This window comes from Acinetobacter uliginosus, from assembly GCF_044130295.1.
In the GTDB taxonomy this organism is placed as follows: domain Bacteria; phylum Pseudomonadota; class Gammaproteobacteria; order Pseudomonadales; family Moraxellaceae; genus Acinetobacter.
The window spans coordinates 1-55,073 of the sequence record NZ_JBIQOC010000026.1 but is presented as its reverse complement, the minus strand read 5'-3'; the positions used below and the strand labels follow the sequence as shown (position 1 = coordinate 55,073).

The 55,073-nt window shown below is 44.2% G+C and carries 50 protein-coding genes and 1 rRNA gene; 22 read left to right on the top strand and 29 right to left on the bottom strand.

Going from position 1 to position 55,073, the window contains the following annotated elements:
• Positions 1–162: 162 nt before the first annotated feature.
• Positions 163–396 carry a zinc-ribbon domain-containing protein gene (locus tag ACE01T_RS07180; protein WP_180176196.1) on the top strand — a complete coding sequence of 78 codons (234 nt, stop codon included), beginning with the start codon at positions 163–165 and terminating at the stop codon, positions 394–396.
• Positions 397–411: 15 nt separating this feature from the next.
• On the opposite strand, the gene ftsW is transcribed toward ACE01T_RS07180, so the two are convergent.
• From ftsW to ACE01T_RS07155, 5 genes are all read right to left on the bottom strand, one after another.
• Entirely contained in the window at positions 412–1,608 is a 1,197-nt protein-coding gene (ftsW, locus tag ACE01T_RS07175) for a putative lipid II flippase FtsW (RefSeq protein ID WP_086195187.1), read from the bottom strand.
• 21 nt (positions 1,609–1,629) lie between these two features.
• A complete protein-coding gene (murD, locus tag ACE01T_RS07170; RefSeq protein ID WP_180176197.1) occupies positions 1,630–2,976 on the bottom strand; it encodes a UDP-N-acetylmuramoyl-L-alanine--D-glutamate ligase in 1,347 nt (448 codons plus the stop codon).
• A gap of 177 nt (positions 2,977–3,153) precedes the next feature.
• A complete protein-coding gene (locus ACE01T_RS07165; protein ID WP_180174162.1) occupies positions 3,154–3,405 on the bottom strand; it encodes a DUF6587 family protein in 252 nt (83 codons plus the stop codon).
• A gap of 33 nt (positions 3,406–3,438) precedes the next feature.
• Positions 3,439–5,298, bottom strand: a complete 1,860-nt coding sequence (gene feoB / locus ACE01T_RS07160; protein ID WP_395519012.1) for a ferrous iron transporter B — start codon at positions 5,296–5,298, stop codon at positions 3,439–3,441.
• A complete protein-coding gene (locus tag ACE01T_RS07155; protein WP_368856199.1) occupies positions 5,295–5,555 on the bottom strand; it encodes a FeoA family protein in 261 nt (86 codons plus the stop codon). Before ACE01T_RS07155 ends, feoB begins: the two co-directional genes overlap by 4 nt.
• 172 nt (positions 5,556–5,727) lie before the next feature.
• On the opposite strand from ACE01T_RS07155, the gene xerD reads away from it, so the two are divergent.
• From xerD to thrC, 4 genes are all read left to right on the top strand, one after another.
• Complete coding sequence (xerD, locus tag ACE01T_RS07150; protein WP_395519011.1) at positions 5,728–6,645, top strand: site-specific tyrosine recombinase XerD; 918 nt, start codon at positions 5,728–5,730, stop codon at positions 6,643–6,645.
• 93 nt (positions 6,646–6,738) lie between these two features.
• Entirely contained in the window at positions 6,739–7,554 is an 816-nt protein-coding gene (locus tag ACE01T_RS07145) for a DsbC family protein (protein ID WP_166169589.1), read from the top strand.
• A 124-nt stretch (positions 7,555–7,678) separates the two neighbouring features.
• Complete coding sequence (locus ACE01T_RS07140) at positions 7,679–8,983, top strand: homoserine dehydrogenase (protein ID WP_166169591.1); 1,305 nt, start codon at positions 7,679–7,681, stop codon at positions 8,981–8,983.
• Positions 8,984–9,039: 56 nt separating this feature from the next.
• Positions 9,040–10,179, top strand: a complete 1,140-nt coding sequence (gene thrC, locus ACE01T_RS07135; RefSeq protein ID WP_086195181.1) for a threonine synthase — start codon at positions 9,040–9,042, stop codon at positions 10,177–10,179.
• 102 nt (positions 10,180–10,281) lie between these two features.
• Here the strand turns inward: thrC and ACE01T_RS07130 are convergent, their stop codons facing one another.
• Positions 10,282–11,328: a serine hydrolase gene (locus ACE01T_RS07130; RefSeq protein WP_143222643.1), complete on the bottom strand. Its 1,047-nt coding sequence runs from the start codon at positions 11,326–11,328 to the stop codon at positions 10,282–10,284.
• A gap of 220 nt (positions 11,329–11,548) precedes the next feature.
• On the opposite strand from ACE01T_RS07130, the gene gacA reads away from it, so the two are divergent.
• The 3 genes from gacA to ACE01T_RS07115 are packed head-to-tail and all read left to right on the top strand — an operon-like array spanning position 11,549 to position 15,209.
• Positions 11,549–12,184: a response regulator transcription factor GacA gene (gacA, locus tag ACE01T_RS07125; RefSeq protein WP_166169595.1), complete on the top strand. Its 636-nt coding sequence runs from the start codon at positions 11,549–11,551 to the stop codon at positions 12,182–12,184.
• A 27-nt stretch (positions 12,185–12,211) separates the two neighbouring features.
• Complete coding sequence (locus ACE01T_RS07120) at positions 12,212–13,777, top strand: sensor histidine kinase (RefSeq protein WP_395519010.1); 1,566 nt, start codon at positions 12,212–12,214, stop codon at positions 13,775–13,777.
• Between the two features lie 19 nt (positions 13,778–13,796).
• Positions 13,797–15,209, top strand: a complete 1,413-nt coding sequence (locus ACE01T_RS07115) for a sigma-54-dependent transcriptional regulator (RefSeq protein ID WP_395519014.1) — start codon at positions 13,797–13,799, stop codon at positions 15,207–15,209.
• 24 nt (positions 15,210–15,233) lie between these two features.
• On the opposite strand, the gene ACE01T_RS07110 is transcribed toward ACE01T_RS07115, so the two are convergent.
• The 4 genes from ACE01T_RS07110 to lptF all read right to left on the bottom strand — a co-directional run bounded on the left by ACE01T_RS07110 (position 15,234) and on the right by lptF (position 20,284).
• Positions 15,234–16,415 (bottom strand): S41 family peptidase, encoded by a 1,182-nt coding sequence (locus tag ACE01T_RS07110; RefSeq protein ID WP_395519008.1) that lies wholly within the window; start codon positions 16,413–16,415, stop codon positions 15,234–15,236.
• 26 nt (positions 16,416–16,441) lie between these two features.
• On the bottom strand, positions 16,442–17,989 hold the full coding sequence (gpmI, locus tag ACE01T_RS07105) for a 2,3-bisphosphoglycerate-independent phosphoglycerate mutase (protein ID WP_395519007.1): 1,548 nt from the start codon (positions 17,987–17,989) through the stop codon (positions 16,442–16,444).
• 122 nt (positions 17,990–18,111) lie between these two features.
• Positions 18,112–19,182: an LPS export ABC transporter permease LptG gene (gene lptG, locus ACE01T_RS07100; protein WP_166169603.1), complete on the bottom strand. Its 1,071-nt coding sequence runs from the start codon at positions 19,180–19,182 to the stop codon at positions 18,112–18,114.
• Between the two features lies 1 nt (position 19,183).
• The gene (gene lptF, locus ACE01T_RS07095) at positions 19,184–20,284 is read right to left on the bottom strand and encodes an LPS export ABC transporter permease LptF (RefSeq protein WP_300043850.1); all 1,101 of its coding nucleotides are present in this window, start codon (positions 20,282–20,284) and stop codon (positions 19,184–19,186) included.
• 159 nt (positions 20,285–20,443) lie between these two features.
• On the opposite strand from lptF, the gene ACE01T_RS07090 reads away from it, so the two are divergent.
• The 3 genes from ACE01T_RS07090 to blhA are packed head-to-tail and all read left to right on the top strand — an operon-like array spanning position 20,444 to position 22,953.
• A complete protein-coding gene (locus tag ACE01T_RS07090; protein WP_395519005.1) occupies positions 20,444–21,892 on the top strand; it encodes a leucyl aminopeptidase in 1,449 nt (482 codons plus the stop codon).
• The gene (locus tag ACE01T_RS07085; protein WP_395519004.1) at positions 21,885–22,292 is read left to right on the top strand and encodes a DNA polymerase III subunit chi; all 408 of its coding nucleotides are present in this window, start codon (positions 21,885–21,887) and stop codon (positions 22,290–22,292) included. The genes ACE01T_RS07090 and ACE01T_RS07085 overlap by 8 nt, the downstream gene beginning before the upstream one ends.
• 25 nt (positions 22,293–22,317) lie before the next feature.
• Complete coding sequence (gene blhA / locus ACE01T_RS07080; RefSeq protein ID WP_300043854.1) at positions 22,318–22,953, top strand: cell division protein BlhA; 636 nt, start codon at positions 22,318–22,320, stop codon at positions 22,951–22,953.
• Positions 22,954–23,076: 123 nt separating this feature from the next.
• On the opposite strand, the gene ACE01T_RS07075 is transcribed toward blhA, so the two are convergent.
• From ACE01T_RS07075 to glnK, 7 genes are all read right to left on the bottom strand, one after another.
• Positions 23,077–23,622 carry a VTT domain-containing protein gene (locus tag ACE01T_RS07075; protein WP_086195168.1) on the bottom strand — a complete coding sequence of 182 codons (546 nt, stop codon included), beginning with the start codon at positions 23,620–23,622 and terminating at the stop codon, positions 23,077–23,079.
• A 112-nt stretch (positions 23,623–23,734) separates the two neighbouring features.
• A complete protein-coding gene (locus ACE01T_RS07070; protein ID WP_180080833.1) occupies positions 23,735–24,394 on the bottom strand; it encodes a riboflavin synthase in 660 nt (219 codons plus the stop codon).
• 27 nt (positions 24,395–24,421) lie between these two features.
• On the bottom strand, positions 24,422–25,714 hold the full coding sequence (locus tag ACE01T_RS07065; protein ID WP_166169613.1) for a DNA adenine methylase: 1,293 nt from the start codon (positions 25,712–25,714) through the stop codon (positions 24,422–24,424).
• A complete protein-coding gene (gene ribD, locus ACE01T_RS07060) occupies positions 25,711–26,814 on the bottom strand; it encodes a bifunctional diaminohydroxyphosphoribosylaminopyrimidine deaminase/5-amino-6-(5-phosphoribosylamino)uracil reductase RibD (protein ID WP_300043858.1) in 1,104 nt (367 codons plus the stop codon). Before ribD ends, ACE01T_RS07065 begins: the two co-directional genes overlap by 4 nt.
• 24 nt (positions 26,815–26,838) lie before the next feature.
• Positions 26,839–27,297, bottom strand: coding sequence for a transcriptional regulator NrdR (nrdR, locus tag ACE01T_RS07055; RefSeq protein ID WP_086174158.1), 459 nt, complete (start codon positions 27,295–27,297; stop codon positions 26,839–26,841).
• 138 nt (positions 27,298–27,435) lie between these two features.
• Positions 27,436–28,845: an ammonium transporter gene (locus tag ACE01T_RS07050; protein ID WP_300043864.1), complete on the bottom strand. Its 1,410-nt coding sequence runs from the start codon at positions 28,843–28,845 to the stop codon at positions 27,436–27,438.
• 58 nt (positions 28,846–28,903) lie between these two features.
• Entirely contained in the window at positions 28,904–29,242 is a 339-nt protein-coding gene (glnK, locus tag ACE01T_RS07045) for a P-II family nitrogen regulator (RefSeq protein ID WP_086174160.1), read from the bottom strand.
• Positions 29,243–29,521: 279 nt separating this feature from the next.
• Between glnK and ACE01T_RS07040 the strand changes: the two genes are divergently transcribed.
• The 3 genes from ACE01T_RS07040 (at position 29,522) to ACE01T_RS07030 (ending at position 31,467) form a co-directional block, all read left to right on the top strand.
• Positions 29,522–29,749 (top strand): accessory factor UbiK family protein, encoded by a 228-nt coding sequence (locus ACE01T_RS07040; RefSeq protein ID WP_300043868.1) that lies wholly within the window; start codon positions 29,522–29,524, stop codon positions 29,747–29,749.
• A gap of 68 nt (positions 29,750–29,817) precedes the next feature.
• Complete coding sequence (locus ACE01T_RS07035; protein WP_395519003.1) at positions 29,818–31,305, top strand: YifB family Mg chelatase-like AAA ATPase; 1,488 nt, start codon at positions 29,818–29,820, stop codon at positions 31,303–31,305.
• A gap of 6 nt (positions 31,306–31,311) precedes the next feature.
• Complete coding sequence (locus ACE01T_RS07030; protein ID WP_300043872.1) at positions 31,312–31,467, top strand: hypothetical protein; 156 nt, start codon at positions 31,312–31,314, stop codon at positions 31,465–31,467.
• 122 nt (positions 31,468–31,589) lie between these two features.
• On the opposite strand, the gene ACE01T_RS07025 is transcribed toward ACE01T_RS07030, so the two are convergent.
• Complete coding sequence (locus ACE01T_RS07025) at positions 31,590–32,363, bottom strand: TorF family putative porin (RefSeq protein WP_395519013.1); 774 nt, start codon at positions 32,361–32,363, stop codon at positions 31,590–31,592.
• A gap of 1,362 nt (positions 32,364–33,725) precedes the next feature.
• Between ACE01T_RS07025 and ACE01T_RS07020 the strand changes: the two genes are divergently transcribed.
• Positions 33,726–35,048: an OprD family outer membrane porin gene (locus ACE01T_RS07020; RefSeq protein WP_300043874.1), complete on the top strand. Its 1,323-nt coding sequence runs from the start codon at positions 33,726–33,728 to the stop codon at positions 35,046–35,048.
• 85 nt (positions 35,049–35,133) lie between these two features.
• Here ACE01T_RS07020 and ppa read toward each other — a convergent pair whose 3' ends face one another.
• The gene (ppa, locus tag ACE01T_RS07015) at positions 35,134–35,670 is read right to left on the bottom strand and encodes an inorganic diphosphatase (RefSeq protein ID WP_005233448.1); all 537 of its coding nucleotides are present in this window, start codon (positions 35,668–35,670) and stop codon (positions 35,134–35,136) included.
• Positions 35,671–35,795: 125 nt separating this feature from the next.
• On the bottom strand, positions 35,796–36,197 hold the full coding sequence (locus ACE01T_RS07010; protein ID WP_300043878.1) for an MAPEG family protein: 402 nt from the start codon (positions 36,195–36,197) through the stop codon (positions 35,796–35,798).
• A 105-nt stretch (positions 36,198–36,302) separates the two neighbouring features.
• On the opposite strand from ACE01T_RS07010, the gene ACE01T_RS07005 reads away from it, so the two are divergent.
• Complete coding sequence (locus ACE01T_RS07005) at positions 36,303–36,683, top strand: hypothetical protein (RefSeq protein ID WP_395519002.1); 381 nt, start codon at positions 36,303–36,305, stop codon at positions 36,681–36,683.
• 50 nt (positions 36,684–36,733) lie between these two features.
• Here the strand turns inward: ACE01T_RS07005 and ACE01T_RS07000 are convergent, their stop codons facing one another.
• The 6 genes from ACE01T_RS07000 to ACE01T_RS06975 form a co-directional block, all read right to left on the bottom strand.
• Positions 36,734–38,410, bottom strand: a complete 1,677-nt coding sequence (locus tag ACE01T_RS07000; RefSeq protein ID WP_166169631.1) for an AMP-binding protein — start codon at positions 38,408–38,410, stop codon at positions 36,734–36,736.
• 148 nt (positions 38,411–38,558) lie between these two features.
• On the bottom strand, positions 38,559–40,778 hold the full coding sequence (parC, locus tag ACE01T_RS06995; protein WP_395519001.1) for a DNA topoisomerase IV subunit A: 2,220 nt from the start codon (positions 40,776–40,778) through the stop codon (positions 38,559–38,561).
• Positions 40,779–40,942: 164 nt separating this feature from the next.
• Entirely contained in the window at positions 40,943–42,262 is a 1,320-nt protein-coding gene (niaP, locus tag ACE01T_RS06990) for a niacin transporter NiaP (RefSeq protein WP_395519000.1), read from the bottom strand.
• 135 nt (positions 42,263–42,397) lie between these two features.
• Positions 42,398–43,042 (bottom strand): trimeric intracellular cation channel family protein, encoded by a 645-nt coding sequence (locus tag ACE01T_RS06985; protein WP_086195155.1) that lies wholly within the window; start codon positions 43,040–43,042, stop codon positions 42,398–42,400.
• A gap of 60 nt (positions 43,043–43,102) precedes the next feature.
• Complete coding sequence (locus ACE01T_RS06980; RefSeq protein WP_395518999.1) at positions 43,103–43,570, bottom strand: YchJ family protein; 468 nt, start codon at positions 43,568–43,570, stop codon at positions 43,103–43,105.
• A 361-nt stretch (positions 43,571–43,931) separates the two neighbouring features.
• On the bottom strand, positions 43,932–45,509 hold the full coding sequence (locus ACE01T_RS06975) for a TerC family protein (protein ID WP_086195153.1): 1,578 nt from the start codon (positions 45,507–45,509) through the stop codon (positions 43,932–43,934).
• A 341-nt stretch (positions 45,510–45,850) separates the two neighbouring features.
• Here ACE01T_RS06975 and ACE01T_RS06970 point away from each other — a divergent pair, with 341 nt between their 5' ends.
• From ACE01T_RS06970 to ACE01T_RS06945, 6 genes are all read left to right on the top strand, one after another.
• Entirely contained in the window at positions 45,851–46,471 is a 621-nt protein-coding gene (locus ACE01T_RS06970; protein WP_300043906.1) for an LOG family protein, read from the top strand.
• A 125-nt stretch (positions 46,472–46,596) separates the two neighbouring features.
• Positions 46,597–47,988: a multidrug transporter subunit MdtD gene (gene mdtD, locus ACE01T_RS06965; RefSeq protein ID WP_395518998.1), complete on the top strand. Its 1,392-nt coding sequence runs from the start codon at positions 46,597–46,599 to the stop codon at positions 47,986–47,988.
• Positions 47,989–48,068: 80 nt separating this feature from the next.
• Positions 48,069–48,854 (top strand): glycoside hydrolase family 25 protein, encoded by a 786-nt coding sequence (locus tag ACE01T_RS06960; protein ID WP_395518997.1) that lies wholly within the window; start codon positions 48,069–48,071, stop codon positions 48,852–48,854.
• Positions 48,855–48,968: 114 nt separating this feature from the next.
• Positions 48,969–49,289 (top strand): hypothetical protein, encoded by a 321-nt coding sequence (locus ACE01T_RS06955; RefSeq protein WP_395518996.1) that lies wholly within the window; start codon positions 48,969–48,971, stop codon positions 49,287–49,289.
• Between the two features lie 47 nt (positions 49,290–49,336).
• Positions 49,337–50,392 carry a DNA polymerase IV gene (dinB, locus tag ACE01T_RS06950; protein WP_261181060.1) on the top strand — a complete coding sequence of 352 codons (1,056 nt, stop codon included), beginning with the start codon at positions 49,337–49,339 and terminating at the stop codon, positions 50,390–50,392.
• Between the two features lie 512 nt (positions 50,393–50,904).
• Positions 50,905–51,264, top strand: a complete 360-nt coding sequence (locus tag ACE01T_RS06945) for a RidA family protein (RefSeq protein ID WP_092819235.1) — start codon at positions 50,905–50,907, stop codon at positions 51,262–51,264.
• 44 nt (positions 51,265–51,308) lie between these two features.
• On the opposite strand, the gene ACE01T_RS06940 is transcribed toward ACE01T_RS06945, so the two are convergent.
• From ACE01T_RS06940 to rrf, 3 genes are all read right to left on the bottom strand, one after another.
• Positions 51,309–51,854, bottom strand: coding sequence for a DUF2726 domain-containing protein (locus tag ACE01T_RS06940; RefSeq protein WP_092819236.1), 546 nt, complete (start codon positions 51,852–51,854; stop codon positions 51,309–51,311).
• 351 nt (positions 51,855–52,205) lie between these two features.
• A complete protein-coding gene (locus ACE01T_RS06935) occupies positions 52,206–54,608 on the bottom strand; it encodes a YgiQ family radical SAM protein (RefSeq protein WP_395518995.1) in 2,403 nt (800 codons plus the stop codon).
• Between the two features lie 369 nt (positions 54,609–54,977).
• A 5S ribosomal RNA gene (gene rrf / locus ACE01T_RS06930) occupies positions 54,978–55,073 on the bottom strand; the annotation flags it as partial.

Genomic DNA, 55,073 nt, shown 5'->3' with positions numbered 1-55,073 from the left:
GAATATCATGGCTGCTGTAGTGGCTTATTGTTTGAACCCCAATAAGCCAACTTTCCAAAATATGCTAAAAGGTTAAGTGGATTTCATCGAACTCAGGTTATTTATAAAACTCGGATGATCGTTAAGCTAAAAACATCTACAGCCGACAATGGCAGACTTAAAATGTTTTTTATCTTTGGTATTGGTCCTAAAACCAAAGTGGTCGAGAAAAATCAGGTTCTATGCCCGGTATGCAGAACGCGTAGCGCTTATGAATTGAAACAGCAACGCAATTATTTTTCTATATTTTTTATCCCACTGATTCCCCTTTCCAAGGCGAAAGGAGAATTTGTGCAATGCTTACATTGTGGAACGGAAATGCCGAGCACCGTATTAAACCATGCTCAGCCAGACTGATCGTCCGAATCAACGCTAGAAGCTTGATTCTTCTTTACTTGGGTTGGCTTTTTGCGTGGTGGCATCAATTTTCAAAATCAGGCTGATCATCACGGCACACATAATTAACGATGAACCGCCATAACTGATAAACGGCAAGGTCAAACCTTTGGTCGGTAACATGCCCATATTCATCCCGGCATTCACTAGGATTTGTAGCAAGAAAATAATACTGATGCCATAGGCCAGATAACCTGCACGCAAATATTGATACTGCAAGGCACGATGTCCAATCTTGATACAACAGACCACCATCATGAAGGAAAGAATCAATACGGTACTGATACCGAAAAAGCCGAATTCCTCACCTAAAATCGCCAACATAAAGTCAGTATGCGCTTCAGGCAGATAAGACATTTTCTGGATACTATGACCCAGTCCAACTCCCATCCATTCACCCCGACCAAAGGCCATCAGCGCATTAGACAACTGATAGCCGGTGCCCAAGGGGTCAGCCCAAGGATTGGTAAATGATAAGGCACGCTGTAAACGGTAAGGCTCAAAGATAATTGCGGCGGCCAAAGCAAATATAATCGCGATCAGGAAGAAAATAAACTGAATCGGCGGTGCACCAGCCAGGAAGAAAACACCTAAAATCATCAGGACAATTACCGCAGTCGCACCCAGATCGGGTTCCAGCAGGATTAAGCCTACAGTGATGATCATCACGCCGACCAAGCGGTATAGGCCGGATGCACTGCTTCGCACCTCTTTTGCCCGTCGTACCACATAATCCGCAGTAAAGATGGCCATCATGACCTTGGCCACTTCCGAGGCCTGCAAGGTAAAACCGGCTATACGAATCCAGCGGGTGGAACCGTTGACTTCGGTGCCAGCAACCAGCACCACAGCCAGCAGCAGAATGGTCATAATCCACAGGGGAAAGGTATTGTTAAACCAAACATTCAGCGATACTTTATAAGCCAGAAATGCAGCTACACCTGCCACAAAAATGGAAATGCCGTGTCGGATTACATAATGAAATGCATTTTCATGTAAGCGGTCGGCATAGGGCATCGATGCCGATGCCACCATGATTGAACCGATACAAAGCAAGGTAATCACACAAAAAATCAGCACATTACGTGGCGTAACTTCAGCGGGAATTTTCGCTCCCCACTCATTGTAGACCTGATTAATTTTATTTATGGTCGTCTGAGCTAACCCAGCCATACAACTTTCCTTATCGTTCTTCTAAGCAAGTGTGTTCACACATTCAACAAACTGGTGCCCACGTTCACTATAACCTTTAAACATATCAAAACTTGCACATGCAGGTGACAATAACACCACATCATGGGCTTGGGTATGTTGCTGGCATAATTCCACCGCTTCTTTTAAAGATTCGGCATGAAGCAATGTCGTGGTTCCTTCAATGGCGGCTTCAATAATCGGACGATCCTCACCAATTAACACCGCGACTTTGGCATATTTGCTTAAAGACTCGCGTAAAGCAGTGAAATCCTGACCTTTACCCTGCCCGCCCAGAATGATCGCCACTTTACCCTGTTGTGGCTCAATTGCTGCACCCAGGCCATCAATCGCCGCCAAGGTTGCGCCAATATTGGTGCCTTTAGAGTCGTTATAATAACGAACACCATTGACTTCTTTAACAAATTCACAGCGATGCTCTAGGCCTTTAAAGCTTTTCAGCGTTTCCAGCATGCTGTCCAGCGGCAAACCGATCGCTTCACCCAAAGCCAGGCAAGCCAAGGCATTGGCTACATTATGTGTCCCTTGAATGTACATATCTGTGCTTTTTAACAGGCGTTCACGACCACGTGCCAGCCAGATCGTGCCATTATCTTCTTTTAAAATGCCGTACTGATTTAAATCCGGTGCATTCAGACCAAAGCTCTGCATGGGTGTCGTATCTGGAACCAGTGGACGAGTAAGTGAATCATCACGGTTAAACACGACTTTTTTCACGCCCTGGAAAATACGATGTTTTGCAGTGTGATAACCAAACATATCACCATGACGATCAAGATGATCTTCACTCATGTTCAGTACCACTGCCACTTCGGCATTTAAATTGGAGGTAGTTTCCAACTGGAAGCTGGACAATTCCAGAATATACAGTTCAGGGTCATCTTTGGTTAAATCCAGTGCAGGACGACCCAGGTTACCGCCTACCGCCACTTTCTTGCCGGCATCTTTAGCCATTAGGCCAATCAGAGTCGTCACGGTACTTTTGGCATTTGAACCGGTAATTGCAACAATCGGTTTATCGGTGGCACGGCGCAAAACCTGAATTTCACTGATTACCGGAATGCCTTGGGCAATCGCTGCCTGAATTTCTGCAATCTTTGGATCAAGCCCCGGACTAATCACAATTTCTTCAGCTTGTAATAACAGATCTTGATCAAGCTGACCAAAACTGGTCTGAACATCGGCAGGAATCTGATCATGCCCGGGAGGTGTCTTTCGAGAATCTGTTACTGCAACGCGGTAGCCATGTTCATGTAAGAAATTGACTGCTGCAACACCTGAAATTCCGAGTCCTGCAACAACTTTTAATCCACCACGCTGTATTAACATTTTTGCCCCATTTTATGGTCTGTTTTTAAAACTGACAAAATGTTAGCACTTTGCTGTTTTGAATGCTTTTTCTGTTTTGACTTTATCTCGGCTTTTTTGTGTCAGCGCGTAAAAAAACCGTCATAAAAATGACGGTTTTGCAAAATTCTTATTGAAGATGGAAATATGACCTGAAAGTTATTTCCATTTTACCGCTTGCACTTCAGGTTTTTTCTGAACCAAGTCGGGATTTGCAGCACAGCCACAGCTTCCTCCGCAACCTGAAACCATCGCCGGTTTTAACCACTTTGCCAAAGCTGCCCAACCTTGCTTTTCACAGTGCTTGGACAATGCCGTGAAGGCTGAATTTGATGTTCTGGGAAAAACTTTCTTAAACACCACGACAGCACTCCAAAGGACCAAAGCAGCCACAATCAGAATTTCAATCATTTCAGTCTCCTTTCACAGCCTTAAATCACACTATCAAAAGTAATGTGAAGCAATTTGATAGGTCAGGAATGACATCAGATATGCCAGACCAAACAGGTACAGGGTCATGACAGACATGGTTTTCCACGACCCCGTTTCGCGGCGCACCGTCGCTAAAGTGGCCAGACAGTGCGGTGCATAGATAAACCACACCAGCAATGACAAACCGGTCGCCAATGACCAGCCCAATTCACCTGTGCCACCGATAATAGAAGCCAGACCCTGTGACATGGCATCTTCATCTACCGCAGAAAGTGCATAGACGGTACCCAATGCAGCCACCACCACTTCACGAGCCGCCATTGCAGGAATTAAAGCAATACAGATTTGCCAGTTAAAGCCCAGTGGGGCAAAAATTGGCTGCATCACATGACCCAGCATCCCGGCAAAGGAATAATCAATTGCCGGGGCAGTCGCACCGTCCGGTGCTTGCGGGAAGGTACACAGAAACCACAGTAAAATAGACAGGGCGAAGATGATGCCACCGACACGTTTCAGGAAGATTTTGGCGCGATCCAGCAGACCAATCCAAACGCTTTTGACATCAGGAAAACGGTAGCTTGGCAACTCCATTAACAACATATGCTGTGACTTGTCTTTCTGGAAAAATTTCAGCACGGTCGCCACAATCAAGGCACTAACAATCCCAGCCATATATAGACCGAACAGCACCAAACCCTGTAAATTGAATATACTCCAAACCATTTTTTCCGGAATGAAAGCGGCAATCAGCAAGGCATAGACCGGCAAACGGGCCGAGCAGGTCATCAGCGGTGCCACAAAAATCGTGGTTAAACGGTCACGTGGATCACTGATGCTGCGGGTTGCCATAATGCCCGGCACCGCACAGGCAAAGCTGGACAGTAGTGGAATAAAAGCACGACCTGAAAGACCGGCTTTAAACATCAGCTTATCCAGCAAAAATGCCGCACGCGGTAGGTAACCCGATTCTTCCAGCACCAAAATGAAAAAGAACAGGATTAAAATCTGGGGCAGAAAGACCACCACACCACCAGCACCGGCGATAATTCCATCCACCACCAGACTGTTCAATAGCGGATGGGAAATCTGTGCACTGACCACTTCACCCAGCCAGCCAAAAAAGCGTTCGATGCCATCCATGAATGGCGCAGCCCAGGCAAATACCGCCTGGAACACGATGAACATCATCACGGCCAGACTGACCAGTCCCCCCACCGGATGTAAAAATATCTTGTCCAGAAAATCGGAGCGTTTGTCTTCATGGTCAACAAAAACCACCACATCTTTTAGCAGCTGAGCAATTTTTTCATGATTTGAACCCGAAATTTTGACATCACTCAGTTCAGCATTGGGCGTTCTAAACGTTTCTGCATCCAGTGCACCCATCAGGTTTTCAATCCCTGAATTACGTACTGCAACGGTTTCTACCACAGGAATGCCTAAACGTTGCGATAGTTTTTGCGTGTTGATCTGCATGCCACGGCGGCGTGCCTCGTCCATCATGTTTAAGACCAGTAAAATCGGACGGCCCAGCTCTATCATTTCCAGAACCAAACCGAGATGCAATTTTAGGTTAGTTGCATCGACTACACATAGAAAGGCATCTTGCTGACCTTCTTCTGCAATTTTTCCTTGCACCACATCGCGAGTAATGGCTTCGTCTGGACTAGTGGCATTTAGACTATAGGTCCCGGGTAAATCCAGTACACGAACCGCACGAGCTGAAGGTAAAGTAAACTGCCCTACTTTACGTTCAACCGTGACCCCGGCATAGTTGCCAACCTTCTGCCGTGTTCCGGTTAAATGGTTGAATAATGATGTTTTACCGCAGTTCGGGTTACCTACAAGGGCAATACGTAGCGCATCACTCATGCAGTGATCCCCTCTTCAATTTCAATTTTTTCAGCTTCAACTTTGCGCAGTGCGAAACGGGTAAACCCCACCTGTATCAGGATAGGATCACCACCAAAAATACCTTTGGTAATGACCTGAACTTTTGTCCCCGGTACAAAGCCCAAAGTTTCCAAACGACTCGCCACCAGATCAGTCTGAGCTGTATCACTATTCAAAGTACGGTTGACTTTGCGAATGATGGCCGTTTGTTTCACTTTCAAATCAGATAATCGCACCGCATCTAATCCTAAAATATTTGCTACAGTATACAAACAAATGAGAATAATTACCAAGTAAGGTTTGATTCCAATTCTCATCTTGTCTGTAGCGTTCGACATTGCAAAAAAATTGGTCTACATTGATCAACACCAAGAAAAACTTGGATTTTTCATTCAATGTAGAAGTGACATGCTCAATAAAAAGCCTCGTATTCCTGCACCGGTAAATATTCCTGAACATTTAAGTTTTTTACAGGGGTTTCGAGATTATTTAATTGCTCAAACCGTCAGTCCACATACACGTAATGCTTATCTATCTGATTTAATTCAATGTAGTGAATGTCATGCGGTTTCAATTCCAGACTGGAATAGTGATGACATCTCCGATGTTTTATTGAATTTGACCAAACAGGGCAAAAGTCCGCGCTCGATTGCCCGCTCACTTTCTGCACTCAGATCCTTTTATAAATTTTTACGTGAACAAAAATTACGTAGCGATAATCCTGTTGCAACCCATAAAACGCCTAAGATTGGCCGGGCCTTGCCTAAAGATTTGTCTGAAGCCGATGTTGAAGCCCTGATTAATGCACCAGATATCAATACGGCTCTGGGCTTACGCGACCGGGCGATGTTTGAAGTCCTGTATGCTTGCGGCTTGCGTGTCACTGAACTGTTAAATTTACGTTTAGAACTGATTAATCTGAAACAAGGCTATTTACGTATTGTCGGCAAAGGCAACAAGGAACGTCTGGTGCCTTTGGGACAGGTGGCTTGTGAATGGATTGAAAAATATCTGAATGAAGCACGTTGCCATTTATATAAAACCGCTACCGATTATGTGTTTTTAACCCAGCATGGCGGCATCATGAGCCGGCAAAATTTCTGGTATGCTATTAAACGTTATGCCTTGCAGGCCGGGATTCAAACCGAACTTTCACCGCATACCCTGCGTCATGCCTTTGCCACCCATTTGCTCAATCATGGTGCCGACTTGCGTGTGGTCCAGATGCTGCTCGGGCATAGTGATTTATCCACCACTCAGATTTATACCCACGTGGCTCAGGTTCGCATGCAGCAATTGCATGCCACTTATCATCCACGCGCTTAAGGGCAGCAAATTCAGACCAAGAAGTTTTATCGCGGGCATTTTTTTTTGTTATGCTTAGGCACCTGTTTTTATGCCTACAAGAAAGGGTTGTTTATGTTATTTACCCGTTCAAAAATTTTTCTCGCATGTACACTTGCTGCTGGCTTAGGATTAACGGCCTGCTCCAATTCGAATAATGATGAAAAAAAACAAAGTACTTTAACCGCTAGTGCACCTGCTACCGGCCAGGCCTCCAATCTTTCAGAACGCAATGCACAGCAACGTCTGGTAAACACGCTGCAGCAGCACTTCAAGAAAGCCAATATCAATGCCAAAATTTTAAATATCAAGGCAACCGAAGTTCCTAACCTGTATTGGGTTAACCTGGAAGGCATGTCATCAGTTTATGCCACCGCTGATGGCAAATACATTATTCAGGGTGACGTGCTGCGTCTAGGTGACAGTAAAATTCACAATGTCAGTGAAAACCTGCAATCCGAAGCCAATAAAAAGCTGCTGGCTAACTTAAAAGTCGAAGACTTGCTGGTTTATAAAGCCCAAGGCAAAACCAAGCATATCGTGTATGTGTTTACCGATGCCAGCTGTCCGTACTGCCATAAACTGCATGAGCATATGAGCGAAATTAATGCCAAGGGCATCGAAGTACGCTATATCGCTTGGCCACGTGGCGAACAGTTCATGCCAGCCATGGAAAGCGTGTGGTGTAGTAAAGACCGTCAGGCGGCTTTTAATCAGGCCATTGCCGGGACACCACTTGCTCCAGCGACCTGTAAAAATCCGGTTCGAGATCAATATCAGCTGGGGCTAAATATGGGCGTCAATGGCACTCCGGCCATTTATAACAGCGAGGGCATTTACCTGGGTGGATATCTCTCGCCTGAAGAATTGGTAGAGCGTTTAAATAACTAATTTTTATCAGTTCATCTACTAAATTTAATAGGTAGAGATAAAGTGATTTCTGCCCTAGAGTCTGGCCGTTTTTTTAGCTATGATCTAGATTCGCTTAAAGTTGAATACATATTTGGAGTGTGACGTGAAACCAGTTCGTCTGGCAATCCTCGGTCTTGGTACTGTGGGTGGTGGTGCCCTTAAACTACTAAAAGAAAATGCTGCTGAGATAAAACGTCGCACCGGTCGAGAAATCCAAATTACCCATGTGGGTACACGTCGCCCTCGTCCTGATCTGGATTTGCCTGCTTCGGTGAAACAAAGTGCTGATCTGCTCGATATTGTTCGTCAACCGGATGTCGATATCGTGGTAGAAGTCATGGGCGGCATTCACCCTGCTTATGAAGTCATCATGGAAGCGATGAAACACGGCAAGCACATTGTGACAGCTAACAAGGCCCTGCTGGCTGAACACGGTAATGAACTGTTTAAAGCGGCCGAAGACCATGCCGTGCAAATTGCCTATGAAGCAGCCGTTGCTGGTGGTATTCCAATTATTAAAGTCATTCGTGAAGGTTTGGCTGCCAACAAGATTGAATGGCTAGCGGGCATCATCAACGGTACAGGCAACTTCATTTTAAGTGAAATGCGTGAAAAAGGGCGTGCTTTTGCAGATGTGCTAAAAGAAGCACAGGAGCTGGGTTATGCTGAAGCCGATCCAACCTTTGACGTTGAAGGCATTGATGCTGCACATAAACTGACGATTCTGGCTTCATGTGCCTTTGGTATTCCGCTACAGTTCGACAAGGTATTTACTGAAGGCATCAGCAAAGTGACTGCTCAAGACGTGAAATATGCCGAAGATCTGGGCTTCCGTATCAAGCACCTGGGAATTGCCCGTCGTGCTGCATCTGGTATTGAATTACGTGTTCATCCTACTTTAATTCCAGATGATCAACTGATTGCCAATGTTAATGGCGTGAAAAATGCAGTCTTGGTTCAAGCCAATGCGGTTGGTCCAACACTGTATTACGGTGCTGGCGCAGGTGCTGGCCCTACTGCTTCTGCGGTAGTCGCAGACATCGTGGATATTGTCCGTGATATTATTTACACAGAAGATGGTGCCGGAACCATTCCACAGCTGGCTTTTGAAGCTTTAACAGATTTGCCAATTCTGCCGCGTGAAGAAATGACCACGGGCTATTACATCCGTATTAATGCCGAAGATCAAACCGGTGTTCTGGCAGATGTCACCACCATTTTAAGCCGTGCCGGTATTAGCATTGACGCGATCATGCAACAGCCGCGCTTAAAAGACCTTATTCCTATCGTGATTCTGACTGATCCAGTCAAGGAATCAAAAATGGATGAAGCCCTTCAGCAAATTCAAGCATTGCCCGTCATTCATGGCGAAATTGTACGAATTCGTTTAGAATCGCTTGATAATTAATCGGGTTGAGGGGAGTATTCCCCTTGCCAAGCTCTACACACAATTGGAACATCATCATGTCTAATGCCAATCGTTATACTGGTTTAGTTGACCGCTATCGCGACCGTTTACCAGTGTCTGCAACTACTCGCGCAATCTCTTTAGGCGAAGGGAATACGCCACTGATCAAGCTTGAGAACATTCCACGCATTATTGGCAAAAATGTTGAAATTTATGTGAAGTACGAGGGCTTAAACCCGACTGGTTCATTTAAAGACCGTGGTATGACCATGGCGGTTACTAAAGCAGTTGAAGAAGGCTCTAAAGCGATTATCTGTGCTTCTACCGGTAACACTTCTGCTGCTGCTGCTGCTTATGCTGCCCGTGCTGGCATCAAAGCATTCGTTTTAATCCCAGAAGGCAAAATTGCCATGGGCAAAATGGCACAAGCGATGATGTATGGTGCTGTCACCATGCAAATCCGCGGTAACTTCGACGACGGTATGCGTCTGGTCAAAGAAGTGGCTGACCAAGCACCTGTGACGATTGTAAACTCTATCAACCCTTACCGTTTGCAAGGTCAAAAAACCATTGCGTATGAAATCGTGGATGAGTTAGGTCGTGCTCCAGATTATCACTGCTTGCCAGTGGGTAATGCAGGTAATATCACGGCTCACTGGATGGGTTATACTGAAGCTGTTGCCAACCAGCCTAAAGAGCAGTTTGAACAAGTGGTTTATGATGCTGCAACTGATCAGTTCACTGGTCCTAAACCTGAAGGCTTGCCAACCATGGTCGGTTACCAGGCATCTGGTGCTGCGCCGTTCCTGCGTGGTGCACCGGTTGAAAACCCTGAAACTGTAGCTACAGCGATTCGTATTGGTAACCCGCAAAGCTGGCATCATGCCAAAGCGGTGGTACGTGATTCAAAAGGCTGGTTCGATGAACTGACTGATACTGAAATTTTAGAAGCACAACGCTTACTTTCTATGTATGAAGGTGTATTCGTAGAACCTGCTTCTGCAGCGTCTATCGGTGGTGCGATTCGTGATATTAAAGCAGGTAAAATTGCTGAAGGTTCTGTTATCGTATGTACAGTAACCGGTAATGGCCTGAAAGACCCTGACACTGCCATCAAACAGTGTTCTGATGCCGTGATGTTGTCTATCGATGCCTCTATGGATCAAGTGAAAGACTCTATTCTTTCTAATATGTAATGCATATTTAGACCGAAGAAAAAAAACCCTGCGATCGCAGGGTTTTTTCATTTAGAAGCATTCAAATGTTGAGTAGATTTGAAGACTTCTCCAAATTCAGCCTTAAATACGCTTGGGTAACTGGCTAACCCAAGTCATTAAACGGGTGGCATCATTGGTACGTGCGGCAGAAGAATCTGCTCCAAGCAGTACAACCACAGCCGGACGGTTATTTAAAGTGGTATGCATGGCTACACAACGTCCTGCTTCATTGATATAACCGGTTTTGGAAATATTGATATTCCAGCCACCATTACGGACTAACGCATTGGTATTGTTCGATTTCAATACTCGGTAACCAAGGTTAAAGTCATAGCTTGGAGTGGTCGAGAACTGGCGAATCAAACCATATTGCGATGCGGTATTGACCAAAATACCAAGGTCACGCGCTGAAGAAACATTACCCGGGTTCAAACCTGTTGACTCCAGATAATGGGTTGAATTCATTCCAAGTGCTTTGGCTTTTTTGTTCATCGCTGCGATGAAAGCCGAACGTCCCCCTGGATAAGTACGTGCCAATGCAGAAGCAGCCGGATTCTCAGACTTCATTAAAGCAAACAGTAAAGCTTCAGCGCGATTCATGCTATCACCCGCACGGAGCGTTGAGCTTGAACTCTTACAGCCTGAACAAGAAAAGTCAGCCTGTTGTAAGGTAATTGTCTCAGACATGTTTAAACGCGCATCAGCAATGACCACAGCAGTCATCAGCTTGGTTAGAGAGGCAATTGGAAAGGCAGTATTACTATTTTTACTGTATAAAACCTCGCCTGTCTGTCCATCCATCACCAAAGCAGCACGGGCATTAACCGAAGGCTGATTGCCATAGCTGGAATTATTTAAAATCTGTACAGCCTTGGGTGCAGAATGAGTAGCTGCAGCATTTGAACTGCGTACAGAAGTGGTTACTTTTGTTGAACCTTGTGGAGAGACTTCTTCAGCTGAAGCATCACCGTTTAATAATTGACTCACATCTTCAGAGGACCAGTTTAACGTCGCTTGTCCCGCCCCTTTAGACGCATCCATCACCAGCTCAGCAAAACTGGTTGAACTTATGCCTAGCAGAATCGATATGCCTAGCACATGCATTAAAGATTTTTTCGAATTTTTCACGGTGATTTACTCAACTCAAGAAGGCAATATACATTTGTATATTCCCTCAAAAATGCTTACATTTAAACACAAATATGAACACTTTTTGTTACTCACAACATTGTGTATAACATTTAATGGAAAGATAAAGAATAGGATTGCTAATTTTGTCATTTCATTGCAAGCTTATTTTGCTTTATGTAACAAAAAAATGCATTTTTTTGAGATGAGGGAGAACTAGGTGATCACAGTTTTAGTGGTAGATGACCATGAATTGGTACGTACCGGAATTTGCCGTATGCTCGAAGACCATGCGGATGTTCAAGTGATTGGTCAGGCTGAATCTGGTGAAGAAGCGATTAACTTAGTCCGTCATCATCATCCGAATATCGTTTTGCTGGATGTCAACATGCCGGGCATTGGCGGGGTAGAAACCACCCGACGCCTATTGCAAACAGCCCCTGAAACCAAAGTACTGGCCGTCAGTGGTCTGGCGGAGGAACCCTATCCTTCCTTATTACTGAAAGCCGGGGCGAAAGGCTATATCACCAAAGGTGCACCGGTTTCCGAAATGGTACGTGCCATCAACAAGGTCATGCAAGGCGGAAAATATTTCAGTGCCGACATTGCCGAACAACTGGCCAGTTCTTACCTTTCCGACACCCAGCAATCTCCTTTCGATGCCTTGTCGGAACGCGAAATGCAGGTCGCAATGATGGTGGTCAATTGTATTAGTGCCCAGGAAATTGCCGATAAACTTTTTGTCAGTGTTAAAACGGTGAATACTTACCGTTACCGCATCTTCGAAAAGCTGAATCTAGATAGTGATGTCAAATTGACTCATCTGGCCATTCGCTATGGCCTGATTAAACCTTAAGGCCCTTTGGCTTGCTAGAAGACTTGCATGACGCAAAATACCCATAATTTAGAGTTTAACCAATATCATTTAGGTATTTGGTATAGCACCTATAGACTCATTATTGCGACCAGTCTTCTGCTGATTTTCTTACTCACGTATCAGCGCTTAAGTCTAGATTACCACTATCAACAGCTTTATCTTTACGTGCTAATCGGCTACGTATCGGCAAGTTTTATCCAGTTAATAATACTCAAAAGCATACGCTTTAAAACTGCCCAGCAACTCCCACTGTTATTTGTTGTCGATGTCATTGCTTTAAGCTTGCTCACCTTGGCCGTCGATGGTCCGAACCTGCAATTGAGTTTGCTGTTTGTGATTACTATCTTCGCGGCCTCGTTATTACTTGATGCCCAAAAGGCTTTGATCATTACCCTGATTGCCGTGATCAGTGTGATTTATCAGCTTTTTTTAGGCAGTATTTTTGATTTTTCTTCACTGAATAATATTGGCAACAGTGCGATATTGGCTTTTCTGTTTTTAGTGGTGTATGGCAGTGGGCAAATTGCAGTAAAACGCTTTCAACTGCTTGAAAATTTAAATTTTTCGCAGTCTTTGGAATTAAACCGGCTGCAAAACCTGAATCGCTATATTCTGGAACAGATCGAACTGGGGTATCTGGTTTTAGATGAAAACTGTCATATTGTGCTGAGCAACCCTGCTGCCTGTCTGCTTTTAGGCATTCCCCCACTGTATGCCTATGACAAATACCCCTTATATAAGGCACAGCCTGATTTATTTGAATTACTTAAATTTGATCAATTGCAGGACGGAGAAAAATTTCAGTTTGAATCGCAGCTCAGCCATTATCATATGCATATTGAAGTGCAAAAGCTCATGGTGCCACAACAGACCCTGACGCTACTGGTATTGCAGGATGCCACCAAGCTCAATCAACGTGTCCAACAATTAAAACTTGCGGCACTCGGGCAACTGTCCGCCAGTATTGCCCATGAAATTCGCAATCCTTTAGCTGCCATTGCTCAGGCCAATGAACTTTTGATTGATAGCGACCCGCATCAGCAGGTAACCTTAAGCCGGATGATTGCCAAGCAGACACAGCGGATTGACCGGATTGTACAAGACACCCTGAATATGGTGCGCAATAAAGAAACTCATCCCTCAACCATTGAGCTGAAACAGTTTATTCCCTTACTCATTCAGGAAGATTTGGCTGATATTGCGACCCAAATTAAATATACTGTTCACAGTAATATTTTTGTTCATTTTGACGAGGCACAACTTCGTCAAGTGCTGATTAACCTGATTCGCAATGCCATTCGACACAATTCCCCAGAACATTCACATATCGAATTGAATGTTAACTTACATGAAGCCAATGTGCGCATTGATGTTCGTGATTTTGGGGCGGGCGTTGCTTCCAAGGACTTGGCTAATTTGTTTCAACCTTTTTTTAGTACCGAAATCACGGGAACTGGTTTAGGATTATACTTATCACATAGTTTTTGCGAAGCCAACCAGGCAAAACTGAACTATGTAAAACAAGAACAGGGAGCATGCTTTCGAATAGAATGCCTGCGAGTCGCTTTATAAATGAAAATTGCTGGGGTGTATTGTGGAACAACAACCACTTGTTTTATTGGTGGATGATGAGGAAGACTTGTGTACCCTCATGCAAATGTCTTTATCCCGGATCGGGATTAAAACCCATATCGCCTATCGTCTTGAACAGGCCAAAAAATTCTTGTCTGAATACCGCTATGATGCCTGTTTAACCGATTTAAATTTACCGGACGGCAATGGCCTGCAACTGGTGGAATGGATTAACCAACATTATCCATCCATACCCGTGGCGGTACTGACCGCATATGGCAATATGGAAATTGCCATCGCAGCACTTAAAGCGGGTGCCTTCGATTTTGTTAGCAAACCCGTGAATCAGAAGCATCTGGAACAGCTCCTGCAAAAGGCTTTCAACAAACCACAAGAACTGTTACAGATCAAGGAAGATAGTCTGGAGCAAAAATTGCTGGTCGGACAATCCCTGCCGATTCAACAGTTACGGGTGACCCTAAATAAAATTGCCCGCTCTCAGGCACCCGTCTTTATTACTGGTGAATCCGGAACGGGAAAAGAAGTCATTGCCAATCTGGTGCATCGCCTCAGTAACCGCAATGAAGGCCCTTTTATTGCCATTAACTGCGGAGCCATCCCGACTGAATTAATGGAAAGCGAACTGTTTGGGCATAAAAAAGGCAGCTTTACCGGCGCCACTCAGGACAAACAGGGTCTGATTCAATCTGCCCACGGCGGCAGTTTGTTTCTGGATGAAATTGCTGAACTGCCTTTAAGTATGCAGGTTAAACTGCTGCGTGCCGTACAGGAAAAACGGATTCGTCCAGTCGGTTCAGACTGTGAAATTGATGTCGATTTCCGCGTGATTAGTGCCAGCCATCAGGATCTGGAAGCCCTGGTTCAGCAAGGTCGCTTTAGACAGGACTTGTTCTTCCGCATTCATGTCATGGATCTGGTCTTGCCTCCACTGCGTGAACGCGGTGACGATATCATTTTATTGGCCCATCACTTTATTCAGAAAATTTCTCAGGAATGGGCTATTCCTCAAAAACAGCTGACTGATCGTGCGAAAAGCTTTTTACTGAGTCAATATTATCCCGGCAATGTGCGTGAACTGCGCAATATCATTGAACGCGCGATTACCTTAAGCGATGATGAAATCATCGACTTGCAACACTTGCAAAGCGCACCTTTACGCTATCCTACTGCGGCAGCATCAGAGGTAACGGAAGACCAGCACAACTTGCGCAGTGACATCCTGATATCTTCCAAGAAATTGCCTGATGAAGGTCTGGAGCTTTATCTGGAAAATATTGAAAAAGATATTTTACTCAATGCACTGAATTTAACCCATTGGAACAGGACCCTGGCGGCCAAGAAGCTGGGCATGTCTTTCCGTTCCTTGCGTTATCGTCTGAAGAAATTTGGTTTAGATACCGACGAGGACTAGGCCATTTTTAAGGATTAGGCCGTTTTATTTATGGTTTAAAATGATCTCTGCAACATGTTCCAGATAGTTTTCTTCTTTCATGTCATGTTGCAGCAGATAAGGTTGATTGGGCTGAATTCCCACCCCTTCAATCATTTGCCCTTTAGGGGTGTAGTAATGCGATACCGTCATCTGTAAAGCCGCACCATTGGAAAGGGGAAACAGTTTTTGCACTACGCCCTTTCCATAGCTTTTATCACCCACCACCCAGGCACGCCCATGATCTTTCATCGCTGCAGTAAACACTTCAGCAGCAGAGGCAGAACGGTTATTGATTAAAATACCCAACTTTAAATTCTGAAATTCAAAACTGGGTAAGGCCTGAAACTGCTGGTCGCCTTCAGAACGGCTTTTGGTCGAAACGATGATGCCCTGATTCAAAAAAAGATCGGCCGATTCAACCGCAGCAGACAACAATCCGCCCGGGTTATTTCTTAAATCCAGCAATACTGCTTTCAAGCGTGAAGAAGAATGCTCTTCAATCAGGCGTTTAATTTCATTGGCTGTATCTTGCTGAAATACCTTGACTTTGATCACCAGCACCTGATTATGCAGCAGGGTTGCCTGAATATCGGTTTCTATTTTTTTATTACGGACTAAAATCAGCGGCTTGCTACTTGGTGCCAGCTGTAAACTTAAGGTAGAGCCAATCGAACCATTCAGCAAGCTGTTCACCTGATCATGATTGAATTTTTTCAGTTCCTGATCATCAATCTTAAAAACACTGACCCCATTGCGCAAACCTTGCTTGGCTGAATCCGCATTTTCCTTTAATCCTCGAATGACCCATTGATGCAACTGTGAGTCATAAGCCAGTTCAAAATCGACAGAGGCGATATCACCTTCGGTATATTGTAACAGCTGCTTATAATCTTCTGGACTTAAGTAACGGGAATAACGATCCAGCCCACTGACCAGACCTTTAATGGCCTGTTGAAATAAGGCTTCGTCATTTTTTTCATCAACATAATTTTCTTTGACAATGCTGTAAATCTGCACGAACTGCTGAATTGATTCCACCGGAACTTCAGCATAATTCTGTTCCACTTCATCATCAAAATCTAGAACTGGCTGAACCTGGCCTTTTACGGCGGCAAGGGCGGAATGGCTCACACACATGAATAACGTTGTTAAAATGACAACCTTGTTCCAGCGCTGTAAAGCCATCCATTCACCTGTTTATACGAAAATTTTTATGATTTTAAAGTAATCAAATTACGACCTTGCATTTCTGCAGGTACAGGAATTTGCATGAGATTCAACAATGTCGGTGCGACATCTGCAAGCACCCCCCCTTCAGCAATCGTGGCAGAAGTCGGGCCTGCATAGATAAACGGAACCAGTTCAGTGGTATGTTGGGTATGTACCTGACCGCTTTGGTAGTCCTGCATTTGCTCTACATTACCATGATCGGCAGTAATCAGCATATGGCCTTTTTGTGCCATCACCGCTTCATAGACACGACCCAGGCACGTATCTACCGCTTCCACTGCTTTCACTGCGGCATCAAATACACCGGTATGCCCAACCATATCACCATTGGCATAGTTCACCACCAAGAGGTCGTATTTACCTGAATTAATTGCAGCAACCAGTTCATCAGTCACCTCATAAGCACTCATTTCCGGTTTCAGGTCATAAGTCGCCACACTTGGAGATGGAATCAGAATGCGTTTTTCACCCGGGTATTCATCTTCACGACCACCACTGAAGAAGAAGGTCACGTGGGCATATTTTTCTGTTTCAGCAATACGTAACTGGGTTTTACCCAAATCAGACAAGTATTCACCAATCGAGTTTTTCAACGCTTCTGGCATATAGGCCACAGGTGCATCAATGGTCGCCTGGTAACGGGTCAGCATCACAAATTTAGACAGGTTCGGAACCACTTTACGCTCAAAACCGGCAAAGTCTTTTTCTACAAAGGCTTTGGTAATTTCACGCGCACGGTCGGCACGGAAATTCATGAACACTACACTGTCGCCATCCTGAATTTTCGCCACATCACCAATACGGGTCGCTTTGACAAATTCATCGGACTCATTTGCTGCGTACGCCTGTTCCAGACCTTCAACAGCTGTTGCAGCGGTACGTACAGCTTCACCTTCAGTCAGCAGACGGTAGGCCTGTTCGACACGATCCCAACGGTTATCACGATCCATGGCAAAATAACGGCCGATCAGGGTCGCAATACGACCTTGACCCGGATATTGGGCAAATAACGCATCTAATTTTTCAAGCGAAGGCTGCGCACTTTTAGGCGGTGTATCGCGACCATCCAGGAAAGCATGCAGATAAACTTTGGCACCGCGTTTCAGTGCCAGTTCAGCCATGGCCACAATATGGTCTTCATGCGAATGCACGCCACCTTGCGACAGCAAGCCCATAATATGTACTGCGCCATTTGCAGCTTTGGCTTTTTCAACGGCATCGACCAGCACTTCATGCTCAAAAAAAGCACCGGTACGGATGTCTTTGGTAATACGCGTGAAATCCTGATACAGCACACGGCCTGCACCCAGGTTCATATGACCGACTTCAGAGTTGCCCATTTGACCATCAGGCAGGCCGACATCTTCACCTGAACCTGAAATCAAACCATGCGGATGCTTTTGTTGCATAGCAGTTAAATTAGGTCGTTTTGCTGCCAGGAAAGCATTGTCTTCGACCGCTTCGCGATGACCCACACCATCCATGATTACCAATACGTGAGGGATTTTGCCAGCAGTTGCATCCGTCATAATGAACACTCTTTTGTTTACAATTTCATCGTCATATCTTACCGAATTTTCGGTCAAGACTCTATGTGCAGATCATGACTAAAGCTGATCATGCACATTCTTTTTATCACTGTCGGAGCAGTTTAACGTGCACGGCGCAGTAAATAACCACCGACCAGCAGCATCAGCACAATCGGCACAAACACGAACCAGGCCGGTGATGGTGAATAGACCAGACTGGCATAGCCCAAAAAGTCCTGCAGATAGAAGAATCCCAAGCCAGTAAACAAGGCAATGACCAGACGGAAACCCATCGACTGTTGACGTAAGGGACCAAAAATAAAGGAACAGGCAATCAACACCAAGGCAATTAGGGCAAATGGCGAACCGACTTTTTGCCAGAATGCCAGCTGGTAGGTTTTCGGCACCTGGCTATATTCACGCATATAGCTCATAAAACTTACCAGTTGACTTGGAGATAAATCTTCCGGGTCAATGGTGACCATATGCACATATTTCGGTTGCAGGGCTAAAGCCAGCGGTAGCTGTGCACTCTGTAGCAGAGTAGAATTGCCTTGTGGCAGAATATCCATCTGGGTTGCCTGCTGCAGCTTCCAGTCACCATCTTTAATGAACTGGCCCTGTTCTGCATTCAGTACACCTTTCAGATAATAATTGTCATCAAAGTCGACCACCTGAACACGCTGAAGCTGGCCTTGTGCATTGGCATAATCAATGTAAATAAAACGCTGGCCTTCACGGGTCCAGTAGCCCCTCACCTCACCCAATGCACTGGCGCTACGGTGATCTTTGACACTTTTGGCCTGTTCATTGGTATACGGAATCACCCATTCACTTAAGACAAAGGATAACACCACCAGAATCAGCGCTGAACGAATCACCCAGCCCACAATACGCCACAGGCTGATGCCCACCGAGCGCATCACCACCAGCTCACTATTGGAAGCCAGAGTACCTAAACCCAGCACTGCTCCAATCAGGGCAGAGATCGGCAAAATTTCATAGAGATAACGCGGTGCACCCCATAATACATAGAGAAATGCCTGCCAGGCTCCATAGTTTTCGTTCAGCGAACCCAATTCACCCAAATAGGTGAACAGCACCTGTAAAACAGAGAGCACTGCGGTTGCACCCAGCATGGCAAGTGCCGTAGTTTTGGTCACATGTTTGGCGACTATTCGACGTGCTAACATTTTAAGACCTCACCTGCTGAATTCGTTTCTTGATTTTGGGTCCCAGTTTCTGTTTCCGGGAAAACAGTGCTGCGGCAACAGCATAGGCCAGCAACACCAAAGGATAGGCCCAGATGCCCATTTCATCTTTACTAATGCGCGTTTTGACCGCCATCAGGGCCACAATCAGACTGGCAAAAATCAGTAAGGCCGGGAACAGTTTTAAATAACGTCCCTGACGTGGGCTTACTTCACACAATGCAATCGCCAGCATTAAGGCAACCACAATGGAAAAGGGTACGAAGAGACGCCAGCCCAATTCACTCACAACGACAGGATCATTGCGGTTGTTCCAAAGTTTGGCAATTGGTAAGGCTTCCACTTCAGCGCTTTCAAATTTTGCTTCTTGATCACTTTCTAAACGTAAACGATAAGATTGAAACTCTGCTTGTGTATATTTTGGTGTTCCCGGGAAAATTTCATAACGGCGCCCTTCTACCAAATCCACAATACTGGCCGTTTCATTAGCAACATCTACACGGGTGGCTTCCTTCGCCAAAATCATGACATCAGGTTTGCCCGGTTTTTCGGCACGCTGATAGAAAAACACATCTTTTAAATTGTGACGATCTTCCGACAAATCTCCAGCATAAATAGTATAGGGACCAGAGGAAATGAATTCTTTGGGGCGAACCAAATCGAAACCGGTTCTCACCGCCTGATTGGTGATCAGTTCTTCAAAGTGACGCAGTCCCCAAGGGGACATCCACACCATCAATACTGTTTGAACCGCAAGAAAAACCACCGTCAGTGGAATCAGCAAACGTCCCAACTGATTACGGCTGATGCCACTACCATTCATGACTGCCATCTCATGATCGACGTAGAGACGGCCAAACACAAGCATCAGACCAATGAAAAAGCCGAGCGGAAGAATTAATGTTAAAAATTCTGGCAGTCGATAACCAATAATGCTAAACAAAATACTGGTATCTAAACGACCTTGTGCCGCCACACCAAAAAACTTGATCAGCCGACCACCCATCATGATTAAGGTCAATAAAGCAATGACCACCAGGGAGGTAGACAGCACTTGCTTGACCAGATAACGCCGAATAATCAAATTAATTCTTCCCAAAAAAGAAACAAATAAAACTAGCGCTAGTTTACCCGAATGGTGAAAATATAAAACCTATACTGTTGTTGCGCGTTGAAACCCTATTCATAGAAATGTTTCAATGGTTTAATGATTTGCAATCTTTCCAAGGCATGAATACAACACATGAAACTGACCATTAATACGTCATTCCAAGAGAATGCATCTAGCCCATGTTTATTGATATTAGTAGATTCCGAGCAGCTGCAACAGGCCTCGACCACTTATCAAATCAATGATTTAAATAGTTTATTCGAAGCAGCACAATTCAAGGCGAGTCTATGCGAATCTTTAACCCTGATCGGCAAAGTGGCTGCCTGTACCAATACCACGCTGATTGGCCTAGATAAAGCAGCTGAAATTCAGCCGACCAAATTAGCAAAAATCGCACAAAATATTATCAAAGCGTCACAAAAAAAATTCAAACAGATCAGTATTGATATTTCTGCCCTAGCCCCTGAACAGCATTATTTATTTGCACTGGCGCTGACTCAGGCCAGTTATGCATTTGATGAGTACAAATCGAAGAAAAATGAATTTGTGCTTGAAGAAATTCATCTGATTGCCGAAAACAGCACATTAAACCCGCAACAATTGTCTCTGATTCATGCCGTGCAATCTGGTCAGAACCTGGCACGTGATTTAGGCAATCGCCCAGGTAATATCTGTTTCCCAGAATATCTGGCTGAACAGGCTCAAGCTTTGGCAGCACAATATCCGGACCTACTAAAAGTCACCGTGATTAATGAACAGCAAATGGCAGACTTGGGCATGAATGCCTTCCTGGCGGTGAGCAAAGGTTCAGACCGTCCGGGTCGTGTGATTACCCTCGAATATAAAGCCCATACCGAACAGGCACCTGTGGTACTGGTCGGCAAAGGCGTAACCTTTGATACCGGCGGTATTTCACTGAAACCGGGTCTGGGCATGGATGAGATGAAATTTGACATGTGCGGCGCGGCATCCGTTCTCGGCACCATGCGTGCCCTGTGCGAATCTAAACTGCCAATTCATGTGGTCGGTGCCATTGCCGCTGCTGAAAACATGCCTTCAGGTCATGCCACCCGTCCAGGTGATATCGTAACCACCATGAGTGGACAAACGGTGGAAATTTTAAATACCGATGCGGAAGGCCGTTTGGTGCTATGTGATACCCTTACCTACATCAAGCGTTTCAATCCGGCGCTGGTGATTGATATTGCAACCTTGACCGGTGCCTGCGTGGTGGCCTTGGGTTCAGTGTTGTCAGGTTTATTTACTCCGGATGATGAATTGGCTGCTGAAATTACTGCTGCAGGCCAGGCTTCATTTGACCGGGTATGGCGCATGCCGGTAATTGAAGACTATCAGGAACAGCTGGATTCTCCATTTGCCGATATTGCCAATATCGGTGGACCGAAAGCCGGTTCTGTAACGGCTGCTTGTTTCTTGCAACGCTTTACCCGTGAATACCGCTGGGCACATCTCGATGTTGCCGGTACAGCATGGAACTCAGGTACAGCCAAAAGTGCAACCGGTCGTCCTGTACCATTACTGGTTCAGTTCTTGGCCAATCGTGTGCAGTCGAATGGCTAAAGTCAGCTTTTACCTGTTTGAAAAAAGCAATGAACGGCAAGTGCAAAGCACTTGCCGTTTGTGTCGCAAAATTCTGAAACAGCCGGCACAGATCTGGTTATATTGTGAAGATTCCGACTTGCAGCAGCAGCTTGATGAACAGTTGTGGAGTTTTGATCCTGGCAGTTTTATTCCGCATGGCATTGATCAGGAACAGGCCAGCATTTGCATTTCATCCCGCCTGCCGCAAGAGTCTGACTGGATTGTGTTTAATTTTAACAATCAAGCCCTTGAACAGATTGATAAATTTAGTCACATTATAGAAATCATCGAAAATAATGAATCGGCAAAGCAACTGGGTCGTGAAAAATTTAAACAATATCGACGCTTAGGTATTGAGCCGCGAACGTTCAAGCTTTAGCCGATCAATGGAAATAAGGAGAGATGTGGTGGCATTAAATGTCGGTCAAGATTTTAAACAGCGCTGGTTAAACGTACCTGAGGCTGTTCGTCAGGCATTTATTGATGACCTACACCGCGTCTGCAATGTCCTCAAACCTGAAACCAATATTCAGAAGTGGCTAGAAAAAGACAAAGAAGCCCAGCAGCAATCTTATGAAAAGATTGAACATGCCTATGCCGAACGTAAGGCCCAGCTGATTGAAGAAGCGCGCTTGCACAAGCAACGTGCCCTAGAACAGTCGCTGGAAAATAAGCGTGCCGAACAGGCAGCTTATGCACGGGCATTACAGCTAGACGAAGAAAGACAATTTGCCGAGCAGGTTCATACCTTGGCTTTTATACGTCAAAATATAGAGCACGAAACGCAAACCTATACTGCACGTTATCACAAGAACCCTGCGGGCCCGGCCTTGAATTTTGCCAAGGGCATGTTCTCGATTGCTGACCATGAAATATTATCGGAGCTAGAAAGCCTACGTTTACGTCTGGAATTGGAAGCTGAAACGCTGATTGAGCAAGCGGTGACTGTATTTCGCGCCAAGTTGCATCAGGCCAGTCAGGAAGAAATTGACTATATTTTAAAGAACTCTAATTTATCTTCGGAAAAACCTGGCACTTGAGTTTCAGCATGGCGACTTCAGGTATTTTTTAAATATTGTTGTCATGACAAAAAAAGTCTATTTCCGTGGACTTTTTTTTGACTTCAGCATATGGAATGAGGCTGAAATTCAAAGTATTCAAAATTAAAACAGGTCCACCGCTAAACCCAGTATATTCCCTGCACCGTAGCCTATACTCAATAATACCGCAATCCAGATTAAACCACCGGCCACGTTATACAGCATAAAACTCAAGAGATTCATATGCCCTGCCCCTGCAGCAAAGGGAGCAAATGAACGTACAAATGGAACAAAGCGAGCCATCAAAATGGTTTTACCACCATGCTTGGTAAAATAATGGTTGGTTTTTACGATATAGGCCGGTTTTAAGTAACGTGAATGTTCATGGAAAAACTTAAACCCCAAAATCTGCCCAGTATAATAATTGACAATATAACCCAGTACCGCAGCACTAAACAGCAACAGTCCCATGGTATTTAAATGGATCACATCTGTGGTTGAGCAGAGGGCACCAATCGCAATCAGCAGGCTGTCTCCCGGCAAGAAGAACATAAATACGGAACCAGTTTCTGCAAAGATAATCAGAAATAAAATGGCATAGATCCACAGACCATACTGATCCAGCAAAGTAGGCAACCATTGTTCAATATGCATTAAAAAATCAAGCATCTTCAGCTACTCACTTTAACCACATTATTTTCATAACTTATTAAAAATAAAAACTAAAAACAAAAAAAACAGCCTGACTTTTCAATCAGACTGTTTTCTATTCTAAGATGTTTTACTTCAAGAAGCCATTTTCTGCTAAAAATGCCATGCTTAATTTGGATTGCTCTTTGACTTCAGCAGCTTTATCCCCCAGCATTAAACGCTCGATATAACGCGCTAAAACATCAACTTCCAGATTCACTTTGGCGCCGGTTTTCCAGGTGCCAATATTGGTTCGTTCTGCCGTATGCGGAATCAGGTTCAGGCTGATAATATTGCCACGCAGGTGGTTAATGGTCAGACTAATGCCATCTACCGTGACCGAGCCTTTTTCTGCCAGATATTTGGCAATTTCCGCCGGAGCCGTGACCTCATAATAAATGGAACGCGCATCTTCACGTACCAGCGTGATTTCACCGACCGCATCGACATGACCACTGACGATATGTCCGCCAAAACGGGTGGTCGGCAACATGGCTTTTTCCACATTAACCGGCTGCCCCACTTTCCATGTACCTAAAGTAGTTCGATTCAGACTTTCACGTGAAACGTCAGCGGCATACCAGTTTTCGCCCCATTCAATCACAGTCAGGCAGATCCCGTTGGTGGCAATCGAATCGCCCAAATGCACATCAGACATGTCGAGGTCGGTGCCAATACGCAGACGCACATCACCACCCACATTTTGCAAGCTTTCTACTTTACCTAGACTTTCAATAATGCCTGTAAACATAACTTTTTCTCTAATTCTGTCCTTGTTTTACCACAATGCCAGTTGCGTACTTACACCGGTCGTATCCACACCGCCAAGTTCAGCAAAATGATACAGCTGACCCAAGAGTTGGCGTAATGGCGGACCCGATTTGGCATGGGTATCGGTGATGACAATAAATTCAAGCACACGTGCGCGCTCTGACTGGCGCTGCTTGCTGACACGATAACGCGGTACATCTTGGGTCAGCAAGGTGACGCGACCACGCTTCAAGTTAGCCTGCAACAAATCGCCCGCTTCAATATTACCATCAGTCGAATAGCTGGTCAGAATATAACGTGCATTAATGGTTGCCAATAATTTTTCATAGGCTTCTTTGGCATGCTTGGAAGAATTGTACTGGCTCGGACGTTCTTTACGCCATGCCCGGTCAATCCCGCTTTTAAAGCCTTTGGTGTCTGGACTCGGCAAATCTACCTGATCCCACAGCGTCAAGGCATTCAATACATGATAGTTACTGCTATAGGCATGCTGGTTATACGGTGGATCCAGATAAGCGATATCGACTTCAAAATGACTCATCTGATTGGCCAGATGCTGGGCATCAACACACCACATTTCCGCGGCCGGCTTTTTCGGGTCACCAATTTCACAGAAACGGCTTGGGGTCAGCCAGAGTAAGGATTCAATCCGTTCCAGAGCCGTTTGGGTTTTACCGCCCCAGCCATGGTGGAAACTTTTAAATACCCCAGAAGTATTACTGACGAAACTGGCCGAATACAGCAAGGGTGCCAGCAAAGCCGACATTTCTACATCATCAATCGCACCTTGTGCCTGCCAAGTGGCAATCTGCTGACGGATGGCATCAATACGCATCCCGTTACGACGTTTGAAGAACAGACGGTCGCGAGTCGGATCATAGATTTCGTCATTACGCGGGCACAGGTTATGCGTCACCCAGCCTTTGACTTCCGGCAAACGGTTCAGATAATCAATCGCTTTTTGATAGCCGCCCAACTCTTTAAATGCTGGTGCTTCGACACAGGACAAAATCGCGCTATTTAACGCATGGCTGTAGGGTTCCCAGTCATTGGCAATGACCCGATAGCCATTTTGTCGCGCCAGACGCGAAACCACGCCGGAACCAGCGAAAAAGTCAGCAAAAATTGGCGCACGACCATTGTGATTATTTAAGGTTCCCGTACTCTCAAGCGCTTCCAAAATCAGATGCAGTAACCGGCGCTTATTGCCTAAATACGGAACAAGCTGGTTGAAAAGGTATTCATCTGTAGTACGTGCTGAATGACGACGTTTATGATAAACCGAAGACTCTGAATTCATACTGTCTCTTGAGAAGGGATTAACCTTAAGCGCACATCATTCCCGACTTGAACCAGGTCGATGAGCTTAAATCGAAGTTGCTCTGCCATACGGTCGAATTCCGCATTAAACATCGCACGAGCGGTTTGACCTAAAAAGGTCGGTGCAACATAGCTGATCATTTCATCCACCAGCTGTGCCTGTAAAAAGGCCGTGGATAATGTTGCCCCTGCTTCCACCAGCACATCATAAATCTGATGTTGGGTAGATAAGGTCTGTAGCAGCTCTTTTAAAGGCTGTACTGGCAATTGTAGCACGCCCAAATCGGCCAGTTCCTGACGAAACGGTCCCATCACCATGAACGTTTCGGGCTGCTGCAGTATTTTTGCAGTCAGAGGTAAACGCCCCTGACGGTCCAGTACCAGACGTTTGGGCTGCACAATCGTACTGATATCGGCAATGCCATTCAGCTGACGCACATTCAGCTGGCAGTCATCGGCAAGTACCGTTTCAATGCCAGTAATCACCACACCGGAAATGGCACGCCAGTGCTGTACATCCTGACGGGCCTCGCTTCCGGTAATCCATTTCGATTCACCCGATGCCATGGCAGTTCGACCATCCAGGCTGGAAGCGACTTTTAAACGCACATAAGGCATGCCAGTGGCCATGGTTTTTAAAAAACCCAGATTGAGTTTTTCTGCTTCTTGTTCGCAAATACCAACACTGACGTCAATACCTGCCTCTTTTAAAATCTGCACGCCTTTACCCGCCACTAAGGGATTCGGGTCCGGACAGGCCACAATCACTTTTGCAATTCCAGCTTCGACCAGACCTTTGGCACACGGCGGTGTACGGCCATAATGCGCACACGGCTCCAAAGTGACATAAGCTGTTGCGCCTTTGGCTTGCTCACCGGCCTGACGCATGGCAAATACTTCTGCATGCGGTTGCCCGGCCTTCGGATGAAAGCCCTCACCGACCAATTGACCATCTTTAACGATGACACAGCCGACATTGGGATTGGGTTTGGTTGAATATTGTCCAAGTCGTGCCAATTCGATTGCACGTTGCATCCAGAGCTGATCTGGCTGAATAGAATCTTGTTTTAACTCGGACATTGCATGGCTCTTGGAAAATAAATCTTAGTGTTCGCGCTGTTGCATTTGTTCAATTTGACGACGAAAGGCTTCGACATCCTGGAAGTCTTGATACACCGAGGCAAAACGGACGTAAGCGACATGGTCTAAGGCAAATAAAGCCTGCATGACAATTTCGCCAATGGTGCGTGATTTTACATCGCGCTCACCTAAACGGCGAATCTGCAACTGGATATCACTGAGTACGGTTTCAATCTGTTCCTGGGTCACCGGCCTTTTTTGCAAAGCATGCATCAGGGAACGACGCATTTTTGCTTCGTCAAACGGTTCACTCTTGCCATCAGATTTAATCACCCGGGGCATCACCACTTCATAGGTTTCAAAGGTGGTAAAACGTTCTCCGCAGCTGATACATTCACGACGTCGACGAATCTGGCAACCTTCGGCAGCCAAACGCGAATCGATCACTTTACTATCTGCAGCGTTGCAAAATGGACAGTGCATAGCGGTTTAATTGAACAAATCAAATCGGATTCAGAGTGTAGCAAAAATTCTGCCCTTTGTAGAGACTTACGCAAGATATGGAAAAAAAACAGCCCTGACGGGCTGTTTTACACAATATATTGATTATTGGTTTTTATATTATTCTACACGTTCGCCATGTTGACTCAGGTCCAGACCCATACGTTCGTCATCACTCGCAACACGGATACCAATGACCAGATCAATCACTTTCAGAATGATAAAGGTCAATACTGCAGAGTAAGCAATGGTTGCCAGTACACCTTCAAGTTGCACCCATAATTGATGCATCATGTCTGTCGGTACTTTATCACCCATAATAAATTCACTGGCAAATACTGCAGTCAGAATTGCACCGACAATACCACCCACACCATGCAGACCAAAGGCATCCAAAGAGTCATCCGCTTTCAGTGCACGTTTAAGTGCAGTAATACCCCAGAAACACACCACACCACCGATCAAGCCCATAGCTAACGCACCGCCTACAGTCACGAAACCTGCTGCCGGTGTAATGACCACCAGGCCAGCAACTGCACCAGATGCACCACCCAATACCGAAGCTTTACCACGAATCACTTTTTCAGTAATTAACCACGAGATTGCAGCAGCGGCAGCAGCAACTTGTGTAGCAATAAGTGCATAACTGGCTGAACCGTTGGCACCGAGTGCAGAACCACCATTGAAACCGAACCAGCCTACCCATACCAAGCTTGCGCCCACCACGGTTAAAGTCAGGTTATGGGGAGCCATTGATTCACGGCCCAAGCCCATACGTTTACCGAGCATGTATGCAGCAACCAGACCTGCAACACCAGAGTTAATATGAACCACCGTACCACCGGCAAAGTCAAGCGCGCCATCATTGGCTAACCAGCCGCCACCCCATACCCAGTGAGTAATTGGCGCGTACACAATCACACTCCAAAGTGTAATGAATGCAACGAAAGCTCCAAATTTCATACGTTCTGCAATCGAACCGGTAATAATAGCTACAGTAATGATGGCAAAAGTCATTTGGAAAATCACAAACAAAACTTCCGGAATCGTTCCAGTTAAGGCATCTGTGGTAATGCCGGATAGCATGATTTTATCCAGGTTACCAATGAAAGCATTGCCACTGCCAAAGGCCAGGCTATAACCAATCACCACCCAGGTAATACTGACAATGGCTGCTGCAACAAAGCTATGTGCCATGGTACCAAGTACGTTTTTCTTACGAACCATACCGCCGTAAAATAATGCAAGTCCGGGAATGGTCATCAATAGAACCAGTGCTGTAGACACTAAAATCCATGAGGTGTCACCTGTATCTAATTTTGGTTCTTCTTCGACAGGTGCTGCTGTTTGTTCAGCTGGATCAGGTGCCGCAGCTAATTCAGAATTTGTTGTTAAAGACGAGGCAGCTGTTTCAGTCGCTGCGACATTTTCAGCAGGAGTGGATGCTGCTGTTAGTGCTTCTTCAGCCCATGCAACAGAACCACCTAAAAGTGCGCCAGATAAACTCAGCGCAATAAGCATTTTTTTCATTCGTATCCCCCAACCTAGTTTTGTGAGTTATTAGCTACTCAGCAAACTTCATGCCAAATTAAACAGCATCTGCACCTGTTTCACCGGTACGGATACGGATGACTTGTTCTAAATTAGTAACGAAAATTTTACCGTCACCAATTTTTCCTGTGCTTGCTACACGGGTAATCGATTCAATGACTGAATCAACCATTTCATCGCTAATCGCGATTTCAATTTTCACTTTAGGCAAAAAATCAACAACATATTCTGCACCACGGTAAAGTTCAGTATGACCTTTTTGACGACCAAAGCCTTTGACTTCAGTTACGGTGATCCCTTGAACACCAATGTCAGAGAGTGCTTCACGCACATCATCCAATTTAAAGGGTTTTACAATTGCAGTTACGAGCTTCATGTTTGTTTTCCTTCGGCTTCTTTCACCAGTAAGGTTTTATGTTCAAATTCCGTGCCAAAAATTCTAAGGTTGGGGGAAATAGAAACTTTGACACGAGTTTTCTTTATAACCTATTTTATCCTTTTACATGTAGTCTGAATTCCAGAAACTAGACATTTTTACTATAAAATTAACGATTTTAAACATCGGATAAAGCTATATCCGGTCGAGTGGGACTATGGTCCAAGTAGCAGCAATGTTACACTAGCACCACTTCTCCATCTTTATATGGGTACTGCAATGATTGAAACCTTATTACAAGCCATAATGGAACAGCTCGATCAACCGAAAAAAGATATTGAGCATAATTTACGTGCCTTACTGAACGAAGCAGTCAGCAAGATAGATCTGGTTTCCAAAGAAGAAATTGAACGTCAACGTACTGCATTAAATAATGCCAACCTACGCTTGAATGAACTGCTTAAACAGGTTGAAGCTTTAGAAATTAAAATCAAGAACAATAAATAAGCACTTGTTTAGTGCATAAAAAGACCAAAAACGATTAAAAATAACGCACCACAATGGAACAATAATAAATGTCTTTTGCTAAAATTTACACTCGAGGTCTGCTTGGACTTCATGCACCTTTAATTGAGGTGGAAGTTCATGTCAGTCAGGGTTTGCCTTCTTTAACCATTGTTGGGCTGCCTGAAGCAGCAGTTCGGGAAAGTAAAGACCGAGTACGTTCTGCCATTATTAATAGTGGTTTCCAATTCCCCACCAAACGTCTCACCATCAATTTAGCGCCTGCAGACTTACCCAAGGATGGCTCTCGTCTGGATTTGCCCATTGCTTTGGGGATTTTAATCGCGTCAGGCCAACTACCTGAAAATGTGACAGATCAGCTGGAATTTATTGGTGAACTGGCCCTGGATGGTCAACTTCGTCCCATCAGCGGTATTTTAAGCATTGCCATTGCCTGCCAGCAGTCTGGACATCAACTGATTCTACCGGAACAAAATGCCCAAGATGCTTCGCAACTGCCCAATTTTGAAGTGTTTGCTGCCCACCATCTCAAAAATGTCTGTGAACATTTATCCAGACAACATCCACTTCAGCAATATCAAGCCCCTAGCAGCAATCCAATCAATCAGTACAAATTTGATTTAGCAGATATCAAAGGTCAATTGCGCCCACGACGGGCTTTGGAAATTGCTGCCGCTGGTGGACATTCACTATTGTTTAAAGGCCCGCCCGGTACAGGGAAAACACTGTTAGCTTCACGGCTGGCCAGTATTTTGCCCCCTCTGGACATGCAGGAGAATCTGGAAGTAGCCAGTATTTATTCGGTTGCCAATAGCTCACATCCCTTTGGGCAGCGCCCTTTTCGTGCGCCACATCATACCGCTTCCGCAATTGCTTTAGTGGGTGGGGGTTCACATCCCAAACCGGGGGAAATTACGCTGGCTCATTTGGGCGTATTATTTTTAGATGAGCTGCCTGAATTTGATCGCAAGGTCTTGGAAGTCTTAAGACAACCGCTCGAATCCAAGGAAATAGTGATTTCCCGTGCCTCCAGGCAAATTACCTTCCCGGCCAACTTTCAACTCATTGCCGCAATGAATCCCTGCCCTTGTGGTTATGCTTTTAATCAGGATATCCGCTGCCAATGTTCCCCAGATGCGATTAAACGTTATCAAAACCGGATTTCAGGCCCTCTTCTGGACCGGATTGACCTGCATATTGATGTGCCGCCTTTACAAGCCCATGAATTACAGGCGACTACACCAGTTGAAAACTCACACACGGTTCGGGAACGGGTAATTCAGGCCTATAATTTACAAATCCAGCGACAACAATGCCTGAATCATGCTTTAAGTCCCAAACAGCTGGAACAGTTCGCAGCTCTCGATACACAGGCACAAAAAATGCTGGAAATGGCCCAACAACGCTTAAACTTGTCTGCCCGCGCCTACCACCGGGTATTACGTGTCGCGCGAAGCATTGCCGATTTAACCCAACATACTGACATTCAAAGCCAGCATTTAACTGAAGCGTTGTCCTATCGGGCACAACAGGGTTAATACTAGATGCGAAACTTTATTCGTCATCCTGAAAGTCTTGTCGATGCCATACAGATGGGCCAAATGATTAAACAGACATTTAAAGGTCAGTCCGGTTCAAATGATGGCGAATACCTGATTGCCAATACCTTGGCTAGCCTTTTTTTACCTGGATCGTCATAACACGGCATGAATTGTGCTGATCCGCGCTGCATTTTCTGCAACAGCCTGCACATCAGATTCTGACCTATAAAAAAACCTCCAAAGTCATGCTTTGGAGGTTTTTTAATGCTTTGAAATTACAATTAGAATGTTTTGGTAAGGGTAAATACTGCACCGGTATCCACCGCACGTTCTGCGACATCCGATAAACCATCGGTATCGGTATTGGTTCCTACAGCTGCCAGTTCAGCACTGGCACCTGAAATGGATTTAAAGCCATACGTTACCCCCACTTTCCAGTCTACATAATTATCATCACCATCATAAAAGCTATATTTGTCTTCATCCACAACGGTATAGCCTACAGCAGCAACCCCACCAAAACCTGATGAACCAAATGGAACTGAATAACCCACATTCACATTCCAGCTGTCTGCATCTGCACCGGCATAGTCATTGGTATAATTGAGATTGGTTAAAATGCTATCACCTTCCGCAATCACACTCTTGAAGCCTAATTTGCCATATAATTCTGCCCAGTTCAGATCGCTGGCACTTGGATAATTATAGTACACCACCCCAACATCTACTGTCGGTTTGCTGCTGAAAGCTTCAAGCGTGGTGGCATAGCCAAGCGATGGATCCAGTTCCAGGCTAGGTGTGCCGCTGCCAAAATTCACATTGGAACCCCACAAGCCAAAATATAACCCTGAAGCATGAGCTAACGTGAATCCTGCTTGTACGGCTGGATCATTTTCCGTTTGAGTCACACCACGGAAACGATAGTCTGTAGTGACGGCTGCACTACCACTAAAAGACAGGCCAAAAGGTAAGGCAGGAGCATCTGCAGCAAATACAGCACCTGACATAGTAGCTAAAGTGGTCACAGCAAATAATTTTTTAAGCATTTTATAGATCCCCGACAGATTTTTATGGATTCAAGAGATATCAGCAATTGCTATGCCAGTTTAAAAAACAACACAGTAATTTTTAGCCAGTAAATCGCCAATAATATATTAATATATTGATATTTATAAATTTATTATTTAAAAATAAAAACAAAACCTAGTCATTTTTCGAGTTTCACAAGATTGACAGCTTTCTCTCTTTTAGATGGTGTGCATGCTAATACAGCTTAAATATTTATTTACAACCTGCCTTATTTTGAGACTATTTTTTCCGGTAGAGCTAAAAATGCCTAGAAAAAGTGCACAAAAAATATTCACTGTATGCTTGTTTATGCATCTCACTCCTTCTCTGACTAAAATCGGCCAGTTAAAACCCCAATCCACCGACTCAAAAATCTGGATCAAAATCAGCTGCTACCTTCTCAAGTTTTAATCAAACAATATTGGCCATGTTTGACTTACTGACATATTAAGCACGCATTGCAGTAAATGTCGGGAGCATGAGCAGCTCCTGCAAAGTTCTGTTTAAAACCTTCATCTTGATCTGCAGACGATTATTCAAAAGTCCTGACATAGACTGGCCAAGAACTGCGAAACCAAGGATGAATCAGCTTTTATGTACCTATGCCCTACTGATAGCTAAAAAAGATCATTATTTTTATCTCACTGCCCACATTTTATGCACAAAAGCATCGCATGGACTTTTTTTGCTGATGATCAGATCATATTTTCAACTCATATAAATCAGGACTCATTGCGCGCAAAAAATAATACAATTTTATCTGGACCTAGCAGAATTTATTCCGACTATGGAATGATTAATATTTTACCAAATGATAAACTGAACAACAATAATTAAAACTTTATCTATAATTTTTGGTCAATTTTTTGATCATTTTAAAGCATATTTCTTAAACAAAAAAAATCGACATGTAAGCCTAATTTTTTGACCAGAATGTCTGATTACTTCAGCCAAAAGTCAGCTGATTTTGCTACTTTTTAAAAAATTAAATCATTATAGAGAGGTGTTTCTGCTGATATCACTGGTTGATAAAAGCCATAGTTTAGGCCTGATATCAAAATTTAGGACGCTAAAATAGAATTTTTCAAAACCACAACTCCCTATCAATTTTTAATGAGGCATCGGCATTAGCCCAGAATTTATTTAGAGTTAAAATATCATATTGTTTTGTAAAAAAATTTACAAAAATAATAATTTTTTAATATTTTGTTAACCAAAAAGTATAATTTATATTTAAACAGGTTATAACTTTAATTAAATAAAATGTATTAAAAAAAGCTTTTTTTGCGATACATTATGTATACAATTCTGCCAATTTCTTCTCCCATTTTGTATAAGGCTCTCTCCCAATGCAAAAAGCTCAAAAACTCACCTTAGCAGTTTTAATTCAAGCTGCCTTAATTTCAACTGCCTATGCCAGTGAACAAAGCGAATCTAAAGGCTTTGTTGAAGATGCTGAAGGTTCTGTATTGTTCCGCACCGGTTATATCAATCGTGATAAAAAAGCACCTGGCAAGAAAGATCAAAGCTCTGCTGCACAATCTGCTATCGTCAAACTCGAGTCTGGTTTCACCCAGGGTGTGGTAGGTTTTGGTGTAAATGCGGTAGGTGATGCTTCATTTAAACTGGGCGAAAACAAAAATGCGAATAATGGCATGATTCCTAAGCATGCACCGACTGCAGAAAATCCAAATGGGGACGCTTATGACCATTGGGCTCGTGGCGGCGCAAGTGTCAAAGCACGTTTTTCCAATACAACTGTTGAATACGGTACGCAAGTTTTAGACTTACCGGTATTGGCCAGCAATACTGCCCGCATGGTTCCTGAATACTTTGAAGGTGTACTTGCAACTAGCCGTGAAATTAAAGGTCTGGAACTAACCGCAGGTAAATTCACTAAAAACCAGTATTCAGACCAGATCAATTCAGATGGTAATGAACTAGACCGTGCAGTGGTTTGGGGTGCTAAATATAAAGTGAATGATGCTTTAAATACTGCATACTACGGTGTAGACATTAAAGATAAATTAGAACGCCATTATGCCAATGTAAACTTTAAGCAAAGTCTTGCCAACAACAGTTCACTCACTTATGACTTCAGTGGCTATCATACTGAATGGGATCGTGGCGCCAATAGCAACTTATATTCATTCATTGGTCCGGCTGATGGTGATTACCAAAACTCAATTTGGGCAGTTTCTGGTACTTATAACAAAGGTCCGCATAATGTCATGTTGGCTTACCAGCAAAACTCAGGCAATACTGGTTATGACTATGGTTTAGGTCGAGGTGTGGGTGATGGTCATCAAACCATTTACATGCCAAACTCTTATCTGTCAGACTTTATTGGTAATGACGAAAAATCAGCGCAAATTCAATATACTTATGACTTTGGTGCAATGAATGTTCCTGGTTTAACCTGGACATCAGCGTTCGTTTACGGTTGGGATATCAAAGCAACTGATAATAAAGGAACAATGATCAGTGACAATGCTCAAGAACGTGAATTCTTTAACCAGGTGAAGTATACCGTTCAAAGCGGTTTTGCTAAAGATGCTAGCCTTCGCCTACGTAATTCTTACTACCGTGCAAGCAATGATTATCAAAGCAACTATATTGGTGATACCAACGAATGGCGTATTTTCTTGGATATTCCTGTGAAATTATTCTAATTCACTCGAATTTCAAGTCATAAAAAACCTGCACAATGTGCAGGTTTTTTATTTAAGTCTTTAAAGACTTAAATTGAAAAAGCAATTATTTATTTGCTTCTGCATAAGCTGCAATTGAGCTCAGTACTTCTTGTTTAGCAACATCAGCACCTTCCCAACCACTTAACTTAACCCATTTACCTGGTTCTAAGTCTTTGTAGTGCTGGAAGAAATGTTCGATTTGGCTGATCAACAATGGAGGAAGATCTGTATATTCCTGAACGTCTTTATAGATCGGTGTTAATTTGTCGTGCGGTACTGCAACCAGTTTCGCATCAACACCACCATCATCTTCCATGTTCAATTTACCTACAGGACGGCAACGAATCACTGAACCTGGTTCAACTGGGTGTGGAGTCACAACCAATACGTCAAGTGGGTCACCATCAAGTGACAATGTGTTTGGCACATAACCATAGTTTGCCGGGTAGAACATTGCAGTACCCATGAAACGGTCTACAAATAATGCATCAGAATCTTTGTCGATTTCGTATTTGATTGGTGCTGCATTTGCAGGAATTTCAATAATTACATAGATGTCGTTTGGTGCATCTTTACCCGCTGGGATATTGCTGTAGCTCATAGCATCACTCTTTAACAAGTTAAATCTTTTTTAAACCGCGACGATTATAACGGTTTTTGCGTATTAAATAACTTTTCGATTATACATCTGCTGGGTGAAAATATATATTTCCACCTTCTCAGGCCTTATGTGGTTAATTTAATGACCAGTAGCAACAGACAAATCGGACAAAGCAAGGACAGGATCCAGATAATAGAACGCAAAGTAGCCCAATTAGCTAAATAGCAGATTCCATAAAAAATACGGAGTAAAATATAGGCAATACCAAAAGTCATGATTACGGTTTGAGAAATCACCATATATTCTGCCATTAAAATGGAGGCAATAAATAAAGGTAAACTTTCAAAACTGTTTTGTTGTACCGCATTGGCACGGGCGGCCAAACCTGTGGTTTTAGCCAAAAATTCGCGCGGGTTCTGGTTATCTCTTGCTTTAAAACCGGCTATTTTTTTTGCAATTGCAGTAAAAACATAGGGCAATAAACATGCGATTAAGATGAGATAGATTATTCCGCTAATGCTTTGCATCTCATTTTTCTCATTAAAATTTTATGCTGCCTATCATAGCATGGTGTTTTCACAATATTTTTTGTAAATTATAGCGTTTTTATAAACGAGCAATAAGGATCCATAATGATCACTCCTGATCAGGAAAAAATGTTTGATGTACTCGAAAAGCAGCGCCAGCATCAACTTAAAGTGGATCGGGTACTCAAAATCGTATTGCCTATTACAGGATTTTTACTTTCAGTCGTGTGTGCCAATTTCAACAGGCTTTCTCTTATTTTTACCATTGTTATTTCTATTCTTGCACTTTGGATGATCGGGATTAAACGCCAAGCCCTTTGGATCTGGACGACAGTCGTTGCACTCTACTGTTTGCTCGATAATTTATATAGCTTTGGTGCATTTGATTTACAGCGATACATCTATCAATTCGGTAGCATCACGACCTTTCTATGGATTACTGGGATAGCACGTCCCTATATTGATCGATGGATGTTAAAAGATTAAAAAGCCCAAATATAAAAGCGCCGATCACGGCGCTTTTTTTATTGCAGCATTTATGCAGTTTTACGCAAGTCTTTACGTAAGATTTTACCTACGTTGGACTTTGGTAATTCATCTATAAATTCAACATAACGTGGGCGTTTGTAGCCTGTTAAGTTCTCTTTAGCGAAAGCAAGCACTTCTTCTGTGGTGAGTGACGGATCTTTCTTCACCACAAACAGTTTAGGCACTTCACCTGATTTTTCATCCGGCACACCAATCGCAGCAACTTCCAATACTTTCGGATGCGTAGAAATTACTTCTTCAATTTCTGAAGGATAAACGTTGAAGCCCGACACCAGAATCATGTCTTTCTTGCGATCTACAATCTTGATATAACCACGATCATCCATGATCCCAATATCACCGGTACGGAAGAAACCGTTGATCATCACTTTTTCAGTTTCATCTGGACGGTTCCAATAGCCTTTCATGACTTGTGGACCACGAATCGAGATTTCACCCTGTTCGCCAAGCGGCACTTCATTACCATCATCATCCAAAATTGCAACTTCAGTCAACGGTAATGGAATACCAATGGTACCGCTAAATTCAGTGGATTGCGGTGGATTGGCTGTTGCAACCGGTGAAGTTTCAGATAAACCGTAACCTTCAATAATATTGGTGCCAGTAATTTTCTTCCATGCTTCAGCAGTAGAAGGCAGGACTGCCATACCGCCACCCATCGCCATTTTCAGTTTGCTATGGTCCAGCTGTCTAAATTCTTCATTGTTCACCAAGGCATTAAACAAGGTATTTACTGCCGGGAAGAATGATGGCTGATATTTACGCAATTCTTTCATTACCGCAGGTAAGTCACGCGGGTTTGGTATAAGCACATTCGCCTGACCTTTATACATGCCGTACAGCGCACAGACCATGAAGGCAAAGATGTGATAGAGTGGCAAAGCACAGAAAATACGGTCATCCGGTTGCCCATCTTGAGCACCAAATTTACTTTGGAAAATACCGTCGCACTGCAACATGTTTGCAACCAGGTTACGGTGAGTCAGTTCAGCCCCTTTAGAAACACCCGTAGTACCACCGGTATATTGAAGTACGGCTGTATCACTGAGCGTCAGGTTTGGACGCTTATAATTGCTTGCGCTGACTTTAGACATTGCTGCATTAAAACGGATATGTCCTGGAATATTCCAAGCCGGAATTTGCTTACGCACTGAACGTAAAACAAAGTTGACTAATGTACCTTTTAAGGCACCCAACATATCACCCACAGAAGCCACTACCACATGCTTCACAGGGGTTTTACCAATAATTGCCTGGTAAACCGTTGCAAAGTTTTCAATAATGACCAGCACTTCAGAACCGGAGTCATTTAACTGATGCTCAAGTTCACGAGAAGTATAAAGCGGGTTTACGTTTACAAGCACTAAACCTGCGCGGAAAATCCCCAATGCGACAACAGGATATTGAAGCACGTTTGGCATCATCACCGCCACACGTGTACCCTTTGCCAAACCTAAACTTTGTAAATATGTTGCAAATTTACGGCTTGCTTCTTCCAACTCATTAAAAGAGAGAACTTTATCCATAAAAATAAAGGCGTCACGTGAGCCAAATTTCTGGAAATTACGTTCAAACACATCAACCAATGAGGTATTTTCAGCCGGTAATTCTACAGTTTCTGGAATCCCTGTCTTTTGGTATTCAGCGAACCAAATCTTTTCCATAATGCCTATCACTCCAATCTTAATCCTTAGTTTTTAAACTATTTTTTTCTTTGCTGAACCTGGTTTTTTCCTTTTGTATTGTTCAACAAAGCATCCATTTGCACGAATTACACCATATATAGCCTATTTCATATCTGGGATGCTAGTTTTATCTTTGAATGAACAGTCTATTTGCTTTTTGATATCCTCGTGGTAAGAGTTGACCTTTAGTGCCTCGCTTACCGATATACTTTTGCAGATCATCACCTTTTAATTTTAATTGTTGCTGTCCAGCAACTACTTGAATTATTTCATCTAAATTCAACATTGTCATAGATACAATTTGATCTTTCGCCTCGAGTTGTATCAATTTATTACCTTTACCTTTGTTCAAGCTTGGTAATTCTGACAAATCGACAACCAGCATACGGCCTGCTGAACTGAGTAAGGCCACATGAGTCGCCTGTTCTATTGCTTGCAGTGGCATCGCTTTGCCATCTTCAGGCACAGTCAGAAAGGACTTCCCTGCCTTGGCATTGGTATCCAGTTGTTTCGCCTGGGTTTTAAAGCCATAACCTTTGGAACTTAAGGCCAAAATTTCAGCTTCATCCTCGGCAATAAATACTTGAATAAAACCTACCCCACTGGCGGGTGCAAGTTTGGAACTTAAAGGTTCACCCAAACCACGCGCCGAAGGTAAAGTGTTAATAGCCAGTGCATAACTACGACCGGTATCGTCCAGTATATAGACCCGTTGATTGGATTTACCTTGAGCATGGCTTAAATATTGGTCACCGGCCCGGAAATTCAGATTTTCGGCATCGACCTCATGGCCTTTAGCTGAACGGATCCAGCCCGCCTCAGACAACACCACAGTCACAGGATCGGCTGGCAACATGTCCTGTTCATTAATGGCCAATGCTTCGGCGCGGCGTACAATAGGCGAACGGCGGTCATCACCAAACTTTTTCGCATCTTCTTTCAGTTCATTAATAATCAATGCTTTTAAAGATTCAGGATTGGCCAGCTGCTCGCGGATAATGGCCGCACGCGCTTCCAGTTCATCCTGTTCACGGCGCATTTCCATTTCTTCAAGACGTGCCAAGTGACGTAACTTGAGTTCCAAAATAGCTTCGGCCTGAATTTCATCAATATTGAAATGGGACATCAGCACCGGTTTGGGCTGATCTTCTTCGCGAATAATGCGAATCACTTCATCAATATTTAAGTAGGCAATAATCAAGCCGGCAAGGATATGCAGACGTTTTTCAATTTTATTTAAATGGTATTGCAGGCGGCGCGTTACCGTATTCTTACGAATCTCGATCCATTCCAGCAAAATGCGGCGAATCGATTTCACTTGTGGACGGCCATCGGCACCAATCATGTTCATGTTGACGCGATAGCTGGATTCCAGATCAGTCGTTGCAAATAAGTGACTCATCACTGCTTCGGCATCAATCCGGTTAGAACGTAATACAATCACCAGACGGGTTGGATTTTGATGATCCGATTCGTCACGCAGGTCACTGACCAAAGGCAATTTTTTCGCCTGCATCTGATCGGCAATCTGGGTAATCACTTTAGAACCCGACACCTGATACGGCAAGTCGGTAATCACGATTTCATTTTTTTCTATTTTATAGACCGCACGCATACGGTAACTGCCACGTCCTGTGGTTTGCAGTTTGAGCAGTTCTTCAGGTGCAGTGATAATTTCGGCTTTGGTCGGTAAATCGGGTGCCGGAATATATTCCGCCACTTTTTCATCGCTTAAATTTGGATTACGGATCAGCGCGATGGTGCCTTTAATCACTTCACGCAAGTTATGCGGTGGAATATCGGTCGCCATCCCCACAGCAATGCCTGTGGTTCCGTTCAATAAGATGTTCGGTACACGCGCTGGCAAATTCACCGGCTCTTTCATTGAACCATCAAAGTTGTCCTGCCAATCACAGGTGCCTTGACCCAATTCAGCCAACAGTACTTCACTATAAAGCGAAAGTTTGGCTTCGGTATAACGCATTGCTGCAAAAGATTTCGGATCATCGGGTGAACCCCAGTTACCTTGACCTTCAATAAAAGGATAACGGTAACTGAATGGCTGTGCCATCAGTACCATCGCTTCATAACAGGCAGAGTCACCATGCGGATGGTATTTACCCAGCACATCACCCACGGTACGAGCCGATTTTTTCGGTTTACCGCTATGCTTTAAGCCCAATTCACTCATGGCATAGACAATACGGCGCTGTACCGGTTTTAAACCGTCACTGATATGCGGCAATGCACGGTCCATAATCACGTACATGGCATAGTTAAGGTAAGCTTGTTCAGTAAATTCGGCTACGGAACGATTTTCTGTCGCATGATGCACAAGGCTGGTCATAAAAGCGTGAAATCCTAAATAATTCGTTTTTGTATCTACGTTGTTATGCTATGTCGCAGCTGCGGACTACACAAGGGCAGTAACCCACACTCTGCGACAAATTGTGTCTTATGGACTAAAAATATCCATTTTATAAGGGCCAATCAAGCCAAAAATCAGCAATTTTATAAACCAATCGACTCTAAAGTTTTACCTTTGGTTTCTTCACCCAGCAGCAGGATAATCAGTGCTACGGCAATTAAAACGGCGGTAAACATCATAAAGACATAGCTGAAACCATGGTCGAGCACCATTATATGGGTGACAGCAAATGGCGCGAAAATACCACCAATACGGCCAATAGCTCCGGCCCAGCCCGAACCGAAGGCACGGATATTGGCTGGATACTGTTCTGGGGTATAAGTGTATAAAACGCCCCAAGCGCCCAGGTTAAAGAAGGACATCAAACAGCCCCACAGCACAATCTGGGTCACATTGTCCGCTTGACCAAAGAAATAAGCAGAGACCGCACACATGGCAATGAAACCGGCCAATGTTGCCTTACGTCCCAGTTTTTCCACCAGCCATGCCGCAGCAATATAACCCGGCAACTGGGCCAGAATCATCACCAGTACATACTCAAAAGACTTCACAATGGTATAGCCTTCTTTGACCAGCAAACTTGGCAGCCAGGTAAAAATACCGTAGTAGGAAAATACAATACCAAACCAGATCAGCCACAACATCAGGGTACGGCGGGCAAAAATGCCGGACCAGAGTTGAGAGAAGCTAATGTCATGCTTTTCGGCCACCGGTTTGACTTCAAAAATTTCAATCACTTCCACGCCACATTGCGCTTCAATTTTTTTCACCAAAGCATGCGCTTCTTTATGTCGACCCCGATTAATTAAGTACGGTACGGATTCCGGTACCATTTTCCAGATCACAATCGCATACAGCGCAGGAATACCCCCAATCAGAAAAGCAGCATGCCAGCCAAAATCAGGAATCACAAACCGCGAAACCAGTGCTGCCACCAGCCAGCCCAAACCCCAGAAACTTTCCAGCAGCACAATAAAGCGGCCACGGACATGAGCGGGAATATATTCGCTCACCAGCGTCACCGCCACAGGTAACTGACCACCCAGTCCAAGCCCGACAATAAAACGGAACACCAGCAGCCAGCTGAGGTTCGGTGCAAAGGCACAAGCCGCGGTTGCCAGGCTATAAATCACCAGGGTTGAAGCAAAAACCGTTTTACGCCCCCAGCGATCGGCAAGAGCTCCCGAACACACTGCCCCAATGGCCATTCCAATAAAACCAATGGAAACCACCCAGCTTTTATCATCCGACATCATGGCCCAGTCTTCCGCCATTTTGGCCAGAATAAAGGAAATCAATCCGGTATCCATGGCATCGAACATCCAGCCCAGACCAATCACCCATAGCAAGGTATAGTGAAACTTACCAATCGGTAAACGTTGTATACGTGAGACTAAATCCATAACAAGAGCTCTGATTTGGTGAAAGAATGCATGCTGCTTTCCCAACAGGATTTATAATTGTATTAATTTTTATACGCCAATTTGCAGATGATGACCGCTCATTTCGTCGGTCATTCATCATATTAAGGCAATATTCTAGGAAGCATCTTTGGAAGATGCGGACTGGTCATCATCATCTTTATAAATAAATTTCGGCATTTCCAGACCAAAATAGATGGCGATGCAGCGTAAAGAGAAACCGAAGATTAAGGTGGAAATAACAGTGATTTCCAGAGAGAAACCGATATCCTGACAAATCCAGTAACAGATCACGGAAACAAAAGAAATACTGGCATACAATTCACGGCGGAATACCAGTGGCACATCGTTACACAAAATATCGCGCAGAATACCACCGGAAACTCCGGTTAACACCCCAGCTACTGCGGAAACCACAAAGCCATGCCCCATCTGCAAGGCAATCTGACAGCCAATGATGGTAAAACCGATTAAACCCAGGGCATCAAGAATCAGGAAGATGGAACGTAAATGGCGCATCCATTTGGCAATCAGGATGGTGACAAAGGCAGCACAGCAGGTCAGCACCAGATATTCCGGATGCTTCACCCAAGTCAGCGGATAGTGCCCAAGCAGTACATCGCGAACCGAGCCACCACCCAGTGCAGTCACGCAGGCAATCAGCGTTACCCCAAACCAGTCCATACTGCGCCGACCTGCCGACAGTGCCCCTGTCATGGCTTCAGCCGTAATTGCGATAATATAGATGACCAATAGCAACATTGCCCTGATTCCCCTAAGGGTAATTGATGCGCGCTATTCTAAGGCAAATTGAGCGAAGAATTACAGATATTGTGCACAACATTGCTTAAATTTTTTCCCTGAACTGCAAATACACGGCTGTTTCATGGTGACGTGCATAGCTGTGGTCGGATCAAGGAAATACCATGCGCCTTCATGCTTTACAAAATGGGAAATTTCATGATGAATCTGGACCTGTTTGCCATCATGATAATGGGCTTTAAATTCGACCTGGGCATGGTTCTTGTCCAGTTTTTCCTGAGTCCGAACCACTTCCAGCTTGAGCCACTGATTGGCTTTGCTCCAGTCGGCAATGGCTGCCACATCCAGCGCCTGTTGCTGGCCTAATGCCGTGGTTTGAACAATATAGTCAATTTCCTGTTTGGCAAAGGCACTATAACGTGAACGCATCAATTGCTCTGCAGTGTGTGCTTTGGCCTGACCCAAATGTAAGGGTTGGCAACAGTGGGCATAATTCCCCTGTCCACATGGACAATTGCTTTCTGACATCAATTTTTTCCAACTTAGATTAGGGTCTGTTAACACTTCGTCTATGTTTGCGACTACGAGTATTTTTTAGAGGATACAAGGCGTGAACTACAAAATTTAGTCATTCTAAATGCGTAGTTCACAACGACGTAGCGTCAAAAAATACTCTAGTCCCGAAGGGTTGTGGCTAAAATTATCCCAGACTTCGTTATGAAATTTAAAAATGGAACCACCATTCTTTGCATTTCATTCCTTGTCTGATCAATTTTAGCCTACAACGCAAGCCATTTATGAAATGTCAACAGACCCTCATAATCAAATAGCCCGACAATGCGGGCTATTTTAATTCAATCTCAATAAAGATCATCTGTGCAGGATGAAATTAATCTTCTGTCTGATTTTGATTGAGCGGGATGATATGAACCTTATCAATTTTATGGCCATTCATCGTCACCACTTCAAAAATATGTTTATCTGCCTGCAATTTGGCACCACTTTCCGGCAAACGCCCCAGATGGAACAGGATATAACCGGACAAGGTTGAATACTGTTCAGACTCATCTACCAGATCACGGTTTAACAACAAGGAAACATGACGAATATCGGTAGAACCTTCCAGGATTAAAGTCCCGTCTTCCAGACTTTCTGCAGCTGTTTCAAATTCATCTTCATCAGGGAATTCACCGGCAATCGCTTCAAGCACATCAATCGGGGTAGCAAGCCCTTCAATCGAACCGTATTCATTCAGTACAATCGCCATTTGCAGCGGTGCCTGACGCAACTGTTCCATTACCATCAACACCTGGGCATTTTCATGTACAATCACCGGCTCGCGTAAATGCGCTTCAAAATTCAGTTTTCCAGTTTCGATGTAGTCGTTCATGACTTTATGGGTCAGCACTATACCGGCAATATTGTCCAGTTCACCATGTGCCACAATCAAACGTGAATGGGTCATGCTTAATAACTGTTCTTTAATGGAGGCTTCATCTTCATCCAGATCAATCCATTCCAGTTCCGGACGCGGCGTCATCACCGATTTCACCGGCCGTTCCGACAGCCCCAGCACACCTTGCACCAGCACACTGTGGTAAACTCCGTTCTCTTCATTAAAGACTTCATCGGCAAAGGCACGGGTCGCCAGCACATCTTCGGCTTCATTGTTTTGCGATTCACTTTTCCCCCCGAGCATACGCATAACGGCAGAAGCAGTACGGTAACGCAGGTCCGTCGTGGTCACCATGCGCTCCTGATTACGGCGCATGGTCTGGTTGATAAATTCCACCACCACAGAGAAACCAATCGCCGCGTATAAATAGCCTTTAGGAATATGGAAACCAAAGCCTTCAACAATCAGTGAAAAGCCGATCATCATCAGAAAGCCGAGGCACAGAATCACCACGGTCGGATGTCTGTTGACAAAGGTCATTAGCGGTTTAGATGCCCACAGCATGATGCCGACTGCAATCACCACCGCAATCATCATCACCGACAGGTCTTTGACCATGCCGACTGCGGTAATCACGCTATCCAGAGAGAATACGGCATCCAGTACCACAATCTGAACGATCACCATCCAGAATGCGGCATGCACCGGGTTTTCTTCTTTCTGCGGCTGAGCGCCTTCTATGCGCTCATGCAATTCCATGGTGCCTTTAAATAACAGGAAGACACCACCAAACAGCAGAATCAGGTCACGGCCGGAAAAAGGATGATCCAAAACATGGAACAGTGGCTGGGTCAAGGTCACCACCCAGGCAATAGATGCAAGTAAAATCAACCGCATACACAAAGCCATAATCAAGCCGACGATACGGCCTGCATTACGCTGCTCTGGGGGCAGTTTTTCCGCCAAAATGGCAATAAAAACCAGGTTGTCGATCCCCAGTACAATTTCTAGAACCACTAAAGTTGCCAGTCCAATCCATGCTGATGGATCTGACATCCATTCCAAGATCATTGGATATTCTCCTGTGCAGGATGATGAGGGACTGATTTTAGAAGGTTCATATTAAAATCGCTGAATATGCGATGAACAGCATGCTGTATATTTTTTTCAGAAGCATCGAAGTGTTCAGAGCGAGGACAACCACTACCCATGTTAATTCATTTGTTGGAAAACAGATTTTTAGTATAGCAAGATGAAGTAGAAATTCATCCTCTTTTCCTCACTGCGCTGTTTTTAGCTCACCCAATTTCAACAAATCTTTGCAAGGTTGGTATAAGGCTGATCACGACCTGTCATATTTAACAGTTAAGCTAGAGACTGAAAAAATAAAATGCTATGGTAAAAATATAATGATGAACAGTGTATTAAAAATGACTCCCAAACATAACAATCCTACTCCCAAAACAACTCAACCTTTAATTGCACTCTACTGTGGTTCACGTTCAGGCAATAAACCAATTTATCAGGAAAAAGCCGTAGCTTTGGCTCAGGCACTGGCTGATCTGGGTTTCGGCATGGTCTATGGTGGCGCAAGTATAGGCCTCATGGGGCAAGTGGCTGATGCCGTCAGACAGCGTGGCGGTGAAACCGTCGGGGTGATCCCTGAATTTATGCTGGATTATGAAATTGCGCATCATCAGCTCACCGAATTACACATTGTACGAAGCATGCATGAACGCAAGGCCATGATGGCTGAGCGTGCCAGTGCTTTTGTCGCTTTACCCGGTGGTTTGGGCACGTTTGAAGAAATTCTGGAAATTGCCACTTGGGGACAGTTAAATCAGCATCAAAAACCGATGATGCTCTATAACGTGAATGGCTTTTATGATGCCCTAGTGAGCCAGCTGGATCATGCGGTCAGTGAAGGCTTTTTACCGCCGCAGCATCGGGCCAAACTGATTATCTGCAATCATGCCGATCAGATTCTCAATGCCATTAAAAATCTGGATGCACCACAACACTTTGCCATTTAAGTCCAAGCCAGGACATAAAAAACGAACTCCAGACAGTGCTGTCCCATAATGGATAGCACAACTTTTTCTTACACCACTTTAAACGGATTGCTTTAAACTCTGTAAAAAATCACTTTAATATTGTTATGAACGCCACTCCTTCGCATCAAGCCCTACAACCTGAATTCCGCCTGTTAGTGTTGTTGGTATCGATCGGTTTTTTTATGCAAGGTTTGGATACCACCATTGTCAATACGGCAATTCCAGCCATGGCTGCCAATCTGGCTGAAGATCCGCTGCAGATGCATAGTGTGGTGGTGGCATATGTGCTTTCGGTCGCTGCCTGTATTCCCTTAAGCGGATGGCTGGCCGACCGTTTTGGCGTGCGCAATACCTACTTTGCGGCCATTATTATTTTTACCTTGGCATCACTGGGCTGCGGACTGTCCAGCAGTTTAAACCAGCTGCTCTTTTATCGGGTCATTCAGGGCATTGGCGGTGCATTGTTACTTCCTGTAGGCCGGCTGGCGATGCTCAAGCTCATTCCGCGTACCCAGTTTTTATCTGCCATGAGCTTGATGAGTTTAGCTGGTCTGATGGGTCCCTTGATTGGTCCGACATTGGGCGGATGGATGGTCGAAGTGACAACATGGCACTGGATTTTTTTAATCAATATTCCGATGGGGCTTTTAGGGGTTCTCATCACCTTTAAAGCCATGCCCAACGTGACCGAGCCTGGCGTCAAGCCATTTGATTTTTCAGGTTTTATTTTGCTAGTGATTGCCATGGTGGGCCTTTCACTGGGCATTGAAAATTTTGCCAGCCCGCATCAATCGCTATGGTGGAGTATAGGTCTGGTACTTGCGGGTGTCTTGGCAGCGATTATCTATGCCATTCATGCCCATACACATCACAATGCGCTGTTCCGCAGTACATTATTTAGCAATAAAATTTATGCTATAGGCATTATCGGTAATTTCTTTGCCCGCTTAGGCGGCAACGCGATACCTTTTTTAATTCCGCTGATGTTGCAGGTTGCCTTTGGCTTTGAGCCATTTATTACCGGTCTGTTGATGATTCCGACCGTACTGGGTTCTCTCGCTTCCAAGCCGATTATTCGCCAGATTATTCAACGCTTTGGGTATCGCCAGGTATTACTGGTCAATACCTTATTGGTCGGCGCATGTATTGCCAGTTTTGCCCTCACTACGGCGGATACCCCAACTTGGTTAAGAGCCTTACATTTCTTTGTTTTCGGCATACTAAATTCTTTGCAGTTTGTCTCCATGAATACCCTGACCCTGAAGGATTTACCTCAGCAAGATGCCAGTAGTGGCAACAGCTTTTTATCCATGATCATGATGGTCTCGATGAGTATCGGCGTGGCATTAGCCGGAACCTTGGTCAATGTCTTTAGCGCCTATTTCGGTAGCGAGCAGATCGTGACGGCTTTCCACACCACACTGATTTTCCTCGGCTGCATTAACCTGATTACCACAGCCATTTTCTGGCAAATTCCACGTCACACCCCGATATAATCAGACGCTATTACAAACAACGTGGTCTGAATGTTCAGATCGCGTTATCATGTGTTTGATAAATCACGCCTAAATTATCTATGTCTAAAAAACGATTCGCCAAGCATCATCATCACAAGCTGTATGCCTCTTGCGTCGGCCTGTTGCTGAGCTGTGTTGCAATCGTATTGTATTTTTTTGTCTTGCCTCATCATCCTGCTTCGGCACAGGAATATCCGGTCAAAGGTTTTGATGTATCGCATCATCAGGGCGATATTCAATGGCAACAGATTTCACCCAAAACCTATCGATTTGTTTATCTGAAAGCTACTGAAGGTGGTGATTTTAAAGATCGGAAATTTCAGGATTACTGGCTGCAAGCCCGTGAACATGGTTTCATTGTGGGTGCCTATCATTTTTATCGTTTATGCAGGGATGGCGAAATTCAGGCGCAAAATTTTATTGAAACCGTACCCAATAAAGCCAATGCCTTGCCTCCAGTGATTGATCTCGAATATGACAGCAACTGCATCAATACCTATACCAAGGAACAACTGCTAAAAGAAATTCAGGTCATGCATGACCGGCTATATCGGCATTATGGCAAGCAACCGATTTTCTATATTTCCAAAGCTTTCTATAACATTATTTTAGCGGGAGAGTTTGCAAAAACACCGCTCTGGGTCCGTGAATATCACAGCAAACCCGATTTAAAAGGCAAGCCAAAATGGCTGTTCTGGCAGCATACCAATCAGGGTACCATCAAGGGCATTAACAAAACCGTCGACTTAAATGTGTTTAATGGCGATGAGGATGACTGGACACGATTTTTAGAACGCAATGGAATCTACTCACTTAACAAGGTGGAAACTTTACAAAAAAAATAACAAGATAACTCCATTTATATAATCACGATAAAAAAATAAAACTGCATAAAAACGGGAAATTTTTGGCAAATCAAAAAGGATTTTGAGTGGCGGGAGTAGGCATCAGCATACTCGTTGGAGTGGCTGCCGTGGTTCTACTACTGCAACCTTCAGGTCAAGTGTCTGATTTTCAAAAATGGCAATATAAGGCATCTGCAAAACTATCTCGATCAAACCCTGAGAAGCTTAAAGCCTAAAGTCGTGGTGCCAATTCACTGGGATAACTTTTTCCAGCCGATTGACCAGCCTTTGGAATTTTTACCTTATCTGGCAGATCACACCGAGCAAAGCCTCAAAATTCTGATTCAAGCAGCAGAACAACAACGCACCCGGCTGGTTTTACTTAGTCAACCTGTGTCGTATCCACTTGATCCTGCTCTACAATCTGATCGGTGAAGATGAGATACTGAAGCCCAGCATGTACAGGCAGAGTTTGGGACTGCATGAGAAAAATCATTCACATCGATATGGATGCCTTTTTTGCATCCGTAGAACTCAAAGACCGGCCGGAGTTACAACATTTGCCGGTGGTCGTGTCTTCACATCATCCACGGGCAGTCATTTGTGCAGCGTCCTACCCTGCGCGCGAGTTCGGCTTGCGCTCTGCCATGTCGATGGCACAAGGCCGAAAGCTTTGTTCCCATGTAGTCATCATTGAACCCGATTTTGAAAAATATCGTGCCATTTCTGCGCAAATTCATCAGGTATTTCAAGATTATACCCCGATGATTGAACCCTTGTCTTTAGATGAAGCCTATCTGGATGTCACAGAAAATCTGAAAAATATTCCGAGTGCCACAGAAGTGGCCATGCGTATACGGGAAGATATTTTTAAAGTTACCGGTTTAACTGCCTCTGCCGGGGTCGCACCCAATAAATTTTTAGCCAAAATTGCTTCGGACTGGAACAAACCGGATGGCATTTGTGTCATTAAGCCTTCTCAAGTACAGAGTTTTATTCAGGATTTACCGCTAAAGAAAATTCCCGGCGTAGGAAAAGTGATGCAAGAAAAGCTCAAGCGGCTGCAATTGCAAACGCTGGGAGATTTACAAAAAATTGAGCAGAATGTATTGGTTCAGCATTTTGGCAAATATGGCAAACGACTTTTTCTCTATGCCCAGGGGATTGATGAACGGCCTGTACAAGTTGAACGTGAACGCCAGCAAATTTCCAAAGAAACCACCTTTGATGATGACCTGACCTTAATCCAATGCCAGAATGCTTGGCCTCGACTGATTGATCAAGTCTGGAGCAGTTTGGAGAGAAAACAACTCAGTGCACGCGGGGTTTCAGCCAAACTCAAGTTAAAAAATTTTCAGGTCTTGCAACACAGCAAAAGTTTCAAACAGCCTTTACAAAATCGGCAACAACTGGAACAGGTACTGCAACAGCTAATCACTGAAATGCATATTCCGGAAAGTTATCAGTTTCGCCTGATTGGCGTTGGGCTTTACCAGCTTTCGGAGCAGCAGGATCAGTCACAGCTTTCACTCTGGTAGTATTTGCACGTTTTTCAATCAAAAGAATAAAATTAGACCAATTAATGATACACAAACATGATTTTTGCGGTACTCTATGGGCGCGATACATTTATCCATGTAAACGCCGAGATGCTAAAAATCACCTTTACTTTTAGCATGCTGTCCTGTGATTGGCGTGACGATCAAATCCGAATGTTACAGGGCAACTCTGTTGAACCGCATGGACTCTCCATCACATCTCTTCTGCATTTTTTATACACTCTCAAAAAACAGCATATTTTCATACTCTACTGAATCATTTTATCAATGCTGCTGTAAATCCGTCTGATTTTTTCCGGTATGTTCTGATTTTCCTTCCTGTTAATTTTAAAAAATCTCTTCCGTTACTGTTTCAGCTTCATCATGGCTGCCCCGATAAATGATTTACGCTAAAGGCGCATGGCATTATGATATTGCCATTTACTAGGCTGCAGGCTATGTGTCCACAATATGGCGCTTAGCAACTATGCCGAAAATAAAGGACTCTTATTATGACAGTACAACGTCTGCACGTTGAAAAGCGCTTTTCTGAAATTGCCATTTCAGGCAACCTGGTCCATCTGGCGGGTCAATTGGCTGCGGATACAACGCTAGACATTAAAGGTCAAACCCGGCAAACCCTGGAAATTATTGATCGCTTGCTGGCCGATGCCGGTACAGACAAGAGTCAGATTATGTCGGTGACCATTTATTTAAAAGATATTGAAAATGACTACGCAGCGATGAATGAAATCTGGGATGCCTGGGTCGCTGATATTGAAGCCCTGCCTCGCACCTGTGTCGAAGCCAAGCTGTATGCCCCTGATGTTTTGGTGGAAATGACCGTCACTGCTGTGCGTGCATCAAATTAAAAGCAAAAAAATAAGCATGAACAGTCATTCATGCTTATGCTGATTTAACCTAACATTCGGATTTTCTTTCGTCCCAAATCTGGATAAAACTCATACTTTTTTATTGTAGCTTCTGTTAACTCATCCAGCTGAAAATCAGCAGGGTTTTCAATTAAAAAATCTTGTCTTAACTGAAAATATTCCGGTACATCTTCATAGCGAATCACCCGATATCCAGCCATCGCCAACAGCGCATCCTGATATTGGGCATTTTGCGGATGCCTTAAAGCCATCGGATCATCCAGTGCAATAATGGCAGAAACCTGATGATGTTCATCTAAAATCACAAAATCTGCCACCATGTTACGATATTTATGGCGGGTACGGCTGTATTTGGTCGTCAACAAGGCATCAAATGAAACATGCGTCAACACTGTGCTGTGCGGCAATATTTCTTTGAGACGTGTAAAAGTTATCTGTTCACTAATATTAAAAATAGCTCTTTGTTTTAAAGCACTATCTTGCTGTTTAGCACTACCTTCCAGACTTTTCCAAGCCTTCAGCAGAACGCCAAACAGAAGTAAACTTCCGACCAAAATATAAATTATCATCCTCTTAATCCTTTAATTTTTTATAGTCTTTTCCGGTGTCACACCGATGATTGTTATAAAATTCAGTATACAACAATTATTTTTATTAAATATTTCAAGTAAACAAACTGCATTTAATCATGACAAAATCATCATAAATGCTGACAAAAAGTTGTACTGATTTTATTTTTACCTCTATGTCCAAATTGAATCCATTTTCAGACACAAAACAACTGTATCGCAAGGCACAGTAGGGATGCAAGATTACTTTTTGAGATTGTCCTACAATTCCGACGAACTGTTTCATTCGCCATTATTTTTTTAACTTAATGATAAAAAAAGAACGCCGGAGCGCTCTTTTTTATTTTTAAATCAAGCTTTTGATTTAGGTTTAGATTTAGTTTTGGATTTAGAACCCGCAAATGGACGTTTTTCCCCGGTTTCACGTGGTGGCAAGCCGGTATGTTGAGTCAAAATCTGGCCTTTTTTAGGACGATTATTGTCATTTGTATTGGCAACATTACGTGATTGATTACCTGCAGTATTTTCACCTGTACGTTTTGCAGAATCTCCCGCCAAGGTCGAGTTTTTCTTGCGTGCAGACTGATATTGCCCTTCTGTGCCTTGTGGTTGATAGCTCGGAATCAGATGTTGTTTCGAATTACCAATCAAGTCTGAGCGGCCCATTTCTTTCAAAGCTTCACGTAACATTGGCCAGTTATTTGGATCATGGTAACGCAAGAAGGCCTTGTGCAAGCGGCGACGTTTCTCACCTTTCACAATATCCACATTTTCAGTATAACGCGCCACTTTCGCCAGCGGGTTTTTACCGGTGTAATACATGGTCGTTGCTGTGGCCATTGGCGATGGATAGAAGGTTTGTACCTGATCGGCACGGAAACCATTCTTTTTCAACCAAATCGCCAAATTCATCATGTCGTAATCGGTCGTTCCCGGATGCGCCGCAATGAAGTAAGGAATCAGATACTGTTCCTTACCTGCTTCTTTACTAAAGCGGTCAAACATCTGCTTGAAACGGTCATAAGTGCCAATACCCGGCTTCATCATCTTCGACAACGGACCTTTTTCGGTATGTTCAGGCGCAATCTTGAGGTAACCACCAACGTGATGGGTGACCAATTCTTTGACATATTCAGGGTTTAATACCGCCAGGTCATAACGTAAACCTGAACCGATCAGAATTTTCTTGATGCCCTTAATCGCGCGTGCTTTACGGTATAATTGCGTCAACGGTGCATGGTCGGTATGCAGGTTTTGACACACGCCCGGGAACACGCACGATGGTTTACGGCAGTTCTTTTCAATCTCCGGATCTTTACAGTGCAAACGGTACATGTTGGCCGTTGGACCACCCAAGTCCGAAATAATGCCGGTAAAGCCCGGTGCGGTATCACGAATCTTTTCCACTTCACGAAGAATTGAGTCTTCCGAGCGGTTCTGGATAATACGGCCTTCATGTTCCGTGATTGAACAGAAAGTACAGCCACCGAAGCAACCACGCATAATGTTGACCGAAAACTTGATCATGTCAAACGCTGGGAAACGTGCATTGCCATATGCAGGATGTGGCAGACGTGCATAAGGCAGATCAAACACATAATCCATTTCTTCTGTGGTCAATGGAATAGGTGGCGCATTCAACCACACATCACGTTCCCCATGCTTTTGTACTAAGGCACGTGCATTTCCCGGATTGGTTTCCAGGTGCAAAATACGGTTGGCATGCGCATACAGCACAGGATCATTCACTACTTCTTCAAAAGCAGGTAAACGGATTACCGCCAGTTCACGTGGTGGCAATTTATGTTTAATGGCTTTAGAAGCAGGTTGTAACTGCACAATTTGCGTATCGGCATCCAGATTGTCGCCTTCACGAACAACTGGATTTGCTACATGTTCTTTCTGGAAACCTTGGTATTGGCTTGAGTCTTTCCCCTGTTCAATCTCACAACCTTCAATATCTTCAGTCATGACATAAGGGTTGATAATCGGATCGACACGACCAATCGCATCCACATCATTCGATGCAATTTCAACGAATTTGGCTTTAGAGGCCCTGTTATGTTTATTGACAATAAATGCCGTACCACGGACATCCGTGATGTCGGTAATTTTTTCGCCTTTGGCCAAACGGTGCATCACTTCGACAATCGAGCGTTCGCCATTACCGTACATGAGAAGATCAGCTTTAGAATCCATCAATACCGAACGCCGAACTTTGTCTGACCAGTAGTCATAGTGCGCAATACGACGTAACGACGCTTCAATACCACCGAGCAATACCGGCACATCAGGATAGGCTTCGCGCACACGCTGGCAATACACGGTTGCCGCGCGGTCAGGGCGTTTATTCGGCACATTGTCTGGTGAATAGGCATCATCTGAACGGATTTTACGGTCGGCCGTATAGCGGTTAATCATCGAATCCATATTACCTGCGGTCACACCCCAGGCAATATTCGGTTTACCCAATACACGGAACGCATCCACACTGGTCCAGTCCGGCTGAGCAATAATCCCGACACGGAAACCTTGAGCTTCCAAAGTACGGCCAATGATGCCCGAACAGAAAGAGGGATGGTCAATATACGCATCACCGCAGACCAGAATAAAGTCACAACTGTCCCAACCGAGTTGATCCATTTCCTCGCGTGACATCGGCAAAAATGGCGCAGGTTCAAAACACGACGCCCAATATTTGTCGTAATCAAACAACGCTGTAGGCGCTGTCTGCATGGTATAAGCAGTAGACATGGCTAGCAATTCTCGGCTGGCAGATGATGGAAGACCTGAAAATTAGATCAAAGATGAAAGCCGAGTATTTTAGCATGAATTCGGCTGAGGTTGCTTGATTATAATTTGTACAAAACCAGTGATTTAATTTATCTTCCCAAAATAATCACTTCAGTTGAAAAAGCTTCTCCAGTAAGTGATCACCTATAGGGTTAAACATACTCATTCTTTGAAATATGCAAATTGGATGGGATAAGATTTGAAATATTTTAAAGTCAGCAAACTCCAAAATCTGATGATTAGAATGTTTAGACTCGAATCTTAGGAGCTAAATATTTCCCACGCATAAAAAAAGCCCCCTGCTTATGCAGAGGGCTTTTTAGAATAATGAGCTGGCGATGACTTACTCTCACATGGGTAATCCCACACTACCATCAGCGCTAAGAGGTTTCACTTCTGAGTTCGGGAAGGGATCAGGTGGTTCAC

Excerpts from the sequence above, each read along its gene's own strand:
- ACE01T_RS07180 (WP_180176196.1), top strand. The coding sequence starts at position 163 with ATGTTTTTTATCTTTGGTATTGGTCCTAAAACCAAAGTGGTCGAGAAA.
- ftsW (WP_086195187.1), bottom strand. The coding sequence starts at position 1,608 with ATGGCTGGGTTAGCTCAGACGACCATAAATAAAATTAATCAGGTCTAC.
- murD (WP_180176197.1), bottom strand. The coding sequence starts at position 2,976 with ATGTTAATACAGCGTGGTGGATTAAAAGTTGTTGCAGGACTCGGAATT.
- ACE01T_RS07165 (WP_180174162.1), bottom strand. The coding sequence starts at position 3,405 with ATGATTGAAATTCTGATTGTGGCTGCTTTGGTCCTTTGGAGTGCTGTC.
- feoB (WP_395519012.1), bottom strand. The coding sequence starts at position 5,298 with ATGAGTGATGCGCTACGTATTGCCCTTGTAGGTAACCCGAACTGCGGT.
- xerD (WP_395519011.1), top strand. The coding sequence starts at position 5,728 with ATGCTCAATAAAAAGCCTCGTATTCCTGCACCGGTAAATATTCCTGAA.
- ACE01T_RS07145 (WP_166169589.1), top strand. The coding sequence starts at position 6,739 with ATGTTATTTACCCGTTCAAAAATTTTTCTCGCATGTACACTTGCTGCT.
- thrC (WP_086195181.1), top strand. The coding sequence starts at position 9,040 with ATGTCTAATGCCAATCGTTATACTGGTTTAGTTGACCGCTATCGCGAC.
- ACE01T_RS07120 (WP_395519010.1), top strand. The coding sequence starts at position 12,212 with ATGACGCAAAATACCCATAATTTAGAGTTTAACCAATATCATTTAGGT.
- ACE01T_RS07110 (WP_395519008.1), bottom strand. The coding sequence starts at position 16,415 with ATGGCTTTACAGCGCTGGAACAAGGTTGTCATTTTAACAACGTTATTC.
- gpmI (WP_395519007.1), bottom strand. The coding sequence starts at position 17,989 with ATGACGGATGCAACTGCTGGCAAAATCCCTCACGTATTGGTAATCATG.
- lptG (WP_166169603.1), bottom strand. The coding sequence starts at position 19,182 with ATGTTAGCACGTCGAATAGTCGCCAAACATGTGACCAAAACTACGGCA.
- ACE01T_RS07090 (WP_395519005.1), top strand. The coding sequence starts at position 20,444 with ATGAAACTGACCATTAATACGTCATTCCAAGAGAATGCATCTAGCCCA.
- ACE01T_RS07085 (WP_395519004.1), top strand. The coding sequence starts at position 21,885 with ATGGCTAAAGTCAGCTTTTACCTGTTTGAAAAAAGCAATGAACGGCAA.
- ACE01T_RS07075 (WP_086195168.1), bottom strand. The coding sequence starts at position 23,622 with ATGCTTGATTTTTTAATGCATATTGAACAATGGTTGCCTACTTTGCTG.
- ACE01T_RS07070 (WP_180080833.1), bottom strand. The coding sequence starts at position 24,394 with ATGTTTACAGGCATTATTGAAAGTCTAGGTAAAGTAGAAAGCTTGCAA.
- ACE01T_RS07065 (WP_166169613.1), bottom strand. The coding sequence starts at position 25,714 with ATGAATTCAGAGTCTTCGGTTTATCATAAACGTCGTCATTCAGCACGT.
- ribD (WP_300043858.1), bottom strand. The coding sequence starts at position 26,814 with ATGTCCGAGTTAAAACAAGATTCTATTCAGCCAGATCAGCTCTGGATG.
- nrdR (WP_086174158.1), bottom strand. The coding sequence starts at position 27,297 with ATGCACTGTCCATTTTGCAACGCTGCAGATAGTAAAGTGATCGATTCG.
- ACE01T_RS07050 (WP_300043864.1), bottom strand. The coding sequence starts at position 28,845 with ATGAAAAAAATGCTTATTGCGCTGAGTTTATCTGGCGCACTTTTAGGT.
- glnK (WP_086174160.1), bottom strand. The coding sequence starts at position 29,242 with ATGAAGCTCGTAACTGCAATTGTAAAACCCTTTAAATTGGATGATGTG.
- ACE01T_RS07040 (WP_300043868.1), top strand. The coding sequence starts at position 29,522 with ATGATTGAAACCTTATTACAAGCCATAATGGAACAGCTCGATCAACCG.
- ACE01T_RS07035 (WP_395519003.1), top strand. The coding sequence starts at position 29,818 with ATGTCTTTTGCTAAAATTTACACTCGAGGTCTGCTTGGACTTCATGCA.
- ACE01T_RS07030 (WP_300043872.1), top strand. The coding sequence starts at position 31,312 with ATGCGAAACTTTATTCGTCATCCTGAAAGTCTTGTCGATGCCATACAG.
- ACE01T_RS07020 (WP_300043874.1), top strand. The coding sequence starts at position 33,726 with ATGCAAAAAGCTCAAAAACTCACCTTAGCAGTTTTAATTCAAGCTGCC.
- ppa (WP_005233448.1), bottom strand. The coding sequence starts at position 35,670 with ATGAGCTACAGCAATATCCCAGCGGGTAAAGATGCACCAAACGACATC.
- ACE01T_RS07010 (WP_300043878.1), bottom strand. The coding sequence starts at position 36,197 with ATGCAAAGCATTAGCGGAATAATCTATCTCATCTTAATCGCATGTTTA.
- ACE01T_RS07005 (WP_395519002.1), top strand. The coding sequence starts at position 36,303 with ATGATCACTCCTGATCAGGAAAAAATGTTTGATGTACTCGAAAAGCAG.
- ACE01T_RS07000 (WP_166169631.1), bottom strand. The coding sequence starts at position 38,410 with ATGGAAAAGATTTGGTTCGCTGAATACCAAAAGACAGGGATTCCAGAA.
- parC (WP_395519001.1), bottom strand. The coding sequence starts at position 40,778 with ATGACCAGCCTTGTGCATCATGCGACAGAAAATCGTTCCGTAGCCGAA.
- niaP (WP_395519000.1), bottom strand. The coding sequence starts at position 42,262 with ATGGATTTAGTCTCACGTATACAACGTTTACCGATTGGTAAGTTTCAC.
- ACE01T_RS06985 (WP_086195155.1), bottom strand. The coding sequence starts at position 43,042 with ATGTTGCTATTGGTCATCTATATTATCGCAATTACGGCTGAAGCCATG.
- ACE01T_RS06980 (WP_395518999.1), bottom strand. The coding sequence starts at position 43,570 with ATGTCAGAAAGCAATTGTCCATGTGGACAGGGGAATTATGCCCACTGT.
- ACE01T_RS06975 (WP_086195153.1), bottom strand. The coding sequence starts at position 45,509 with ATGATCTTGGAATGGATGTCAGATCCATCAGCATGGATTGGACTGGCA.
- ACE01T_RS06970 (WP_300043906.1), top strand. The coding sequence starts at position 45,851 with ATGAACAGTGTATTAAAAATGACTCCCAAACATAACAATCCTACTCCC.
- mdtD (WP_395518998.1), top strand. The coding sequence starts at position 46,597 with ATGAACGCCACTCCTTCGCATCAAGCCCTACAACCTGAATTCCGCCTG.
- ACE01T_RS06960 (WP_395518997.1), top strand. The coding sequence starts at position 48,069 with ATGTCTAAAAAACGATTCGCCAAGCATCATCATCACAAGCTGTATGCC.
- dinB (WP_261181060.1), top strand. The coding sequence starts at position 49,337 with ATGAGAAAAATCATTCACATCGATATGGATGCCTTTTTTGCATCCGTA.
- ACE01T_RS06945 (WP_092819235.1), top strand. The coding sequence starts at position 50,905 with ATGACAGTACAACGTCTGCACGTTGAAAAGCGCTTTTCTGAAATTGCC.
- ACE01T_RS06940 (WP_092819236.1), bottom strand. The coding sequence starts at position 51,854 with ATGATAATTTATATTTTGGTCGGAAGTTTACTTCTGTTTGGCGTTCTG.
- ACE01T_RS06935 (WP_395518995.1), bottom strand. The coding sequence starts at position 54,608 with ATGTCTACTGCTTATACCATGCAGACAGCGCCTACAGCGTTGTTTGAT.